We start from the raw sequence: 41,717 nt of genomic DNA, 5'->3' as shown, positions 1-41,717 counted from the left end.
CGGCGGGACAGGCCGAAGGCCCCTCCCGCCGCTCAGCCCCAAACGCCGGCTAAAAGCAATCCCGCGCGCGGCGGCGAAGCCGACGCCAAAAACACAGTTCGCGCTTCGCAGCTTCTCCCCGAACCCGCCCCCGGCTAACTCACCCACAACCAACCCGCTCACAACCGCCCCGCCCACAAAGCCAGCCAGCCAACCCGTCCACAAACCCGCCCCAACCACACCTCCGCACCCCAACGAGTGACCCCCATGTCTAATCCGTGTAAAGCCCTCCACCCACTCTCAGCAAAATCGTCATAACGTCGCTTCGTGCCCCGAATCCCGCTCCCCCGCACCCGCGGCTCCCGGCTCATCGCCGCGGCCGCCGTGGTGCTGGTCGCCGCCGCGGCAGTGACCGTCTGGGCAACCCGAGACCGCGGCCCCGCCCCGGTCCGGACCCAGGACGCCTTCCTCTCGATGCCCGCCGCCCCTGGTTCCGCCGATCAGGTCCGCATCGACACCACGACCTACTACCCCGAACACACGCCCGCCCCCGCCGTGCTGTTAGCGCACGGCTTCGGCGGCGACAAGTCCAGTGTGGACCCACAGGCCCGCGAACTGGCCCAGCGCGGCTTCGTAGTGCTCTCCTGGTCCGCACGCGGATTCGGCCACAGCACCGGCAAAATCGGCCTGAACGACCCCGACGGCGAAGTCGCCGACGCGCGCCGGCTGGTCGACCGACTGGCCGCGAGCCCGGAGGTAGCGACCGGAGCCGACGGCCAGCGCGAGATCGGGGTGACCGGAGCGTCCTACGGCGGTTCGCTGTCGCTCCTGCTCGCCGGGACCGATCACCGAGTGCGCGCGCTCGCGCCGGTGATCACCTACAACGACCTCGGCCAAGCTCTCGTGCCGAACGCCGCGGCAACGACCGCGCCGGAAGCGAAGACTCCGGCGGCCGGCGCGTTCTCCCCGGACGGCGTCTTCAAGAAGACCTGGGCGGGCATCTTCTTCTCCGCCGGTTCCGGCGCGGCAGCGGCAAGCACGCCGTCCGCCGAAGCTCCCGAAGCCGGCCAGAAGACCAACGACAACGGCAGCACAGCGGGCAACAGCGGCGGCACCGCTCCCCAAGCCGCCACGCCACCGGCTGGGGCACGGTCGGAGCGGCCATCGGCGGATCCGTGCGGACGGTTCACCGCGCCGGTGTGCAAGGCGTACACGGAACTAGCGACGACCGGCAAGGCCAGCCCGGAAACCGTCGCGCTGCTGCACCGCGTCTCCCCCTCGTCGGTCACCGGCAAGATCACCGCGCCGACGCTGCTCGTCCAGGGCGAGAGCGACACGCTGTTCGGGCTCGACCAATCCGACGCCACCGCGCGCCAAATCACCGCGGCGGGCGGATCGGTGCGCACGATCTGGTACACCGGCGGGCACGACGGCGGCATCCCGGGACCGCAGCTGCGCGCGAAGATCGGCGACTTCCTGTGGTCGTCGCTCACCGGCCAGGGCGACCCGGGCCACGGATTCAGCTACGACGTCCAAGGCACCTTGCGCGCCAACGGAACCCCGTCGGTGCGGACGGTCAACACCGCGGCGTACCCCGGGCTGAACGGCGACGGGACCGAGCGGAAGCAGATCGCGCTCAGCGGTCCGGCGCAGCCGATCGTCCGGCCCGCGGGCGCGAATCCGGCCGCGGTGAGCGGGATTCCGGGCCTCAACGGGCTCGCGTCCAGCACCTCACGGCTGGCTCCGATGTTCAGCAGCGACCCGCCGGGACAGGCCGCGCAGTTCGCCACCGCACCGTTCGACAGCCAGGTATTGCTGTCCGGTTCGAGCACCGTCCAGCTGCGAGTCGCGACCGATCCGGCGCATCCGCAGCCGGAGGCGGTGTTGTTCGCGAAGCTGTACGACGTCGGTCAGGACGGCACCCGCGTGCTGCCCGCGAACGCGGTCGCGCCGTTCCGGGTCACCGGCCTGCCCGCCGACGGCACGCCGGTCGACGTCACGGTGACGCTGCCGGGCGTCGTGCGGCCGATCGACTCCGGGCATTCGCTGCGGCTCGTCGTGGGCACGACCGATCAGGCGTACTCAGTGCCGACGCAGCCGGGGGTGTTCCGGGTCGGGCTCGCGTCTGGTGCGGCGCTTGCCGTCCCCGTGGTGCCGGGCGCTTCGGTCGGCGCTCCCCTGCCGGTCGGGCAGCTGATCGGCATCGGCGCGACGCTGCTGATCGCGATCGCGGTCGTCGTGGTGGCGGTGATCCGGCGGCGGCGAGCGCACGACGTCGACCCGGAGCTCGCGGACACCCCGCTGGTGATCAAGGGGCTGCGCAAGCAGTACGCGGGCGGGTTCACCGCGGTGCGGGACCTGTCGTTCCGCGTCGAACCGGGCCAGGTGCTCGGCCTGCTCGGCCCGAACGGCGCGGGCAAGACGACCACGCTGCGGATGCTGATGGGCCTGATCACGCCGACCGCGGGCGAGATCCGCGTGTTCGGCCACCGGATCGCGCCGGGCGCGCCGGTGCTGTCGCGGATCGGGTCGTTCGTCGAAGGATCCGGATTCCTGCCGCATCTGTCCGGCAAGGCGAACCTGGAGCTGTACTGGGCGGCGACCGGGCGGCCGGTCGAGAAGGCGCATTTCACCGAGGCGCTGGAGATCGCCGGGCTCGGCGACTCGGTGCACCGGCGGGTGAAGACCTACAGCCAGGGCATGCGGCAGCGGCTCGCGATCGCGCAGGCGATGCTCGGGCTGCCGGAGCTGATGGTGCTCGACGAACCGACCAACGGGCTCGACCCGCCGCAGATCCACCAGATGCGGGAGGTCCTGCAGCGCTACGCCGCCACCGGGCGCACCGTCGTCGTCTCGAGCCACCTGCTGGCCGAGGTCGAGCAGACGTGTTCGCACGTGGTGGTCATGCACCGCGGGAGGCTCGTGGCCTCGGGCGAGGTCGGCGAGCTGGCGGCCTCGAGCGGCGAGGCCACGTTCCGGGTCGACGACGCGGCGGCGGCCGCGGCGACGCTCAAGAGCGTCGGCGGGGTGTCGGACATCGAAACCGAGGGCGACCTGGTGCACGCGAATCTCGACGGGCTGCCGCGCGCCGACGCGGTCGCGGCGCTCGTGCGCGCCGGGGTCGCGGTGGAGCAGGCCGGGCCGCGCCGCCGGCTCGAAGACGCGTTCCTGCAGCTGGTGGGAGAGGATTCATGAGCGAGGACAACGGTTCCGGCGGGGTGCACACCGACCCGGCCGCGCTGCAGGAACTGAGCGACCTGGCCACCGCGGAGCCGGCCGAGGTCGGCCCGGACGGCGCGGTGGCGGGCTACCGCGCCGACCGGACGCTGCGGCTGGGCGTGGAGCTGAAGCGGCAGCTGCGCCGGCGGCGGACCCAGCTGGTGCTGGCGTTCGTCGCGGTGCTGCCGTTCATTCTCGTCGTGGCGTTCCAGATCGGGCAGTCCAGTCCCAACCGCCGCTCCGGCGGGTTCGTGGACCTCGCGACGGCGAGCGCACCGAACTTCGTGGTGCTCGCGTTCTTCGTGTCCGGCACGTTCCTGCTGCCGATGATCGTCGCGTTGTTCTTCGGCGACACGATCGCGAGCGAATCGTCGTGGTCGAGCCTGAAGTACCTGCTGGCGATCCCGGTGCCGCGGCACCGGCTGCTGCGGCAGAAGGCCGCGGTGTCCGGGCTGCTGTCGATCGCCGCGCTGGTGCTGCTGCCGGTGGTTTCGCTGCTGGTCGGCATCATCTGGTACGGCGCGGGCGACGCGATCAGCCCCACCGGCGACGCGGTCAGCTTCGGCGACAGCCTGCTGGCGCTGCTGATGTCCACTGTGTACATCGTGGTGCAGCTGGCCTGGGTCGCCGGGCTCGCGCTGCTGCTGAGCGTGTCGACGGAGGCGCCGCTGGGAGCGGTCGGCGGAACGGTGCTGGTGGCGATCCTGTCGCAGATCCTCGACCAGATCACCGCGCTGGAGGGCTTGCGGAACTATCTGCCGACGCACTATTCGTTCGCCTGGATCGACTTGATCTCCACGGACATCGACTGGACGAACCTGGCCAGCGGGGTGCTGTCGTCGGTCATCTACACGACGGTGTTCCTGCTGCTGGCGGGCCGCCGGTTCGCACGCAAGGACGTCACCAGCTGAGGCCGGATGTCCGGTACGGTTCGGCGCGTGACGATCCACCTGGAACTCGATGCCGGCGTCGCACTCGTGACCCTCGAACACGGGCGCGGCAACACCCTCGACACCGCCACCTGCAATGAGCTGGTGATCAGACTCGAAGAGGCCGACGCGGCCGGAGCCCGCGCGGTCGTGCTGACCGGCTCCGGCGACATGTTCTCCGCCGGAGTGGATCTCCTGGCCATCGACGAGGGCGGCGCGCGCTACGTCGGCGATTTCCTGCCCGCGTTGTCGGACGCGTTCCTGGCTGTCTTCGGCTTCCCGCGCCCGGTGGTAGCGGCGGTGAACGGCCACGCCATCGCGGGCGGCATGGTCCTCGCGGCGGCGTGCGACCACCGGATCGCCGCCGACGGCCCCGGCCGCATCGGCGTGACGGAGCTGCTCGTGGGCGTGCCGTTCCCGTTGTCGGCGCTGGAGATTCTGCGCTGCACCTACGGGACGAACCCGCTGCCGTCCCTGATCTACAGCGGCGCGACGGTCACCATGGCCGACGCAGTCCACCGCGGCCTGGTCGACGAGGTCGTGCCCGCCGAGGACGTGCTCACCAGGGCACGCGAACTGGCCGCCCGGCTCGGCGAACTGCCCACGGAGGCTTTCGCGCACACGAAGGCGCAGCTGCGGCAGCCGTACCACCAGCGGATCGCGGAGAACCGCGTGTCGGACGACGCGCAGGTGGAGCGGCTGTGGCGGTCCGAACCGGCGCTGGCGGCGGTGAAGGCTTACGTGGAGAAGGTGCTGAAGCGCTGACCTTTCGGTTGGCCCTTGCCCGGGAAATCGCGGGATCAGAGACTTTCTTGCCTCAGCTCTGCCCTCGCACCCATTGCTTCGGCCGCATGTTTCTGTGAAAGTCGAGGTGAGGGTCCGGGAACCGGGGGTGCCTCAGTTCGGAGCGCACCCCCGGGCCGGGGGTCCCGTTCGGCTGATCGCCGTCAGTTCTCTCCCAGTTTGACCAGTTCGAGGTCGGTTTGGGGAAACTCGTCGCCGATGCAGAGCAGCGGTTCTCCGGCGATCTTGGCGGTGGCATAGCTGTGGCAGTCGCCGAGATTCAGCTTCGCCGGATGACGGCCTTTCCCGAACTGGCTGAAGGCGTCAGTGGCGATCTCGCTGTGTTCCTCGGTGAAGGGGACCACCGCGATGCGGTTGTCCTGCATGAACCTGGCCAGGGCCAGCCTCCCCCGGGAACCCAGCCGCACCGTCAAGACGACGCCCACCTCCACCAAGGTCGGTGCGCCAATTCTCGGCGCGGCGGCCTCGGCGAGGCGTTCTTCGAGCCGATCGTGGCCCGGCTCGCGCAGGAGAATCGCCACGATCGCGGAACTGTCGAGGATCACACGCCCTCCGGCCCGAATCCGAGAATGTCTTCTTCCTCCTCCTTGGAGAGAGGCTTTCCCAGCTCCTCGGGCGGGATGAGCGGCCAGATCTCCTCTTCGAGCATCCGGCGCAACCGCTTCAGCCGCTGTTCAGCGTCCTCGTGCTTGCGCAGCTGGTCCCGGCGCAGCTGAAGAGACTCGCGGACCGCCCCGGTTTTAGTGGTGCCGGTCAGCTCGGCGACCTCGGCTGCCAAGCGCTCCGTTTCCGGATCCTTGATGTTCATCGCCATGGTGTAATGGTACCGGAGATGGTGTAACTACTTGATCCCGGCCGCGTCCATCCCTCGCAGTTCCTTCTTCAGGTCCGAGACCTCGTCGCGCAGGCGGGCGGCCAGTTCGAACTGCAGGTCGCGGGCGGCCTGCATCATCTGGTCGGTCATCTGCTGGATCAGGTCGGCCAGTTCGGCGCGCGGCATCGACGACACGTTCTTGTCGGTCAGCATGCCCGAGCTGCGGACGCGGTCGCCCTGTTCCGGCTTCTTGCCGCGCGAGGCGTTGCGGCCCGAGCCGCCGACCGCGACCGACTCGTCCGAGTCTTCCGCTTCGTTGTAGACGCGGTCGAGGATGTCGGCGATCTTCTTGCGCAGCGGCTGCGGGTCGAGGCCGCGCTCCTCGTTGTAGGCGACCTGCTTGGCGCGGCGGCGGTCGGTCTCCTCGATCGCGTACTGCATCGAATCGGTGATCTTGTCCGCATACATGTGGACCTCGCCGGACACGTTTCGCGCCGCGCGGCCGATGGTCTGGATCAGCGACGTACCGCTGCGCAGGAAGCCCTCCTTGTCCGCGTCGAGGATCGCGACCAGCGACACCTCGGGCAGGTCGAGGCCCTCGCGCAGCAGGTTGATGCCGACCAGGACGTCGTAGTCGCCCGCACGCAGCTGCCGCAGCAGCTCGACCCGGCGCAGCGTGTCGACCTCCGAGTGCAGGTACCGGACCCGGATGCCCAGCTCCAGCAGGTAGTCCGTGAGGTCCTCGGCCATCTTCTTGGTGAGCGTGGTGACCAGGACGCGCTCGTCCTTCTCCGCGCGCTCGCGGATCTCGTGCACCAGGTCGTCGATCTGCCCCTCGGTGGGCTTCACGACCACCTTCGGGTCGACCAGGCCGGTCGGCCGGATGACCTGCTCGACGAACTCGCCGCCGGTCTGGCCCATCTCGTACGGGCCCGGCGTCGCCGACAGATACACCGTCTGCCCGATCCGGTCGGAGAACTCCTCCCAGGTCAGCGGCCGGTTGTCGACCGCGCTCGGCAGCCGGAAGCCGTAGTCGACGAGGTTGCGCTTGCGGCTCATGTCGCCCTCGTACATGCCGCCGATCTGCGGCACCGTCTGGTGCGATTCGTCGATGACCAGCAGGAAGTCTTCCGGGAAGTAGTCGATGAGCGTGGCGGGCGCGGTGCCCGCGCCGCGGCCGTCGATGTGCCGCGAGTAGTTCTCGATGCCGGAGCAGAAGCCGACCTGGCGCATCATCTCGATGTCGTAGGCGGTGCGCATCCGCAGCCGCTGGGCCTCCAGCAGCTTGCCCTGCTTCTCCAGCTCGGCCAGCCGCTCCTCCAGCTCGGACTCGATGCCGCGGATCGCCTTTTCCATCCGCTCCGGCCCGGCGACGTAGTGCGTGGCCGGGAAGATCCGGACCTCCTCGACCTCGCGCACGATGTCGCCGGTGAGCGGGTGCAGGTAGTACAGCTTGTCGATCTCGTCGCCGAAGAACTCGACGCGGATCGCCAGCTCCTCGTACGCCGGGATGATCTCCACCGTGTCGCCGCGGACGCGGAAGGTGCCGCGCGCGAAGGCGATGTCATTGCGCGAGTACTGCACGTCGACCAGTGCGCGCAGCAGCACGTCTCGCTCCACCGTGCCGCCGACTTCGAGCTTCGTGGACCGGTCGAGGTACGACTGCGGCGTGCCGAGGCCGTAAATGCACGAGACGGACGCGACCACGATGACGTCTCGCCGCGAGAGCAGGTTCATCGTGGCGGAGTGGCGCAGCCGCTCGACGTCGTCGTTGATCGACGAGTCCTTCTCGATGTAGGTGTCCGTCTGCGCGATGTACGCCTCGGGCTGGTAGTAGTCGTAGTAGCTGACGAAGTATTCGACCGCGTTGTGCGGGAACAGCTCGCGCAGCTCGTTGGCCAGCTGCGCGGCCAGCGTCTTGTTCGGGGCCATCACCAAAGTGGGCCGCTGGACGCGCTCGATCAGCCACGCGGTGGTGGCCGATTTGCCGGTGCCGGTGGCGCCGAGCAGCACGACGTCTTTCTCGCCCGCGCGGATCCGGCGCTCGAGATCGTCGATGGCCGCCGGCTGGTCGCCGGCGGGCTGGTACTCGCTGACGACCTCGAACCGGCCGCCGGCACGAGGCACCTCGGAGACCGGGCGGAAGTCGGACTGGGCGAGGACGGGGTGTTCGGTTGCGAAAGCCACGGGAACCAGGGTAGGCCGGGGCACCGACAATTTCCGCGACGGCCGGTGTGAGCTGGGGATCTATCGCTCTTCCGGGACGCCTCGGGGCAGCTGTGAGGGGAACCCTGAGGGACTCTGAGTCCCTCAGGGTTCCCCTCACGGACTTCTGGCGGTGCGCGCGCCCAGGGCGGCCGGGCGGGCAGTCTCCGTCAGCAGCTGCAGCAGTCGCATCCGCCGCAGCAGTCGCAGTCGCACCCGTTGCAGCAGTCGCAGCCGCAGTCGCAGTCGGCGCCGTTCGGTTCGCCGCTCCAGGGGCCCGGGTACGGATCGCGGCAGCAGAACTGGCAGGAGCAGCACATGTACGTCGCGATCGCGCAGCCCGCGAAGAAGTTCCGGCGTTTCGGCGGCACCGCGAACTTCGGCACCCAGCAGCCGCCGCCCTTGCCGTCCAGGGAGTCCCCGCCCTCCGGCGGTTCGGGACCGTCCGGACCGCCGGGTCCACCGGGGCCGCTCGGTCCGCCTGGTCCACCTGGTCCGCCGGGCCCGCCTGGTCCGGGAGGGCCCGCAGAGCCGCCGGGGCCGGGCATCCCGGCAGGTCCGTAGCCGGGAACCGGCGCGCCGTAGCCCGGCGGCGGCCCGTATCCGGGCATCCCCGGCTGCTGCCCATATCCCGGCTGCCCGGGCCCAGGCGCACCGATCCCCGGCCCGTAAGGCGACTGCTGCGGCGTAGGCCCCGGCCCGATCCACCCGGGCGGCGGCTGCTGACCGTGCTGCCCAGGCCCGTGCCCCTGCAAGCGGTGATGCCCGAACGCCCGCCGCACCGCCTGCCTCAGCTCATGCACCAGCAACGCGTGCACCAGCGCCGAATCAGCGAACTCCGCCTCGCGCAGCGCCAGTTCGACCCCGAGCACCGCATCCGTGCACAACCGGTGCGCCTCGTCCAGCGCGGTTCCCGTGGCCAGCAACGGATTCCACGAACCGGACGCGGCGTCCGAAGCCAGGTCCTCGACCGCGTCGAGCAGGTGCGCCACCCGGCCGAACAACCGCCCGGCCTCGGCGAGCGGCGCGCGGTTGCCGGGGCGTCCGGCCAGCACCGCGGTCTGCGCGAACGCCGCGGACGACGCCAGCTCGGCCGGTTCGGTCGCCAGCAGCGGCGAGTCTCCGGCGTGAATGGCCCGCTCCAGCTCGCCCTGCCGACCGACCGCTTCGGTCAGCACCGCGGTGTCGAAACCGATGCCCGCGCCCGTCCGGCCGCCTTGCGCGGCCCAGCGTCGCGCCACGAGCCGGGCTGCCCCGGCGACCGGCCGCCGGGCGAAAGCGCCGTCCCGGTCGGCGACGTGGTCGTCGACCTTCGCCGAAGCCAGTACCAGCGAAACCGCCGCGGCGAGCCGGGCGCCGTCGCCGACCGCGACGGACGCCGGGCGCATCGACCGCAGCGGGCACGGGCCGGCGGCGCGGCGGGGTCCGCTCGGCGTCTGTGCCTCGACCAGCGCGGACACGATCAGCGCGTCGTAGTTCGTCACGACCCGGGCGAACTGGCCGTGCTGGTCGCGCAGGGCGAGGCAGAGGCCGCACAGGTGTGCCATCCAGTCCGCGTGCAGCCGCCCGGCCAGCCGGTGCCGGCAGGGTCTGATGATCCCGAACAAGTGCTTGTCCCCCCAGAAGAACCGAACGACCCGCGAACTTTAGCCCCTCGGCCAGGCCCCTAACCGGCTTTCCGGCGATTCTCGCGAAGGGCGCGGGCAAGGCAGGATGGGCGGATGACCGATCTGCACCCGCCGAAGGTCGAGACGTTCGACCCGGCCGCCCGCGTGAACATCGACAACAAGGGCATCCGCCGCGACGTGGAGGAGTTCCGCGAGGAGCCGTTCGGCCTGTACCTGGCGCGGCAGGCGCCGGGGCGGGCGCAGTTCCACTACCTCGAGTCCTGGCTGCTGCCGGAGCTCGGGCTGCGGATCACCGACTTCTGGTTCACCCCCGGCCACGAGCGCGACCAGGATTTCTACCTCGACGTGGTGCGCGTGCACCGCGACGGCCCGCGCTGGGTGGCCACCGACCTCTACCTCGACCTCGTGCTCAAGGACAAGATCTCGGTCCGGGTGATCGACACCGACGAGCTGCTCGCCGCCGTCGCCGGAAACCTGCTCTCGCAACAGGAAGGCGAGTACGCGCTCGAAGTCGCCTACGCCGCGCTCGAGGGCCTCGCCGCACACGGCTACGACCTCGCCGCCTGGCTGTCCACAAAGGACATGACACTCGGCTGGCGCAGGCATCCCTAACCGGGAACGGGGGAATTCCCCACCCCCGCCCGGCGGTCAGCCGGATTACCCGAAGCGGCTCCCCCGGCCACGATCAGCGGCATGGAACGAACCGCAAATCAGGTGACGCTCGACCTCGTGTGCTCGCTCTATCGCGAGCACACCGAAGCGTTGCGCGCCGCGAAGGACGCCCAGCGAGCGCACCGCCGCGCGCATCCGGCGATGAAGACCCAGCTGGACGACGTCGAAGCGGAGATCACCTACCTGCTCCTGCGCCACCTGCGCCCGGAGAAAGTCGTGGAGATCGGTTCGCTGCACGGCTGGTCCACGAGCTGGATCCTCCGCGCGCTCGCGGACAACGGCGCCGGCGGGCTGACCACGATCGACCTCATCGGCAACGCCACCAAGACCGTCCCGCACGCACTGGCCAAGGGCCGCTGGGAGTTCCGCCAGGGCGACGCGCGCACCCTCACCGCCGACTGGCTGTCCGATGTGGACTATCTCTTCATCGACGCCGACCACGGCGCGCGCTTCGCGAGGTGGTACCTCGCCGACGTCTTCCCGAAGATCGACGCCGCGGTGAGCGTGCACGACGTGTTCCACCGGCGCACCCCGCTGCCGTTCACCGAAGGCGCCGAAGTGGTGCGCTGGCTCGAAAAAACGCGGAATCCGTACTTCACCGCCGCACGCGCCCGGGCGAAACACGCGTACGCTCGGCTCAACGAGCTCAGGCGCGAACTCGGCGTCGACAGCGTCGTCCACACCGGCCGCGACAACCCGATGATCTACTTCCGCATCCACCGATCGGTGGATGCGCGGCTGACAGCCGGTGGACCGGAAGTCGCACCGTTCCGCTGATCCGATCGGCCGCTCCAGCCGGGATTCTCGAACACAGCAACCGCTGCGATTCGAGAGGGGACTCCCAGCCCATGCCGGTCATCGAGGTGCGAAACCTCCGCAAACGCTACCGCGAGAAAACGGCGGTGGAAGACGTTTCGTTCACCGTGGAGCGGGGCGAGATCTTCGGGATCCTCGGCCCCAACGGCGCGGGCAAGACGACCACGGTCGAATGTGTCGAGGGCCTGCGCTCCCCCGACGGCGGCACCGTTTCAGTGCTCGGGCTCGACCCGCGGCGCGACGTCCGCGAACTGCGCCAGCGCCTCGGCGTCCAGCTGCAGGAGAGCCGGCTGCCCGACCGGTTGCGCGTCGCCGAGGTGCTCGATCTGTTCGCCGCGATGTACCGCACCCCGGCCGATCCGGAGCGGCTGATGGACCTGCTCGGGCTCACCGAGCAGCGGAACACCTTCTACCGCAAGCTTTCCGGCGGACAGCAGCAGCGCGTGTCGATCGCGCTCGCGCTTGTCGGCAGTCCCGAGGTGGTGGTGCTCGACGAGCTGACGACCGGTCTCGACCCGCAGGCCCGCCGCGACACCTGGGACCTCGTCGAAGCGGTCCGCGCCGAGGGCGTGACGGTCGTGCTGGTCACGCACTTCATGGAGGAAGCGGAACGGCTGTGCGACCGGATCGCGGTCATCGACGCCGGGCGCGTCGTCGCGACCGACACCCCGGCCGGACTGGTCGGTCGCGTCGGCGGGGAGCAGCGCATCCGGTTCCGCCCCTCCGCGCCAGTCGATCCGCAGGAGCTGGCGGGGCTGCCGGACGTGCTGAAGGTCGAGCGGAACGGCCCGCATCTCGTGGTGACCGGCGGTGCCGGCGCATTGCAAGCGGTGACGTCGTTCCTCGCCCGCGCCGACGTGGTGGCGGGCGATCTGCGGGTGGAGCAGGCCAGCCTCGACGACGCCTTCGTCGCGCTGACCGGCCGGAAACTGGACTGAGGGGGCACCGGAAGTGTTGTCGAAACTGACCGTCGCCGAGGCGAAGATCTTCCTCCGCGACCCCGGTGCGCCCGCCGTGGTGCTCGGGATCCCGCTGGCGCTGCTGCTGGTGTTCGGGTTGATGCCGGGGTCGCGCGAACCCAGCGCCGAGCACGGCGGCCAGTCGGCGCTGGCCACGTTGATCGCGCCGATGGCGGTGGCGCTCCTGCTCGGGATCCTCGCGGTGTACATGCTGCCCGGCGCGATGGCCGCGCATCGGGAGAAGGGGGTGCTGAAGCGGCTGGCGGCGAGCCCGATGCCGCCGTCGCGGCTGCTGGCCGCGCAGCTGCTGGTGAATCTCGCCATCGCGGTCGTCGCGATCGTGCTCGTCGTGGGGGTGGGCACGATCGCGCTCGGCATGGCGCTGCCGAGGAACCCGGGCGGGTTCTTCGCGGTCGCGCTGCTGGGCGCGGTGTCGCTGTTCTCAGTCGGCACGCTGCTCGCCGCGTTCGTACCGAGCACCCGCGCGGCGAACGGGCTCGGCGCGGCCGTGTTCTTCCCGATGCTCGCGCTCGGCGGCGTCTGGGTGCCGAAGGAACAGCTGCCGCCGGTGCTGCAGCACATCGCCGACATCCTGCCGCTCGGCGCGACACTCGGCAGCCTGCGCGAGACCGCCGCCGGACACGCGCCGCAGTGGTTGCCTCTGGTGGCCCTCGCGGTGGTCGCCGTCGTGTGTTCGACGCTCGCCGCCCGATTCTTCCGCTGGGAGTGAGCGCGATGACTACGACACAGGAAGAAACCACGACAACCCGTTCGGTCGCGCCGTTCGCCCGGATGCCCGTGTTCGGCATCGCCGCGCTGATGGCGGTGCCGCTGGTGCTCACCGCGAACAACTACGGCTACTTCGGCGACGAGCTGTACTTCCTCGCCGCCGGAAGGCATCTGGCCTGGGGTTACGTGGATCAGCCGCCGCTGCTGCCGCTGCTCGCCCGGGCGATGGACACGATCGCGCCGGACTCGCTGTTCGTCCTGCGGCTCCCGGCGATGCTGGCGATGCTCGCCGGGGTCGTGTTCGCCGCGCTCATCGCCCGCGAACTCGGCGGCCGCACCCGCGCGCAGGTAATCACCGCAGCGACGTTCGCCGCCTGCACGAATTTCGTGGCCGGCGGCCATTACCTGGCGACCTCGACGCTGGATCCGTTCCTCTGGACCGTCCTGCTCTGGCTGGTCGTCCGCTGGATCCGCACCCGGCGCGACGGTCTGCTGCTGTGGGCCGGAGTCGTCACCGCGCTCGCGCTGTATGTGAAGTTCCTGATCGGCGGCTTCTGGATCGTCGCCGGGATCGCGCTGCTGATCTGCGGTCCGCGCGAACTGCTGCGCCGCCCGATGCTGTGGGCGGGCGCCGCGATCGCCGCACTGGCGCTGGTCCCGACGCTGGTCTGGCAGGCGCAGCACGGCTGGCCGCAGCTCAGCATGGGCGCGGCGATCTCGAACGAGGTCGGCGAATCCTGGGGCGGGCGGCTGTCCTGGCTCCCGCAGGTGCTGCTGCTCGCCGGTGTCCCGGTCGGAGCCGTGCTGCTGGGCTACGGCCTGTGGCGGCTGCTGCGTTCGCCTCAGCTGCGTTCGTACCGCTTCCTCGCCTGGACCACACTCGCGCTCGCGGTGGTGTTCATCGCGGTGAACGGCCGGTCGTACTACATCGCGGGCATGTTCGCGCCGTGCTGGGCGGCCGCCGCGGTGGAGCTGGAGAGCGGACAAGCATCGCGGTGGTGGCGCTGGATTCCGACCTGGCCGATCTACGTGCTGTCCGCGCTGCTGATGCTGCCTGCGGCGCTGCCGGTGTGGCCGCATTCGTGGGTCGAGAAGAACCCGTCTCTGCCGACGCCAGCCTTCTCGTTCGGCGAGGTCGGCTGGCCGGAAGCCGCGCAATCGGTCGCCCGCGCGTTCCATCGCGTGCCCGACCCGGCACACACCGCGATCGTCGGCGAGACGTACTGGACCGCGAGCGCGCTCGACCGCTACGGACCGGAGCTGGGCCTGCCCGAGCCGACCAGCCCGAACCGCGGGTACGCCACGCTGGCCGTGCCGCCCGATTCGGCACGCGACGTCCTGTTCGTCGGGGCCGATCCCCGGCCGCTGCTCGGGCGCTTCGCCCATCTCGAGCCGGTCGGAGCCGTGACGACCGGGGACGCGAAGCCGAGTGTGCTCGACGGCACTCCGATGTGGCTGGCCACCGCGAGGCTGCGGCCGTGGCCGGAAATCTGGCCCCAGCTGGCGAACACCGGCGCTTGACCGGCGCCACCCGCAGTACGGCGGCGTCAGGCCTCGCCCGTAGGGTGCGGGCGAGGCCAGCCCCCGATCCGCCGACAGGGAGCAGGATGGATGCCGTGACCACGGCCACCGCACCGAGCACGCCCGACCGCTCGCTCGCCGGGTTCGCCCGGCGGCCGGTCTTCCTGCTCGCCGCGGGGACCGCCGCCGTGCTCCTCGCCACCGCCGGCCGCTACGGCTACTTCGGCGACGAGCTGTACTTCCTCGCCGCGGGCAAACACCTCGCGTGGGGGTACGCGGACCAGCCGCCGGTGCTGCCGTTCCTCGCCTGGCTGGCGAACTCGATCGCGCCGGGCTCGCTCGTCGTGTTCCGGATCCCGGCGATACTGGCGACCGCCGCGGGCGTGGTGTTCACCGCGCTGATCGCCCGCGAAATGGGCGGCGAACGCAAGGCGCAGACGCGCGCCGCCGCGGCGTACGCGATCTGCGGGCAGTTCGTCGGCAGCGGCCACTACCTCGCGACGTCCACTGTGGACCCGCTGCTGTGGACGATCGTGCTGTGGCTGCTGGTGCGCTGGATCCGCACCCGCGACGACAATCTGCTGCTGTGGCTCGGCGTCGCGACGGCGGTCGGGCTGAACGTGAAGTTCCTGATCGGCGGATTCTGGGCGGTCACCGCGCTCACCGCGCTCATCTTCGGACCGCGAGACCTGTTGCGCCGTCCCAAACTATGGCTGGGCGCGGCGATCGCCGCGGTCGCGTGTGTACCGACCTTGCTCTGGCAGGCCTCGAACGGCTGGCCGCAGCTCGGCATGGGCGACGCGGTTTCGCGCGAAGTCGAGGAGGCGGGCGGCCGGGCGATGTTCGTGCCGACGCTGCTCGCCGGGGCTGGTTGGGTCATCGGCGCGCTCGGCGTGCTGTACGGGCTGACGGTGCTGGTCGGCAGCTCTCGGTTGCGCGCGTACCGATTCCTCGGCTGGACCGCGCTCGGCGTCTTCGCGCTCTTCCTCATCGGCAACGGCCGGTTCTATTACGCCGCAGGCACTTTCGGTCTGTTGTGGGCCGCCGCCGCGGTGCATCTGCAGGACCGCGGACGGCCCGCGTTGTGGTGGCGCTGGGTGCCGACGTGGCCGATGTTCGTCCTGTCCGCGCTGTACAGCCTCCCCTACGCGCTCCCGGTGTGGCCAGTGCAGTGGCTGGTCGAGCATCCGACCGCGCCGCGCCCCGCGTACGCGATGGAGGAGTACGGCTGGCCGGATCTGGCCGCGTCCGTCGCCACGCAGTACCGCGCGCTGCCGCCGGAGCAGCGGACCCGCACCGCGCTCGTCACCGGCGGGTACTGGCAGGCAGGCGCGCTCGGCCGGTACGGGCCTGATCAGGGCCTGCCCGTGGCGTACAGCGCCAGCCGCGGATTCTGGTACTTCGGGCGGCCGGGCGACAAGGCGGACACCGTGCTGTTCGTCGGCCGCGAACCGGCGAAGCTGGCGGCACACTTCCGGTCCGCGCGCATCGTCGGCGAGGTCGACAACCGGCTGGGCGTTCCTAACGCCAGCAGGCACATGCCGATCTGGCAGCTCGACGGCCGGATCGGCGGCTGGGCCGAGATCTGGCCGCAGCTCAAGGACCTCAAAGCGTGAGATTCGAGGACGTCCGAGACGTCAAACTCGACTGGCGGGGTTCGCTGATGCCGCCCGCCGAGTCTCCGGCGGGCGATCCGCCCGTGCGGTGGCATCGATGGTTCGCCCGGGTGGAGACGACGCTCGCGTGGATTCTCCTGGTCGTCCCGACGCTGTTGAGCGCGCTGACGAGCCAGACGAACGAACACCGGATCACCACCGTGTTCATCGCCGCCGGGGCCGCGGTGTGGCTAGCGCTCACCACCTTCGTTCTGAGCCCCGCGCTGCGCGAACACCCGGTCACCTCCGCCGCGGCGTTCGCCGGCGTCGTCACGTTCGGCTCGGTTCTCCAGTCGCGCGACGCCTATTTCATCATCTTCATGGTTTACGGGTTCTTCGCGGCGATGCGGATGAAGCCGATGCCGGTCGCGGTGCTCGGTGTCGGCATCACGTCGCTGCTGATCAACACCATGACGCTCGGCGGGCCGATCCACGCGCTGTCGGTGTCGCCGGGCATCTGGGGCACGGTGGTGGTCGTGCAGACCGCGGCGATCGGCGGCGGCGGCGCGCTTTTCGCCGCGGTGGGCAGGCAAAATCAAGAACGCAAGCGGATGCTCGATCAGCTGACGGCGGCCGAGGCGGAGAACCGCGGGCTGCAGCGGCAGTTGCTCACCCAGGCACGCGAGGCGGGCGTGCTCGACGAGCGGCAGCGGCTGAGCCAGGAAATCCATGACACGCTCGCGCAGGGCTTCACCGGGATCATCACCCAGCTCGAAGCCGCCGCGCAGGCCCGCGACGACGCGGCGGAATGGGAACGCCACCTCGCCGCCGCGACCCAGCTCGCGCGGGAAAACTTGACCGCGGCCCGGCGTTCGGTCGCCGCGCTGCACCCGGAACCGCTCGAAACCGCGACGCTGCCCGAAGCGCTCGCCGAGGTCGCGCGGCTGTGGAGCGAACGCACCGGCGTGCCCGCGGAGTTCTCGACCACCGGGACCGCCGTCCCGCTGCATCCGGAGCTGGAGGCGACCCTGTTGCGGGTCACCCAGGAAGCACTGTCCAATGTGGCCAGACACGCGCAGGCGGGCCGGGCTGGGATCACCCTGTCGTACATGGGCGACGAGGTGACGCTCGACGCGCGCGACGACGGCGTCGGCTTCGACCCGGCGCAGTCGAGCGCCCCGCCGTCGCGCGAAGGCGGACACGGCCTGCCCGGCATGCGGCGGCGCGCGGAACGCCTCGCCGGGACCTTGCACGTCGAGTCCGAACCGGGCGGCGGAACCGCGATCTCGGTGCGGCTGCCCGCCGTCCCGGCTGCGACACTGGACCCGACCGAGGGGGCCTCATGACCATCACCCTGCTCATCGCCGACGACCACCCGATCGTCCGGGACGGGCTGCGCGGCATCTTCACCGGCGAGCGCGGCTTCGAGGTACTGGGCGAGGCCGCGCACGGAGCCGAGGCGATCACGCTCGCCGAGGCGTTGAAGCCGGACGTCGTGCTGATGGACCTGCGGATGCCCGGCACCGACGGCGTCGCCGCGATCACCGAACTCGCCCGCCTCGGCAACCCGGCGCGCGTGCTCGTGCTGACCACGTACGACACGGATTCCGACGTGCTGCCCGCGATCGAGGCGGGTGCGACCGGCTACCTGCTCAAGGATTCGCCGCGCGAGGAACTGTTCCGCGCCGTTCGCGCCGCCGCCCGCGGCGAGGCGGTCCTCTCCCCCGCGGTCGCGAGCCGGATCATGGGCCAGATGCGCGCACCGGCCCAGGAACCGTTGTCGCAGCGCGAAATCGAGGTGCTGAACCTCGTCGCGCGCGGGTCGACGAACAAGGAAGCGGCGAAGAAGCTGTTCATCAGCGAGGCGACGGTGAAGACACATCTGCTGCACGCGTACGCGAAACTCGGCGTGAAGGACCGCGCGGCCGCGGTGGCGGTAGCTTTCGAGCGCGGCTTGCTCGGTTCTTAGCGCCCCTCCGCCAGCGCCCAAAGCCCCCGGCACGCGATGCCGATCGCGGCAACGGAGCCACACCTTCAGCTCCACAGCTCTCTGTCGCGCGACGCTACCCGGCCAGCCACTGCGGCCACGAACTCCTTCCCCGGCAACGGATCCAGCCTGCGTCCATCCCGAAGCCTAGGCGCGACCAGATCCGCCGCGGCCTCTCGCGCACCCATCACCACCTGATACGGCACCAACCGCCGGTCGCGGATACGAGAGCCCAGGCTCCCCCGGTCCGCCGGGATCACCTCGGCGCGCAGCCCGGCGTCCATCGCCTGCTCCGCCACCGCTTGGGCAGCCGGGAGTTCCGCGTCACCGACCGGCAGCACGGCCACCTGCACCGGAGCCAGCCACGGCGGGAAAGCGCCGCCATGCTCCTCAATCAGCTGTGCCAGCACGCGTTCCAGGCTGCCAAGCACCGCGCGGTGCACCAGGACCGGCCGGTGCGCGCGGCCGTCCGGGCCGACGTATTCGAGCCCGAACTGCTCCGGCTGATGGAGGTCGATCTGCACGGTGGACAGGGTCGACTCGCGGCCCGCACTGTCGGCGATCTGGACGTCGATCTTCGGACCGTAGAACGCGGCTTCGCCCGGACCGCTTTCGTATTCGACGCCGTCGAGCGCTTCGACGAGCACCTCCGCCGCGCGCTCCCATGCTTCGGCCGCACCGGCGTACTTGCCGCGGTTGTCCGGCAAGGAAAGCCGATAGCGAGCGGGTTTCAGGCCAAGATCGCGGTACACCCGGCGGATCAGCGCGAGCGCGCTCCGCACCTCCGCGCCGACCTGTTCCGGCAGGCAGAAAATGTGCGCGTCATTGAGCTGAATCGCCCGCACCCGGCTGAGCCCGCCGAGGACGCCGGACAGTTCGGCGCGGTACATCCCGCCGAGTTCGGCCAGGCGCACCGGCAGTTCGCGGTGGCTGTGGGCGCGGGAACGGTAGATCAGCGCGTGGTGCGGGCACAGGCTCGGCCGCAGCACCACCTGTTCGCCGCCGAGATCCATCGGCGGGAACATGTCGTCGCGATAGTGCGCCCAGTGGCCGGAAAGCTCGTACAGCTCGCGTTTCCCCAGCACCGGCGACGAGACGTGCTGGTAGCCGGCTCGGCGTTCGACCTCGCGGACGTACTCCTCCAGCACGTGCCGGACGGCGGCGCCGTCGGGGAGCAGGTACGGCAGCCCGGCCCCGATCAGCGGGTCGCTGCCGAACAGGCCGAGTTCCCGGCCGAGTTTGCGGTGGTCAGGCATGGCGGTCTCCTCACGGAAGGCGAGGCGAGCGCACAGCGAAGAGCCCGGGGCGCTCGCCCCGGGCTCGAATGGCAGTGTTCAGCGCGCCGGGACGGGATCCGGCGTCGTCGTGGACTGGGCGCGCTTCATGCCCGAACGGTAACCCCGCGCGAGGCGGGCCCGCACCTGGTTTTCCGGCTCAGGGCTTCCAGCCGCTCTGCGCGGCCCACTTCTCCGCGCGCACGAACGCCTCGTTGACCCAGCCCTGCTTCTCCTCCGCGTACTGCTCGACTGTGCCGTCCGCGGAATGCTTGCGCGCCAGCGCTTCCTTCACCTCGGTGTAGTTGTCGCGCTCGTCCGGATGCGCCCGGATCCAGTCGCGGAACAGCAGCGCGAGCCGCCACGCCGGGGTTTCGGTGGACCGGACGTGCAGGTTCACCGGCCGCTTCGGGTCGGCGCTCTGGTGGAACCGCTTGAGCCACTTCCCGTCGCCGCCCTGCGGATCGTCCCACCATTCGCCTTCGCGGCGGGGGAAACCGGCGTCGGCGAGAGCTTCGGCGAGCGCGTCCGCATCGTCCAAAGAGGACACTGTGAGCTGGAGGTCGAGGATGTCCTTGGCGGGCAGGCCCGGCACGGCGGTGGACCCGATGTGGTCCGCGCGCACCAGCCGCGAACCCGCGATCTGCCGCAGCCGCGCCAGCCGCCGCTCGGCCTGCAGCGGCCAGCTCGAGTCGTACGGCGAGATCACCGGCGAGGCCGGCGGACGCGGTTTGCGCAGCCGCAGGTTCGCCTCGAACGGCACCAGCCGGTCCGCCCACAGCGCGTCCACCTCGGCGAGCACGACGTCCTGCGTCCCGCCGTTGTCGAGCCAGACGTCCGCGACGGCGCGGCGCTGTTCCTCCGCCGCCTGCGCGCGGATCCGCGCCCGCGCGTCGGCCTCGGGCATGCCGCGCACCTCGACCAGCCGGCGCACCCGCACCTCCACCGGGGCATCGACGACCAGCACCAGGTGATACGCGGGCGCGAGGTCGTTCTCGACGAGCAGCGGGACGTCGTGCACGACCACCGCGTCGTCCGCGGCTGCGGCCATCAGCTCGCCGGTGCGCTGCCCGACCAGCGGATGCACGATCGCGTTGAGCCGCTTGCGGCTTTCGTCGTCCGCGAACGCGCGCGCGGCGAGCGCGGGCCGGTCGAGCGAGCCGTCCTCGGCAAGGATTTCCTCGCCGAAGGCCTCCGTCAGCGCGGCCAGCCCGGGAGTGCCGGGCTCGACGACCTCGCGCGCGATGCGGTCCGAATCGATGACGACCGCCCCGTGTTCGGCCAGCCGGTTCGCCACCGTCGACTTCCCCGCACCGATCCCGCCCGTCAGGCCCACTCGCAGCATGGCCACACCTTAACGAGAGCCGCCGTCACCCGCTCAGGCGACATCGGACCCCCTGCACGTGCAACCGCACAGGTACCCGCACACCCTCCGCGTAAACGCAAGCACATTTTCGGGCGTAGCCGAACTGATGTGGGTGACACGCCGCGCGCTTGCGCTGTTTTCGCGGGTCGAGTGCGTACCGTGCGCGGCGGAAGGGTCGCCCACACGGAGGAACAATGGCGGAGAAGCACGTCGGGAAGCACCGGCTCGGCACCCCGGGTCTGGTGCACTGCGTCTCCTATCGCCAGGTCTCGGACGCACTCGCGGAATACCGGCGCACGTGGTTCAGCGCGCTGCTCGTGCCCGCGAAGCACAGCCTGGCCGGCCTCCGCCGTCGCGCCCGCGAAGCCGCCCTCGAACGTGCCTGGGTGCCTTCGGTTTCGCTGGAACGCGCCTGACCGTCCCGCTTCGGCGAGCGCCGTGAGGGCCACCTTCACGGACTTGGATTCCCTGAAGGTTCCCCTCACGGACCGCCGGGATCAGATCGCGTGGGTTTCGATCGCGATCTCGTGGCTCAGCGTCCGGTGCACCGGGCATTTGTCCGCGATCTCCAGCAACCGCGCGCGCTGGACGTCGTCGAGGTCGCCTTCCAGCGAGATCTCCCGGGTGATCCGGCTGATCAGCCCGACCTCGGTCTCGCAGCGCTCGCAGTCGCGGGCGTGGATGCGGTCGTGCCGGAGCCGGACGGTGGTGCGGGTCAGCGGGATTCCCTTGCGGTCGGCGTACATCCGCAGCGTCATCGAGGTGCAGGTGCCGAGCGCGGACAGCAGCAGGTCGTACGGCGTGGGCCCGGCGTCCGCGCCGCCCACGCTCGCCGGTTCGTCGGCGAGGAATTCGTGGCCCGCGGTCGTGACGCGCTGCGTATAGCGGCCGCTCCCGGCATCGGTGACGACGACAGTGCCGGGTTCCGGCTGGGTCATGAGGGCGGATTCCTTCTGCTCGGCACTGCCCGCCCGGTGCGGGCGGTCGCTTGTGGACGGTCCGGGAACGACGTTCCCAAGAAGCCGTGAATATCGTATCTTCTGCTTGCGAGACGCGGACGCGCTTCCCGCGGAGCACGGGCAAAAGGGGGTGGGAGATGGCCACCCGGCATCTCTCGACACGACCGGCGGAGCAGCACAACCGCGGCCGGTTCCTCGACGCGGCGCTGACCGTCCTGACCGAGCGAGGCGTCGCCGGATTGACCGTGCGCGCGGTGGCGGAACAGGCCGGGGCGTCCACGATCACGGTGTACACGCGCTTCGGCGGCCGCACCGGCCTGCTGGACGCCTTGTACGAACGGGCTTTCGACCTGCTGGGCGAAGAACTGCGCGACGTTCCCCAGTCCGAGGGCGACGGGGTCGCCGATCTGATGGAGGTCGCGCTCGCCTACCGGCGCTTCGCACTGGAAAGCCCGGCTCGCTACGGCTTGATGTTCGAGCGTTCGGTGCACGACTACGACCCGGATCCGGCGTTGCGATCCGGGGTGCTGCGCACGAGTTTCGCCGAGTTCGTCGCGAAAATCGACCTGGTCTGCCCGCCGGGCGTCGTCGCGCAGGAATGCGGCTACCTGCTCTGGACGGCGATGCACGGGCTGGTGAGCGTCGAACTGACGATCCGCTCGCAAAGCCCGCTCGACGACTGGTTCCTCGACCCGGCCGAATCGGCGCAGGAGACGATGTACCGCCGCGGGGTGCGCGCGACGATCGACGGCCTGGGGCTGCACAGCTGACCCGCGAAAGCCTGGGGACAGCGCTCCGCATCGATCCGCAGTCCGGGGGAGATGGGGATTGCTGATCCGGCGGAGGCCGCACTCCCCCATGCCGGTTCGCGCTGGAAAGCCCGGCTCGCCGCGGCTTTGATGGTCGAAAACTGACCACGCCACCGGCGAAAGCCCGGAAAACAGTTCGGCCCCGGTCCGTGCGGACCGGGGCCGAAACTGTTCAGAGACTCAGCGAGTCAACGCTCACGCGCCGCCCGACAGCTTCTCGCGCAGAGCCGCGAGCTGCTCGTCGCTGGCGAGCGTGCCGCCGCTCTTCGCCTCGACCGGGGCGGACGAGGTGTAGCTCTGGTCGCCGCCCTCGATGCCGGTGGCAGCGTCGGCAGCGGCTTCGGCGTCGGCCTCGGCGGCCTTCTTGACCTGGGCCATGTGCGCCTCGTAGCGCGTGTGGGCCTCGGCGTACTGCCGCTCCCACTCCTCGCGCTGCTTGTCGAAGCCTTCCTGCCACTCCTGCGTGTCCGGGTCGAAGCCCTCGGGGTAGATGTAGTTCCCCTCGGTGTCGTACTCGGCGGCCATGCCGTACTGGGTGGGGTCGAACTCGGTCTCCGGCGTGACGCCCTCGTTCGCCTGCTTCAGCGACAGCGAGATGCGACGGCGCTCGAGGTCGATGTCGATGACCTTGACCATGACGTCGCCGTTGACCTGGACGACCTGCTCCGGGATCTCCACGTGGCGCTCGGCCAGCTCGGAGATGTGCACCAGGCCCTCGATGCCCTCCTCGACGCGGACGAACGCGCCGAACGGGACGAGCTTGGTGACCTTGCCCGGCACGATCTGGCCGATCGCGTGGGTGCGGGCGAACTGGCGCCACGGGTCTTCCTGGGTCGCCTTCAGCGACAGCGAGACGCGCTCGCGGTCCATGTCGACGTCCAGGACCTCGACCGTGACCTCCTGGCCGACCTCGACGACCTCGGACGGGTGGTCGATGTGCTTCCAGGACAGCTCGGAGACGTGCACCAGGCCGTCGACGCCGCCCAGGTCCACGAAGGCGCCGAAGTTGACGATGGAGGACACGACGCCCTTGCGGACCTGGCCCTTGGCGAGCGCGTTGAGGAACTCGCTGCGCACCTCGGACTGGGTCTGCTCGAGGTAGGCGCGACGGGACAGGACCACGTTGTTGCGGTTCTTGTCCAGCTCGATGATCTTCGCCTCGAGCTCGCGGCCGACGTACGGCTGCAGGTCGCGCACCCGGCGCATCTCGACCAGCGACGCCGGCAGGAAGCCGCGCAGGCCGATGTCCAGGATGAGGCCGCCCTTGACGACCTCGATGACGGTGCCCTTGACGGGCTCGTCCTTCTCTTTGAGCTCCTCGATCGTGCCCCAGGCGCGCTCGTACTGCGCGCGCTTCTTGGACAGGATCAGACGGCCTTCCTTGTCCTCCTTCTGGAGAACGAGGGCTTCGACCTCATCGCCGACGGCGACAACCTCGGCCGGGTCGACATCGTGCTTGATGGACAGCTCGCGCGAGGGGATGACGCCCTCGGTCTTGTACCCGATGTCGAGCAGGACCTCGTCGCGGTCGACCTTGACGATGGTGCCTTCGACGATGTCCCCATCGTTGAAGTACTTGATCGTCTTGTCGATAGCCGCGAGGAAGTCTTCCTCCGACCCGATGTCGTTGATGGCGACCTGCGGGGCCCCGGTCGGGGCGGTCGGGGCGGTGGCGGTGTCGGTGGTCATTAGGCGGGTTGCTCCGGTGGATGGGTGTCGTAGGTGGATGTGAAGTTGGCTACCGGCAGTGCACGCGGCGAGTCCCGCAGCCATGGCATGCGGCGACCCTGCTCAAACGTCCGGCGACCAAACGTTCCACCAGTGAACGACCGCGGCATGACCCGCTGACGATGCGCGGCCCCGGTGGGTAGTCACCCAGGCAGCGCGAACCCCACTGCGCTAACACGTATCGTACGCGGGCCCCCGCGAGGGACACAATCAGGGTCGCCCTGGGCTCCCGGTACCTTCTGTCCAACGTTTCCGCCGGTCCGGGCATTCCCCGCGCCCAGCCGGCGCCACCGGGAGAGGAGACCGGCATGCCCGAGCCCGCCGCGGCCACGGCGGCCCCGTCCGGCGACCGCCACGCGAGCGCTGAGGAACGGCTCGGCACCGTCGGCGTCGCCCACCGCGAAGTCGGCGGAAACGAGGCCGAAGCGGCGAATCTGGCCTGGTGGGACGCGGATGCCGACGACTACCAGGCTACCCACGGCGGATTCCTCGGCGACGCCGATTTCGTCTGGTGCCCGGAAGGCGTGCGCGAGGAGGACGCGCGGCTGCTCGGCGACGTGCGCGGACGGCGCGTGCTCGAGGTCGGCTGCGGACAGGCCGCGTGCTCGCGCTGGCTCGCCGCCGCCGGAGCCGAACCGGTCGCCACCGATCTGTCCGGCGGCATGCTCCGGCACGCTCGCGAGGGCAACGTCCGCACCGGCGCGACGGTCCCCCTCGTGCAGGCGAACGCCGAGCGGCTCCCGTTCGCCGACGCCAGCTTCGACATCGCGTGCTCCGCGTTCGGCGCGCTCCCCTTCGTGCCGTCGCTGGAGACGGTGTTCGGCGAGGTGCGCCGCGTGCTGCGTCCCGGGGCGCCGTGGGTGTTCTCGGTGACCCACCCGATGCGGTGGATCTTCCCGGACGACCCCGGGCCGCAGGGGCTCACCGCGACCCAGCCGTACTTCGACCGCACGCCGTACGTCGAGGTGGACGACGACGGCACGGCGACATACGTCGAATACCACCGCACGCTCGGCGACTACGTGCGCGCGCTCGCCGCCTCGGGGTTCGTGCTGGAAGACCTCGTCGAGCCGGAGTGGCCGGCCGGCCACACGCGCGCCTGGGGCCAGTGGAGCCCGCTGCGCGGCAGGCTGTTTCCCGGCACCGCGATCTTCCGCACGCGCCGCGACTGACCGGCTACGCTGCGCTGGTGAGCTCCGCAGGCCGATTCGCCGAACTCGACCCGCTCCTGCCGCCGCCCGTTCCGCTCGCGAGCGGCGACCGGCTGCGCGCGGTGACCGCGTCCGGCGCGCAGGTTTCCGCGATGCTCCAGCGCTACCGGCACGGTCCGGGCGACGCTCCCCTGCTGTGGTCGGCGGCCGAGGTGTGGCAGCTCTTCCCGGATCCGGAGACGGCGGGCTCCGAAGGATTCGACGCGCTGCTCGGCGCGCTGCGGTCCCAAGTGGACACTGAAGCGCCGGGAGCCGATTCGGCGTGCGTCGTCAACTGGCCGAGCCGCGACGCCGAAGCCATCCGGGCTTTTCTCGACCACGGGCTGGTTCCGTTGTCCGCGCTGGCCGTTCGCCCCGCCGTGGCGCCAGAGAACACCGAAACCGACGCGTCGATCCGCCTCGCCGGACCGGACGACTACCCGGCGGCGCTGGCGTTGTGCACCGCGACGTTCGACTACACCGGCCTTGTCGCGCACCGGAAACGCGAGCAGACCGCGGAGCTTCTCGGCCCGGCATTGCGCCGCGCGCTGGGCGAGAAAGCGACCTGGCTCGCCGAGGTCGACGGTCAAGTGGCGGCACTCGCGCAATGCGACTGGGTCGAATCCACGCCCGGGAGCGAGGCCGCCGAACTGCTGCCGTCCGGACGCTGGGGTTACGTGAACAACGTCGTCACCGCCCCGGCCAGCCGCGGCAGCGGGATCGGCCGCGCGCTGATGGCCCGCGCGCACCGCGAACTGCTGAACCAGGGCGCGACCGGCACCTACCTCTATTACAACCCGACCAATCCCCTGTCATCGGTGTTCTGGCACCGGCAGGGCTACCGGCCGCTGTGGACGTCCTGGGAAGCACACCCTGCGTGGGCCCTGCGCTGAGTCTTCCGCTCTTTGGTGTGACGTCCGGCGAGCCGTCTTGCCGACGCCGCCAGGTCAGGACTAACTTTTGAACTGACTAGTCAGTTCAAAATCCGTGGAGTGTGTCCTGTGCAGGTCCGTGCCGACCGGGTGTCCCTGAAGGGTCCCCACGGCCCCTTGTTGCCGCCTACCTCGCTCACCGTCGAGGAGGGCTGCCTCACCGTGGTGCACGGCGAGCCGGGCGTCGGCATCACCGCGCTCGCGCTGGCGCTGGCCGGGCGGCTGAAGCCGACCACCGGCACCGTCACCGCCGATCCCGAGGGCGACCTGCGGCGGCTCGTGGCCGTGGTGGACTCGCCGGGGGTCAGCGAGCCGGACGAGGCCCTGTCGCTGCGCGTCGTCACCGGCGAAGAGCTGGCGCTCGCGCACCGTCCTTCCGGCAAGGATGCCGTCGCGGCTTGGCTCTCGCAACACGACGCGGGGCCGTACGCCGACAGCCGGTTCGAGAGCCTCGAACCCGCGCTGCGCACCCGGCTGCTCACCGCGCTGGCGTCCGAACGCGACGGCGTGCGCGTGCTCATCCTCGACGCGCCCGACCGGCACACCAGCGACGTCGACTCCTGGACCGCCGTCGCGAAGGAGCACGCCGCCCGCGGGTTCGCGGTGGCCGTGCTGGCCGCGACGACGCCGGAATCGGCGCTCCCCTATCCGCCCGCCAAGGTCGGCGAGGCCGAGCAACCGGACCCGATCCGGCTGTACGCCCCGCCCGAGTCCGCTGAAGCGGAGGCCGAACAGACCAAGCAGCTCCCGGAGACCGCCGAACTGACCGCCGAAACCGAGAACTCCGAGGGAGACCGGGCATGACCACCCCCCACAAGCGGGCCGGCGGACTGAACGCGTTCCGGATCGCGCGCAACGAGCTGCGCAGGCTGTCCACCGGGACGCTGCCGAAGCTCGCCATGTTCGCGCTCGTCATGGTGCCGCTGCTGTACGCGTCGTTCTACCTCTACGCGAACTACGACCCGTACGGCCGCCTCGACAAGCTGCCCGCCGCCGTGTTCACCGAGGACGCGGGCGCGAAGGATTCCAACGGGGCCGAGCGCAACGTCGGCCGCGAGGTGACCGACGAACTGGTGAAGTCCGGCACCTTCCAGTGGCACCAAGTGTCCGAAAAGGACGCTCGGGACGGCGTGCGGGACGACAAGTACTCCTTCGCCATCGGGATCCCGCACGACTTCTCGAAGGCGCTGCTGTCGTCCGGCAATTTCGAGCCGCAGCAGGCGACCATCACGCTGACCACCAACGACGCCAACAACTATCTGTCCGGCACCATCGCGAAGCAGGTCGCCGACCAGGTCCGCAAGACGATCGCGGAGAAGGTGGGCAGCGAGGCCGCGGACAAGTTCCTCGTCGGTTTCTCCACCATCTACGGCAAGATCTCCGAGGCCACCGACGGTGCCAAGCAGCTCGCCGACGGCGCGGCGAAACTCCAGACCGGGCAACATCAACTGGCCGACGGGGCGAGCCAGCTCGCGACCGGGTCGAGCAGTCTCGCCACCGGATTGGGCACGCTCAAATCGAGCACCGCGTCGCTGCCGAGCCAGACCCAGAAGCTCGCTGACGGGGCGGGCCAGGTGGCCGACGGCAATCAGAAGGTGGCGAGCGCGGGCTCGCTGGCCGCGTCCGCTTCCTCCGACGTGATGGGCCGGATCGACAGCTATCGCACCCAGCTGGCCGCGAAGCTGCAGGAATCCGGGATGCCGGAGAACCTCAAGGACTCGATCCTGGCCGACTACGACAAGCTGCGCACGGACGCGAACCAGGCGAACGGGAAGATCCAGTCCGCCAACGGAGACCTGCAGAAACTCTCCAGCGGCGCCCGGCAGGTGTCCGACGGGGCGCACCAGCTCGCGTCGGCCTCGCCGCAGCTGGCCAACGGGATCGCGCAGGCGTCCGACGGCGCGAACCAGCTGCGCGACGGCTCGGCGAAGCTCAACGACGGCGAGAAGACCGCCGTCACCGGCACCGACCAGCTCGCCGACGGTTCGGTGAAGCTGCGCGACGGACTGGCCGCCGGGCTGTCGCAGATCCCGAACCCGGACGATCCGACCCGCACCGCCACCGCGAACACGATCGCCGACCCGGTCGCGGTCACGTCGAACGGCGTGGCGTCGGCGGGGACGTACGGCGCCGGACTCGCGCCGTTCTTCATCTCGCTGGCCACCTGGATCGGCGCGTTCGTGCTGTTCCTGCTGATCCGCCCGCTGTCGACGCGCGCGCTCACCGCCGGCGCGTCGCCGCTGCGGGTCGCGCTCGGCGGCTGGCTGTCCTCGGCCGTGCTGGGGCTGGGGCAGGTGATCGTGCTGTTCGCCGCGGTGACCTGGCTGGTCGGCATCCACGTGGCGCATCCGTTGGGCGCGATCGGGTTCGCGTGTCTGGTGTCGCTGGCCTTCACGTCGATCGTGCACGCGCTCAACGCGCTCTTCGGCGCCGTCGGCAAGTTCCTCGGGCTCGTGCTGCTGGTGCTGCAGCTGGTGAGCGCGGGCGGCACGTTCCCCTGGCAGACGATCCCGGACGCGCTGTATCCGCTGCACATAGTGCTGCCGATGGGCTATGCCATCGACGGGTTCCGGCACCTGCTCTACACCGGCGCGTCGATGCAGATCCTCGGTGACATCGGGGTGCTGCTCGCGTACCTCGTCGGCGGGATCCTGCTGTCCACTCTCGCGGCGCGCAAACACCGGGTGTGGTCGGTCTCGGCGCTCAAGCCCGAGCTGAGCCTGTGAGAGAGGCGACCAAGCGGAAGCTCTTCGAGGCCACGTTGCGGCTGTCGGCCAGTCGCGGACTTGTCGGGCTGACGGTGGACGACATCGCGGCTGAGGCCGGGGTCGCCAAGGGCACCGTTTATTACAACTTCGGGTCCAAGGACGGGCTGGTCGACGCGTTGCTGCGGTTCGGCGTCGACTTGCTCGCGGGGCGGCTGCGGGCCGCGGGGACGGATGACGATCCGTTGGCGGTGATCGAGGCCCAGGTGGATACGACGTTGGAGTTCATCGCGGAGTATCCGGGGTTTTCCCAGATCGTGGTCAGCGAGTTGTGGCATACGCCGGGGCGGTGGCACGACACGTTGGCGTTGCTGCGGGAAGAGTTGATCGCTGTCGTCAAGGCGCAGCTGGAGAGGCTGGGGGCGGCCGGGCGGTTGCCGGAGGGGTTGGACATCGCCACTGCCGCTGCCGGGGTTTTCGGGACGATGCTGGTGGTGGCGCTGGATTGGCAGGTGTTTCACCCTGGCCGGTCCCGGGCGGATGTGCTGGGGTCGGTGATGTTGCTGATCCGGGGGTTGAAGAGGTGACGTGGTGGGGCCCGGCTTCGGCGCCGGGCCCCTCAGGGGTTAGTGGCAGTTGGCGCAGCAGCCGCAGCCCTTGCCGGTGCAGGCGGAGCAGCATCCGTGCCGCAGGACGGTCTGGAACAGGCGTTTGATCATTGCTCGGTCCTTCCGGGTTGGTCGTTCCTGCGTGGGTCACGCTAAGTGGGGTTGTGGTTACGGGGGTACCGCTGACTGGGCAGGCGGGCGGGTGAATCTCTTCTGCGGGCGTGGGGGCGTCGGCTCGTCGCCTGGCGGCGACATTGCGCCCGGGAGTGCGTGGGGCACCCCGAAGCTTGATTGTGATGACGGTCTGAGGGTGTTTGTCAAGGCTGGAAAGATGCCTTGACAAACACCCTCAGACCGCATTTTGGCTTCGTATCGGGGTGCGGGGGTGGGCTGGGTGCCTCGATCGTTGGGTGCATCGGCTGCGGGTTTAGGGCGTGGTTACTGTCCGCAGGGGACGTTTAGCCAGTCTGCTCTGGGGATGCTCTTGCGGGTGTCGTCCAGTCTGGTCAGCAGGGTTTCCAGTTGTGTGGGGTCTGCGGTGTATTCCAGGATTGCTCGGTAGAAGGCGCCGGTCATGGTCTTCGGCATCAGGTCGGAGGCGTCGAAGCAGACGGGTTTTCCTGAGGTGATGGTGTCGGCGACCTTTCGTCTTACTGGGTCGCGGTAGACGTCCTTCGCTACTGCGGTTCCTGCGGAGAAAGCGGTCGCGTTGGGGTTGCCTGCCCAGATTTGCTGGGCTTCCGGCGAGACCAGGAAGTCCAGGAATTGGCGGGCTTGCGGGGTGTCGTTGAACATCGCGGCCAGGTCTGCCGAGACTTCCGACGCGCCGGAGCCGGGGAACGGGAAGAAGTCGTAGTCGGTTCCGGGTTGCGGGTGCGGGCCGGTTTCGTTGTGCAGGTGCATGGTTTGGTAGCTGCCCATCGCGAAGGAGCCTTGGTGTTCCATGCGGCAGCCGGGCGGGTCGGTGAAAAGCGGGCGGGCCGCGTCTCGGAAGTCGGTGAGCAGGGCGGCCGGGGCGCCGCCTTGGATGCCGCCGGGGTGGACGGTCAGGGTGCCCCAGTCTTGGAAGGCTTGGCGTACGGGGTTCGACGTCCACGCGAGGGTGCCTGCGGTCCATTGCCGATAGACCTCGGGGCCCGCGGAGTGCAGGAGGATGTCTTCGATCCAGTCGGTGCCTGGCCAGCCTGAGGTGGGAGGGGCGGCCAGGCCGAGGCACCACGGGGTGGTCTGGCCGGCGGCCAGGGCGACGAGTTGTTGCCAGGTGGCGGGTTTCGGGCCGGGGAGGCTTGCCGGGCGGTACCAGATCGCGCTTTTGAGGTCTGCTTTTACCGCTACTGAGTAGAGTTTTCCGGTGCCTAGGCGTTGCAGGTTGACCCACTGTCGGCCGTAGAAGGATTCGGCCTTCTGTTCGAGGAAATCCAAGGGTTTGATTTCCTGGCGGCGGGCGTAGTCGGCCAGCAGGCCGGGGCTGGACAGGACCGCGATGTCCGGGGCGGCGCCTTGCTGGACGTCGGCGGCCAGGACCTGCTCGACGGCACGGGTGCCTTGGTAGCGGACTTCGATGCCGGTCTTTTCCTCGAAGCGTTGCTTGACCTGGTTGAAGGCTGCTTCCTCGCCTTCGGTCCACACTCCGATCACCTGCAGAGTGTTGCTGCTCGCGGCGACCCCGCAAGCCGACGAAGCCGCCACCAGCGCGGTTGCGGCCAGCAGGACCAGTTTCTTCCACAGTGGACAGTTCATGCGCGGTACCGGTATTCGTCGATCCGCCGATACAGCCCGGCGACCACTAGGCCGCCCGCGAGGATCAGGGCGGCGGGGACCAGGATGGGCAGGCCGCCGGACTCGGTGGCCTCGGTTCCGGCGGACGTCACGGCTCGAGCGGCTGAGGTGATGGCGTTCTGGGCCGGGGCGGCGGTCGAGGTGGTTGGGAGCTGGCGGCGGAAATCGTCCACAGTGGACCCGCAGCCGGGCGGGCCGCAGCGTTGTTGCAAGAGGCTGGCCAGTCGGGCGTGGCCGCCGGCGTCGGCGGCTTCGATGCTTCTTTCCCGGACTGCGACGGCCTGGTCGACGCTGCCCCGGACCGTGTCGAGGCGTCCGGCCAGGGCGAAGGCGACGAGCAGGCCCGCCACGACGCCGAGTCCCAGCACGGTCGCGCCCAGCAGGGGCAGGTTCAGCCGGCGGCGGAAACGCTGGCGCAGGAAGACTTGGGTCGCGACCAGCAGAGTGAGCAGCACGATCGGCGGCAGCAGCCAGAGGACCAGCAGGCCCGCGCTCATTCTGGTGCCGGAGATTTGGCGGTCCAGGGCGGAGCGTTCGTCTTTTTGCAGTTTTCCCAAGAGTTCCAGAACGTTGTCGGGAGCGTGCAGCAGGCGTGAGGCGTACCAGAGGTCGGCCAGTCCGACCAGTTCCGCGCCTGGTTGCCGGAAGTGGGCGTCGGCTTGGCTCATCGCGCCGGAGTACGACGCGACCAAGCCTTCGACGGTTTGCAGGGTTCCGGCGCCGGGGTCGCCTGCCTGGTTGAACTCCGCGACCCGGGCGAGGCTCTGGCTCGCCGACGCCATCCGGTTTTCGTACTCCTGCCCCGGACCGGCGAGTTTCGCCTCGCCCGAAGCGAAACTGGCGATGGCCGCGGCGTCGGCGGATACGAGGGCGTCTCGGGCTGCCGCGACCTCGAGGATCGCTCGGCTGGTCGCGGACGAGATCTGGTCGGCGGTCCGGACTACGCCGCTCACCGCGAGGGAGGAGGTGACCAGCGCCAGCACGGTCCCGGCCAGCAGCACCGCCCGGATTCGTACCAGTGCCTGCCGCGTCCGGAGGGTCACGCGGCACCTCCGGCCAGCGTCTCCCCGCACTCCTCGCAGAATCGCGCGCCGGACGGGTTCGGGTTCTGGCAGTGGGGACAGATCGCGGGCTTGGTGTCCGGCGGCGGTGCGGGACGGGCGTCGCGGGGTTCGTCGCCGACGTTCGAGACGGTGGAGACAAGCAGGTTGAGCAGTTCGCTGCGGGTGACTTCGGGGCGAAGCTGTACGGTCTCGCCGGTCGTGTCGACCACCCTGGCGAGTCGGCGCAGTACTTCCTTGTTGTTGGTCCGCGTGGCGATTTCGACGGCTTGGCCCCATTCCCGCGCCGCTCGCGCGTGGTCGCCCGCGGCGTAGGCCTCGTCGGCGTTCACCAAGGCCTCGCTCAGCTCGGCGTGCATCGTGTAGCGCCGCACCTTCGGGTCGACCAGCGTCGGTGCGACCGGGTCGTGGGTCCAGTGCGCCAGCAGCGGGACTGCTGAATCCGCCGCGCCGTCGACCTCGACCCAGGCGAGCATCCGGTCGAAGCCGTACTCCGGTGTGTCCGCCGAGACTTCCACCGCGAGCTGGAATTCCCGGGTCTCGCCGGCGCTCCACGAACCGAGCGAGAGGACCGCTTTTCCGTCGCCGTCGGGAACGCAGCGCGAGGTCAGGTCGTATTCGCTCGGCCAGACCTGCTTCACGAAGCGCAGCGTGGTCTGTTCGGTGACGCCGATCCTCAGCCGCGCGGACGGGATGACTTTGGCGAGCGCCGCGGCCATCAGCGCGCGGAAGTCGTCGACCAGATCTTCGTCGCGCACCACCGAATCGACCGAGCCGCGCAGCACCCGGCCGATCTCGACGAGTTCGGCCCGTTGCCAGCCGTCGCCGATTCCCCTTGCGTCGCAGACGAACTGGCCTTCGCAGGCGTCGAGTTCGCGGCGCAGCGACTCCGCGGACTGGGACTGGTTGTTCCCGTCGGTCAGCAGGATCGCGTGCCGCACCGCGTCCGGAGCCGAAGCGAACAGCGTCCGCGCGCACTCCAGCCACGTGCCCATCGCCGTGCCGCCGACCGCGACGAATCGTTCCACCGCGGCGACCGCGGCCGCCCGGGTCTCGTCCGACGCGACCGCCAAGCCGGGTTGGAGCGGATACGCCAGGTCGGCGCGTTCGGTGCCGCGGACCACGGCGAAGCCGACGCCGTCCGGCAAGGCCCGGATCGCCGCGGCCGCCGCCCGGCGCGCGGCGGCGATCTTGGTCGGCGGGTAGCGCATCGACGTCGAGCAGTCGACCAGGAGCACTTCCGCGCCGGGAGGCCGAAACTCGGGCTGGCCGTCGTTGCGCGCGGAGACGGTGACCACGGCCTGCATCTCGGTGTCGCCTTCGCCGAGGTAGCGGTTCTGATGGACCTCGACGTCCCAACCCCTGCTCATCCCTCGCCCTTTCGCCGCTTACACCCAGGTCGTCGGCCTCGTCTCGTTCGCCCGGTCGACCAGTGCGTCGTGGTACTCCGCCGAACCGGCCCGGCGCGCGATCCGCCGGTACGACTGCTCCACCAGCAGACGCAGCCCGTGCTCGTCCAGGCGCTCGCCCAGGACCGGGCCGGGCGGCATGCCGCGCATCCCGGCGGAGAAGCACCGCAGCGCACTTTCGCGGACCTCGGCGGTGAGCCGGTCCGCGGTGTCGCGGTCCAGGTCCAGCGCGGACAGCCGGTCGATCGCCTCGGTCAGGTCCTCGATGCCCGGCAGCGCGTCCCCCACCGGCAGGATTCCCGCGCGCACGCGGATTCCGGCGATCCGGGCCGCCTCGTCGTGCCGCGAGTACTCCGGCACCTGGTCCAGCAGGTCCACCGCCGCCGTGCGCTCGTCCAGCTGCAGATGCCCGCGCGCCAGCCCGAAAACGGCGTTGACCTGCAGGTGGTCCCGCACCCACAGCGCGTCGTAGTAGCGCGCCGCCCGCTTCGGCCCGCCGCAGTGCTCCGCGCACAGACCGAGCGCGAGCTTCGGCGTCTCCTCGCCCGGGATGTCGCGGTGCACGCGTTCGAACCAGGTCTGCGCTTTCTCGACGGCACCGGCAGCGAGCGCGACCAGGCCGCGATGCCAGGCGATTCGCCAGTCGTGCTTGGCCCGGGCGCCGAGCAGTCTTTCGGCGGCGTCCACTCGCCGGCTGGCCTGCTCCGTGCCGGTTGAGTCCACTTCGGACAGTTCTAGCCAGGCCCGGCAGCGGCGCAGTTCCACCTCGACGGTCGAGTCCGCGCGTTCGAGTTTCTTCAGCAGCCGGGCAGGATCCGGCGCGCGGACTGTGCGCAGAAAGGTGACTGCCGGGTCGTGCGGATCCTCGTGCGGCACCGGCAACCCGAGCGCGATGTCGAACGGCTCGGGCAGCGCGCCGAGCGGGCTCGCGGTGCGCCGGGCGCGGCGCACCCACTCCCCGACCGGCCTCGGCTGGCCGAGCCCGGCGTCCAGGAGCACCGCTGCTTCGGTGAACAGCGTGGAGATCGACGGCCGCGATTGACGGTCGCGCAGCGAAAGGATCTCGTGCAGGACGCCGTCGAGCTGCACGAGCATTTCGCCGGTGGTGGCGAAGCGGTGCTCGTACGGCCCGGTCGCGCGGTCGAGGACCTGGGTGAAGGATTCGACGCCGAGCGCGATCCGTTTGTCGGCCGGATGCGGCCAGCCGTCGCTGCAGCGGAACAGGTCGCGCAGTGTCGCGCCGACGGTGTGGATGTCCGAGCGCACGGTGAGCCCGTGCTCGTCCAGTTCGGTCGCGCCGATCTGGAACCGCGGATTGCCGACGATCGGGCTGGTCTGGTCGCCGATCTTGCGGATCGCGCCGAAATCGATCAGCTTGACCCGTTTCTCGCCGTGGATCACGTTCTGCGGGCTCAGATCGCAGTACAGCAGCCCCTGTTCGTGCAGGTAGCCGAGCGCGGTGAGGATCTCCCGGCCGTAGGCCACGACGTGCTCGACGAGCAGCCTGCCCTCGGGTCCGTCGAGCATCGCGCGGCCGCGCCGCATCACCTCGGCGAGCGGGAGGCCGTCGACGAACTCCATGACGATGTAGCGCGCGTCCGGCCCGCCGTGCGGATCCGGATGCGTGGCGACGTCGTGGATCCGGACGATGTTCGGATGGTCGAGCGAGGTCAGCACCTGGCTCTCGGTCTCGGCGATCCGCACCGCGGCCTCGTCGCCGGTGTTGAGCAGGCCCTTCAGCGCGACGTACTGCTTCAGCCGCAGATCGGTGCCGAGGTAGACGTAGCCGAGCCCGCCGCGGGCGATGCAGCCGTGCACCTGATAGCGGCCGTCGACCACGTCGTCCGGAAACAGCTTGGGAGAAAACGAAAACGGTGTGCCGCACTGCGAGCAGAAGCCTTCGGTGCGCGCGGGACGGCCTGCGGTCGAGCGGCCGACCGGAGCGCCGCAGCCGCGTTTGCCGCAGTGCCGTTCGTTCTCGGCGACGTGCGGATCGGCGAGGACCCGCCCGGCGAGGTCCGGCAGGACGACCACGGGAAGCGGGATGTAGTCGTCACCGGTGCCGTGACCGGCGGTCTGCTGCTCCCGCGTGACGACGGTGTCGGCGATCCGGCTCGCCCCCGGAGCCGGGATGACGAGCGTCGCGTCGGCTTTCGGGGCCGGTTTCTTCGGCTCGGATCCCGGTGCCCAGCCGCACTTCGCGCAGAATCCGGCACGGCTGATCGTGCCGGAACAGTTCGGGCGCGCGCAGGCCGTCATCGACTCCCCTTGCGCACCGCGGCACCGAACTCCTCGACAGCCGCCGCGGCCGCCTCCGGATCGCACGCGCCCTCGTACAGCAACTGCCAAGCGTTGGCATACAAGGAATCCAGCAGCGGGTCCTCGACCCGGCCCGCGGCCCGGGCTCGTTCTCCGTAGCCGTCGAGGCGAAACCGCAACTCGGTGCGGCGCTCGTGCGCGGCGTCGAGCCGATCGCGGGCGGTTTTCGCCGAAGCCAGATCGGCGGCCACCACACTGGCGACTTTCTCGACGTATCGCTCCGCCCATGCGACATCCCCGAGATCCGCGGCTTCCTGCAACCGGCTCACCGCGCCACGGCGGCGACGCACCCGCGGCGGGGGAATGTCGTTCACCGCGAACCTCGGGGCCAGCTCGGCGATGTGCTCCTCGAGACCGGCGAGTTCGTCGATCTGCTTGTCCAGCGCGGAAATCCGGCGAGCCAGTCCGTCCGGCCGGGCCCCGTTCCGGCGCGACCGCAGCTCGGTCAACCCAGGCGAGGACTCCCGGCGGAACCCGAGCGCGAGCCGGATCCCGAGCCGTGCGGCGCGGTCCGCGAGCGGCGCGATCACCTCGCCGATCAGCTGTTCCGGCTCCGCCGCGTCGTCGATCGCGTTCACCACCACGGTGCGGCCGATGCCCGAATGCGTCGCGCCGTTGTCCAAAGTGAGGTCCAGCCGCTCCGCGAGCCGCTGCCGCACCTGCGCGGAGGTTTTGCCCGCCGCGTCGACCGCGAGATCGACACTTCCCGCCGGCGGCAGGGTTTCTTTGGCCAGGGTGTCGCGCAGTTCGTTCGCCGCAGCCGAACGCTCCCGGTCGGCAAGCACCACCGCAAGATCGAGCGCGGCGGCTTTCGCGGACCCGACCTCGCCGGTCACGACGATCCACACGCCGTGCCCCTCGCCGAACCAGCCCACGACTTCGCGCGCGAACTGCGGGTCGTAAGCGACCCGGTCGAGTTCGCGGCCGAAAGTCCGGTCGACGGCCGGACTCCCCTGCCCCCACCGGTCCGCGCCGAGATAGCCGAGAATGGTCTCGACCGGGATCATCCACGCGACCCGCTCGCCCTCGGCTTTGTACCGGGACACGACCATCCCGACCACGCGGCCGGTCTCCTCGTCGAGCACGGCGGTGCCGCTGAACCCGCCGGTGATCGGCTGGTCGTCGTTCTTGCGGGCGAGCTGCACCCATTCGCAGCCGGGCCCGCCTTCGCCGGCGAGCTCGCCGAACGTCCACAGCCCTTCGTCCGCGCCCGCCGGAAACCCGTAGGCGCGCACGGCTTGGCCATCTGACAACGGCATCCGGTACAACGGCGCGCCCGCCGCTCCCGGCACCCGCTCGGCCAACCGCAGCACCGCGATGTCGCCGCGCTCGTCCCGCCCCGGCGGCACCCACGCCCCCGGCACAACGCGGCCGGTGCCGACCGGAGTGCCGGGCAGCCCGACGAAATCGACCAGGACGTCCTCGCCCGGCCCGCCCGCCCGCTCGACGACGTGCGCGCAGGTGAGCACATGGTCCTCGTCGAGCATGGTGCCTGCCCCGCGGATCCCGCCGGTGCGGTCGCGCAGGCGAACCCGCCAGCGTCGACGCTCGGCCTGGTACCCCACGGGAGGACCCTACGCCGGGCGCGTCGCAGGCCGGGCGGCGTTCGCGGAAAGTGGCCCACGCTGGAGCAGCAAGCTCACCCGTTCAGCGGCGTCGCGGCACTTCTGGTGGGTGACACCGGTTTCGCGGGGTGGTTTGGTGTTGGCGGGCGGACAGAGGAAGGCCCGGCGGCGCGGGCGGGCGGGGCTGGCTCTCGGTTCTCGGTTCTCGGACCGGTTGCGGGCTGCCGGGTTCCCGCGCCGGGTGCGAAGCGGACCGGGCGGGCAAGCGGCGAGCTTGAGTCGGATTGCTGATTCGTGCTCGCTTAGCCGATTTGGCTGCCAATTTCGTTGCGCCGGACGCTTTTCGCCTTTGGGCGCGCCGGGGATTCGGGCATCAACCGCGCAGCAGATTCGCGTCCGTGTTCGGGACGCGCCACCGATTGCGTTGCCCGCACCGCAGATTCACGCTCGCCCGAACGGAGAGACCGCGCAGATTCCGTTGTCTGCTCCGCTGAACCGCAACGCCAGGACTGGATTCGGCAGCCCACCCTGCTGCCCAGTGTTCGCCCGAACGGGCGCAGCACCCACGCCACTACCTCGCAGGCCCGCAGACAGTCAGCCAAATTCCATCGCCGCGCCGCTGCCCCGTGCACGCCGCACCGACGCGGCGCGTCTCCAGCCGAGAGACCCGCTCCGACCTCGTGCCCGGGGCCGGTCGGCGGCCCCGGGCAGTGGTCCTCAAGCTCAGTGCGTCAGTGCGCGGCCTCGTTCCACGACCGCCCGTACCCGACCGAAACCTCCAGCGGCACAGCCAGTTCCGCGGCCGAGCCCATGCCCTCGCGGACCAGCTTTTCGACGTCCCCGCGCTCGCCGTCGGCGATTTCCAGGACCAGTTCGTCGTGGACCTGCAGCAGGACGCGGCTGCGCGAGCCCGCTTCGGCGAGGGCGCGGTGCACGTTCAGCATCGCCACCTTGATGATGTCCGCCGCGCTGCCCTGGATCGGGGCGTTCAGCGCCATCCGCTCGGCCATTTCGCGGCGCTGGCGGTTGTCGCTGTTCAGGTCCGGCAGGTAGCGGCGGCGGCCGAAGATCGTCTCGGTGTACCCGCGCTTCGCGGCCTCGCCGACGACCGACTGCAGGTAGTCGCGCACCCCGCCGAACCGCGAGAAGTACGCCTCCATCTGCTCTTTCGCGTCTTCTGTCGAGATCTTCAGCTGCTGCGACAGACCGTACGCCGACAAGCCGTACGCCAATCCGTACGACATCGCCTTGACGCGGTAGCGCTGTTCCGGCGTGATTTCCGCGGCGGGCACGGAAAACGCGCGCGACGCGACGAACGTGTGCAGGTCCTCGCCGCTGTTGAAGGCCTCGATCAGACCTTCGTCCTTCGACAAGTGCGCCATGATCCGCATTTCGATCTGGCTGTAGTCCGCGGTCATCAGCTCGACATAGCCGTCGCCGACCACGAACGCGTCGCGGATGCGCCTGCCTTCCTCGGTGCGCACCGGGATGTTCTGCAGGTTCGGCTCGACCGACGACAGCCGCCCGGTGGCCGCGATCGTCTGCTGCAGCGTGGTGTGGATGCGCCCGTCGTCGGCGACCGATTTGATCAGACCCTCGACCGTGGTGCGCAGCCGCGTCGCGTCGCGGTGTTCCAGCATGTGCTGCAGGAACGGGTGCTCGGTCTTCTCGAACAGCGACTGCAGCGCGTCCGCGTCGGTGGTGTAGCCGGTCTTGGTGCGCTTGGTCTTCGGCATGCCCAGCTCGTCGAACAGCACGACCTGCAGCTGCTTCGGCGAACCGAGGTTGATCTGCTTGCCGATCACCTCGTACGCGGAGTCCGCGGCCTGCGTGACCCGGCTGAGGTAGTGCGCCTCCAGCTCGGTGAGCTGGTCGACGTCGACCGCGATGCCCGCCGCCTCCAGTTCGGTGATCACTTCCAGCAGCGGCAGTTCCAGCTCGGCCAGCAGCTTCGCGCCGCCGAGCTCCTCCAGCTCGGTGGTGAGCGCGCCGGCCAGCTCGAAGATCGCGCGCGCTTTCACCAGTTCGGCGGAAATTTCCTTCTGCTCCAGCTCGTCCGCGCCGCCGTCGAGCAGCGACAGCTGACCGTCGCCGTCGCCCGCTTCCGAACGCAGCTCGCGGTGCAGGTAGCGCAGGGCCAGGTCGTCGAGCCCGAACGTGCGCTGCCCCGGCCGCGCTAGGTACGCGGCGAGCGCGGTGTCCATGGTGAGCCCGGCGAACGTCCAGCCGCGGGCACGCACCGCGTGCAGCGGCACCTTCAGGTCGTGGCCGATCTTGCGGATCTTCGGGTCCGCCAGCCACGCCGACAGCGCCCGGTCGTCCGCCTCGTCCATCGCCGTGACGTCGACGTACGCACCCTCGCCGTCGGCCGTCGCGAACGCGACCGCCTTGAGGTCGGAGCGGACCGACGCACCGGTGGTCCGGAACGACAGCGCCACCGGCTCGGCCGCACCGGCGTGCGCTTCGAGCCACGCGCCGAGCGTGCCCGGCGCGAGCGCGGAGCCAGACACCTCGAAGCCCTCGTCGGCCTCCGGTTCGGCGCTGCTCAGGGTCTCGAAAAGCCGGTCGCGCAGCACGCGGAACTCCAGCTCGTCGAACAGCCGGTGCACCGCCTCGCGGTCCCAGGAGCGCAGCTCCAGCTGATCCGGCACGGACTCCAGCGGCACGTCGCGGACCAGCTCGGTGAGCTGCCGGTTGAGCTGGACCGACGACAGGTGCTCGCGCAGCGCGTCCCCGACCTTGCCCTTGACCTCGTCCACCCGGTCGATCAGGTCGGCCAGCGAGCCGAACTGCCGGATCCACTTGGCCGCGGTCTTCTCCCCCACGCCGGGGATGCCGGGCAGGTTGTCCGACGGGTCGCCGCGCAGGGCCGCGAAGTCCGGGTACTGGGTCGGGGTGAGGCCGTATTTCTCCTCGACCGCGTCCGGCGTGAACCGCACGAGGTCGGAGACGCCCCGCTTCGGGTACAAAACGGTCACCCGATCGGTGACGAGCTGCAACGCGTCGCGGTCGCCGGTACAGATCAGGACGTCGTAGCCCTCGCCGGCCTGCGTGGTGAGCGTGGCGATGACGTCGTCGGCCTCGTAGTTCTCCTTCGTCAAGGAGGGGATGCCGAGCACGTCGAGCACCTCTTTGACCAGGTCGACCTGGCCGCGGAACTCGTCCGGCGTGGCGCTGCGGTTGGCCTTGTAGTCGGCGTACGTCTCCGACCGGAAGGTCTTGCGCGAGAGGTCGAAGGCCACCGCGAGATGCGTCGGCTTCTCGTCGCGCAGCAGGTTGATGAGCATCGAGGTGAAGCCGAAGACCGCGTTGGTGACCTGCCCGGTCTTCGTGCGGAAATTCTCCGCGGGCAGGGCGAAGAAGGCGCGATAGGCCATCGAATGGCCGTCGATCAGCAGCAGCCGGGGGCGGTCTTTCTCGGCGGCGGCGCCTGTGGCGTTGGCAACGGTTCGGTTCTCGGTCGGGCTCACGGGGGCGAGTCTAGGGTGAGGGTCTGACACTCTTGCGTGTCGCATAGGTTGAGGAGCAGAGAGTGACCGAGCAGACGGCGGAAATCACGCCGGGCCAGTTCGCGGGCATGGACCCCGCGGCAGCGGGCCAGCAGCTGAACGACAAGATCGGGCTGAAGCTCGTGGAGATGACGCCCGAGCGGGTCGTCGGCACGATCCCCGTCGAAGGCAACCTCCAGCCCTACGGCCTCCTGCACGGCGGCGCGAACGCCACCGTCGCGGAAGCCCTCGGCTCGGTGCTGGCCGCACTGAACGCAGGCCCCGAACGCGCCGCGATGGGCCTGGAACTGTCCTGCACCCACCACCGCGCAGTCCGCTCCGGCACCGTCACCGGCGTCGCAACCCCGCTGCACGTCGGACGGGGGACGATCACGTCGGAGATCGTGCTGACTGACGACGAAGGCCGCCGCACCTGCACTGCCCGCTTGACTTGCGTGGTCCGGGACCGCCCACCAGGCGCCTGATTCTTCGGTGAAACGCCGTGAGGGGAACCCTGACGAACTCTGATTCCCTCAGGGTTCCCCTCACGTCCCTAAACCGCAGCCAGTGCACCCGAGTCACCAGGCAGCCACACTCCCCCGCCCCCGATACGAAGCCAAAAACGCGGCGCGGGGGTGTTTGTCAAGGCATCTTTCCCGCCTTGACAA

General features: G+C 70.2%; 33 protein-coding genes. 19 read left to right on the top strand and 14 right to left on the bottom strand.

Annotated elements, in window-relative coordinates; genetic code table 11:
- The first annotated feature begins 306 nt into the window (after positions 1-306).
- From ACFXI3_RS37265 to ACFXI3_RS37255, 3 genes are read left to right on the top strand one after another with little or no spacing between them, the layout of a single operon-like run.
- A complete protein-coding gene (locus tag ACFXI3_RS37265) occupies positions 307-3,174 on the top strand; it encodes an alpha/beta fold hydrolase (protein WP_378406030.1) in 2,868 nt (955 codons plus the stop codon).
- On the top strand, positions 3,171-4,109 hold the full coding sequence (locus ACFXI3_RS37260) for an ABC transporter permease subunit (protein WP_344286474.1): 939 nt from the start codon (positions 3,171-3,173) through the stop codon (positions 4,107-4,109). The genes ACFXI3_RS37265 and ACFXI3_RS37260 overlap by 4 nt, the downstream gene beginning before the upstream one ends.
- Before the next feature lie 27 nt (positions 4,110-4,136).
- Positions 4,137-4,892, top strand: coding sequence for an enoyl-CoA hydratase/isomerase family protein (locus ACFXI3_RS37255; RefSeq protein ID WP_378406028.1), 756 nt, complete (start codon positions 4,137-4,139; stop codon positions 4,890-4,892).
- A 182-nt stretch (positions 4,893-5,074) separates the two neighbouring features.
- Here ACFXI3_RS37255 and ACFXI3_RS37250 read toward each other — a convergent pair whose 3' ends face one another.
- From ACFXI3_RS37250 to ACFXI3_RS37235, 4 genes are all read right to left on the bottom strand, one after another.
- On the bottom strand, positions 5,075-5,476 hold the full coding sequence (locus ACFXI3_RS37250) for a type II toxin-antitoxin system VapC family toxin (protein ID WP_378406026.1): 402 nt from the start codon (positions 5,474-5,476) through the stop codon (positions 5,075-5,077).
- Positions 5,473-5,745, bottom strand: coding sequence for a type II toxin-antitoxin system VapB family antitoxin (locus ACFXI3_RS37245; RefSeq protein ID WP_037818117.1), 273 nt, complete (start codon positions 5,743-5,745; stop codon positions 5,473-5,475). Before ACFXI3_RS37245 ends, ACFXI3_RS37250 begins: the two co-directional genes overlap by 4 nt.
- A gap of 27 nt (positions 5,746-5,772) precedes the next feature.
- Positions 5,773-7,932 (bottom strand): excinuclease ABC subunit UvrB, encoded by a 2,160-nt coding sequence (gene uvrB, locus ACFXI3_RS37240; protein WP_378406024.1) that lies wholly within the window; start codon positions 7,930-7,932, stop codon positions 5,773-5,775.
- A gap of 188 nt (positions 7,933-8,120) precedes the next feature.
- Positions 8,121-9,557: a DUF5685 family protein gene (locus ACFXI3_RS37235; RefSeq protein WP_378406022.1), complete on the bottom strand. Its 1,437-nt coding sequence runs from the start codon at positions 9,555-9,557 to the stop codon at positions 8,121-8,123.
- A gap of 114 nt (positions 9,558-9,671) precedes the next feature.
- On the opposite strand from ACFXI3_RS37235, the gene ACFXI3_RS37230 reads away from it, so the two are divergent.
- From ACFXI3_RS37230 to ACFXI3_RS37195, 8 genes are all read left to right on the top strand, one after another.
- Positions 9,672-10,190, top strand: coding sequence for a DUF402 domain-containing protein (locus ACFXI3_RS37230; protein ID WP_378406020.1), 519 nt, complete (start codon positions 9,672-9,674; stop codon positions 10,188-10,190).
- 81 nt (positions 10,191-10,271) lie between these two features.
- Complete coding sequence (locus ACFXI3_RS37225) at positions 10,272-11,027, top strand: class I SAM-dependent methyltransferase (RefSeq protein WP_378406018.1); 756 nt, start codon at positions 10,272-10,274, stop codon at positions 11,025-11,027.
- A 71-nt stretch (positions 11,028-11,098) separates the two neighbouring features.
- Positions 11,099-12,004 carry an ABC transporter ATP-binding protein gene (locus tag ACFXI3_RS37220; protein WP_378406016.1) on the top strand — a complete coding sequence of 302 codons (906 nt, stop codon included), beginning with the start codon at positions 11,099-11,101 and terminating at the stop codon, positions 12,002-12,004.
- A 13-nt stretch (positions 12,005-12,017) separates the two neighbouring features.
- The gene (locus tag ACFXI3_RS37215) at positions 12,018-12,755 is read left to right on the top strand and encodes an ABC transporter permease (RefSeq protein ID WP_378406015.1); all 738 of its coding nucleotides are present in this window, start codon (positions 12,018-12,020) and stop codon (positions 12,753-12,755) included.
- Between the two features lie 5 nt (positions 12,756-12,760).
- A complete protein-coding gene (locus ACFXI3_RS37210; RefSeq protein WP_378406013.1) occupies positions 12,761-14,275 on the top strand; it encodes a glycosyltransferase family 39 protein in 1,515 nt (504 codons plus the stop codon).
- A gap of 86 nt (positions 14,276-14,361) precedes the next feature.
- The gene (locus ACFXI3_RS37205) at positions 14,362-15,891 is read left to right on the top strand and encodes an ArnT family glycosyltransferase (protein WP_378406011.1); all 1,530 of its coding nucleotides are present in this window, start codon (positions 14,362-14,364) and stop codon (positions 15,889-15,891) included.
- Positions 15,888-17,216, top strand: coding sequence for a sensor histidine kinase (locus ACFXI3_RS37200; protein ID WP_378406009.1), 1,329 nt, complete (start codon positions 15,888-15,890; stop codon positions 17,214-17,216). The genes ACFXI3_RS37205 and ACFXI3_RS37200 overlap by 4 nt, the downstream gene beginning before the upstream one ends.
- The gene (locus ACFXI3_RS37195; RefSeq protein ID WP_378406007.1) at positions 17,213-17,839 is read left to right on the top strand and encodes a response regulator; all 627 of its coding nucleotides are present in this window, start codon (positions 17,213-17,215) and stop codon (positions 17,837-17,839) included. Before ACFXI3_RS37200 ends, ACFXI3_RS37195 begins: the two co-directional genes overlap by 4 nt.
- A gap of 65 nt (positions 17,840-17,904) precedes the next feature.
- Here the strand turns inward: ACFXI3_RS37195 and thrS are convergent, their stop codons facing one another.
- On the bottom strand, positions 17,905-19,149 hold the full coding sequence (gene thrS, locus ACFXI3_RS37190) for a threonine--tRNA ligase (RefSeq protein WP_378406037.1): 1,245 nt from the start codon (positions 19,147-19,149) through the stop codon (positions 17,905-17,907).
- A 142-nt stretch (positions 19,150-19,291) separates the two neighbouring features.
- Complete coding sequence (gene coaE, locus ACFXI3_RS37185; RefSeq protein ID WP_378406005.1) at positions 19,292-20,476, bottom strand: dephospho-CoA kinase; 1,185 nt, start codon at positions 20,474-20,476, stop codon at positions 19,292-19,294.
- Positions 20,477-20,691: 215 nt separating this feature from the next.
- On the opposite strand from coaE, the gene ACFXI3_RS37180 reads away from it, so the two are divergent.
- Complete coding sequence (locus tag ACFXI3_RS37180) at positions 20,692-20,913, top strand: hypothetical protein (RefSeq protein WP_037818102.1); 222 nt, start codon at positions 20,692-20,694, stop codon at positions 20,911-20,913.
- A gap of 81 nt (positions 20,914-20,994) precedes the next feature.
- On the opposite strand, the gene ACFXI3_RS37175 is transcribed toward ACFXI3_RS37180, so the two are convergent.
- Entirely contained in the window at positions 20,995-21,435 is a 441-nt protein-coding gene (locus tag ACFXI3_RS37175; RefSeq protein ID WP_378406003.1) for an OsmC family protein, read from the bottom strand.
- Between the two features lie 158 nt (positions 21,436-21,593).
- Between ACFXI3_RS37175 and ACFXI3_RS37170 the strand changes: the two genes are divergently transcribed.
- On the top strand, positions 21,594-22,226 hold the full coding sequence (locus tag ACFXI3_RS37170) for a TetR/AcrR family transcriptional regulator (protein WP_344286460.1): 633 nt from the start codon (positions 21,594-21,596) through the stop codon (positions 22,224-22,226).
- Between the two features lie 234 nt (positions 22,227-22,460).
- On the opposite strand, the gene rpsA is transcribed toward ACFXI3_RS37170, so the two are convergent.
- Positions 22,461-23,954 carry a 30S ribosomal protein S1 gene (gene rpsA / locus ACFXI3_RS37165; protein WP_344286459.1) on the bottom strand — a complete coding sequence of 498 codons (1,494 nt, stop codon included), beginning with the start codon at positions 23,952-23,954 and terminating at the stop codon, positions 22,461-22,463.
- A gap of 347 nt (positions 23,955-24,301) precedes the next feature.
- Between rpsA and ACFXI3_RS37160 the strand changes: the two genes are divergently transcribed.
- The 5 genes from ACFXI3_RS37160 (at position 24,302) to ACFXI3_RS37140 (ending at position 29,407) form a co-directional block, all read left to right on the top strand.
- Positions 24,302-25,165 carry a class I SAM-dependent methyltransferase gene (locus tag ACFXI3_RS37160; RefSeq protein WP_378406000.1) on the top strand — a complete coding sequence of 288 codons (864 nt, stop codon included), beginning with the start codon at positions 24,302-24,304 and terminating at the stop codon, positions 25,163-25,165.
- A 14-nt stretch (positions 25,166-25,179) separates the two neighbouring features.
- Positions 25,180-26,076: a GNAT family N-acetyltransferase gene (locus tag ACFXI3_RS37155; RefSeq protein ID WP_378406035.1), complete on the top strand. Its 897-nt coding sequence runs from the start codon at positions 25,180-25,182 to the stop codon at positions 26,074-26,076.
- A 108-nt stretch (positions 26,077-26,184) separates the two neighbouring features.
- On the top strand, positions 26,185-26,919 hold the full coding sequence (locus ACFXI3_RS37150; protein ID WP_378406033.1) for an ATP-binding cassette domain-containing protein: 735 nt from the start codon (positions 26,185-26,187) through the stop codon (positions 26,917-26,919).
- A gap of 26 nt (positions 26,920-26,945) precedes the next feature.
- Entirely contained in the window at positions 26,946-28,841 is a 1,896-nt protein-coding gene (locus tag ACFXI3_RS37145) for a YhgE/Pip domain-containing protein (protein ID WP_344286592.1), read from the top strand.
- On the top strand, positions 28,838-29,407 hold the full coding sequence (locus ACFXI3_RS37140) for a TetR/AcrR family transcriptional regulator (RefSeq protein WP_344286456.1): 570 nt from the start codon (positions 28,838-28,840) through the stop codon (positions 29,405-29,407). Before ACFXI3_RS37145 ends, ACFXI3_RS37140 begins: the two co-directional genes overlap by 4 nt.
- 459 nt (positions 29,408-29,866) lie before the next feature.
- Here ACFXI3_RS37140 and ACFXI3_RS37135 read toward each other — a convergent pair whose 3' ends face one another.
- The 6 genes from ACFXI3_RS37135 to polA all read right to left on the bottom strand — a co-directional run bounded on the left by ACFXI3_RS37135 (position 29,867) and on the right by polA (position 41,031).
- Entirely contained in the window at positions 29,867-31,168 is a 1,302-nt protein-coding gene (locus ACFXI3_RS37135) for an ABC transporter substrate-binding protein (protein ID WP_378405998.1), read from the bottom strand.
- Entirely contained in the window at positions 31,165-32,250 is a 1,086-nt protein-coding gene (locus tag ACFXI3_RS37130) for a hypothetical protein (protein WP_378405996.1), read from the bottom strand. Before ACFXI3_RS37130 ends, ACFXI3_RS37135 begins: the two co-directional genes overlap by 4 nt.
- Positions 32,247-33,638, bottom strand: a complete 1,392-nt coding sequence (locus tag ACFXI3_RS37125) for a VWA domain-containing protein (protein WP_378405994.1) — start codon at positions 33,636-33,638, stop codon at positions 32,247-32,249. The genes ACFXI3_RS37130 and ACFXI3_RS37125 overlap by 4 nt, the downstream gene beginning before the upstream one ends.
- Positions 33,639-33,656: 18 nt before the next feature.
- A complete protein-coding gene (locus ACFXI3_RS37120; protein ID WP_378405992.1) occupies positions 33,657-35,936 on the bottom strand; it encodes a tetratricopeptide repeat protein in 2,280 nt (759 codons plus the stop codon).
- Positions 35,933-37,561, bottom strand: a complete 1,629-nt coding sequence (locus ACFXI3_RS37115) for a serine protease (RefSeq protein ID WP_378405990.1) — start codon at positions 37,559-37,561, stop codon at positions 35,933-35,935. Before ACFXI3_RS37115 ends, ACFXI3_RS37120 begins: the two co-directional genes overlap by 4 nt.
- A gap of 731 nt (positions 37,562-38,292) precedes the next feature.
- Positions 38,293-41,031 (bottom strand): DNA polymerase I, encoded by a 2,739-nt coding sequence (gene polA, locus ACFXI3_RS37110; protein WP_378405988.1) that lies wholly within the window; start codon positions 41,029-41,031, stop codon positions 38,293-38,295.
- 107 nt (positions 41,032-41,138) lie between these two features.
- Here polA and ACFXI3_RS37105 point away from each other — a divergent pair, with 107 nt between their 5' ends.
- Positions 41,139-41,534 carry a PaaI family thioesterase gene (locus tag ACFXI3_RS37105; RefSeq protein WP_370940728.1) on the top strand — a complete coding sequence of 132 codons (396 nt, stop codon included), beginning with the start codon at positions 41,139-41,141 and terminating at the stop codon, positions 41,532-41,534.
- Positions 41,535-41,717 lie beyond the last annotated feature (183 nt).

Origin of the sequence: Amycolatopsis sp. NPDC059235, from assembly GCF_042754125.1 — a bacterium.
GTDB classification, from domain to species: domain Bacteria; phylum Actinomycetota; class Actinomycetes; order Mycobacteriales; family Pseudonocardiaceae; genus Amycolatopsis; species Amycolatopsis albidoflava.
The sequence above is the reverse complement of the archived record's forward strand: the minus strand, read 5'-3'. Positions and strand labels throughout refer to the sequence as shown.

What these genes read in the sequence shown, in the direction of transcription:
- ACFXI3_RS37260 (WP_344286474.1), top strand. Translation starts at nt 3,171, where the DNA reads ATGAGCGAGGACAACGGTTCCGGCGGGGTGCACACCGACCCGGCCGCG.
- ACFXI3_RS37245 (WP_037818117.1), bottom strand. Translation starts at nt 5,745, where the DNA reads ATGGCGATGAACATCAAGGATCCGGAAACGGAGCGCTTGGCAGCCGAG.
- ACFXI3_RS37230 (WP_378406020.1), top strand. Translation starts at nt 9,672, where the DNA reads ATGACCGATCTGCACCCGCCGAAGGTCGAGACGTTCGACCCGGCCGCC.
- ACFXI3_RS37225 (WP_378406018.1), top strand. Translation starts at nt 10,272, where the DNA reads ATGGAACGAACCGCAAATCAGGTGACGCTCGACCTCGTGTGCTCGCTC.
- ACFXI3_RS37220 (WP_378406016.1), top strand. Translation starts at nt 11,099, where the DNA reads ATGCCGGTCATCGAGGTGCGAAACCTCCGCAAACGCTACCGCGAGAAA.
- ACFXI3_RS37210 (WP_378406013.1), top strand. Translation starts at nt 12,761, where the DNA reads ATGACTACGACACAGGAAGAAACCACGACAACCCGTTCGGTCGCGCCG.
- ACFXI3_RS37205 (WP_378406011.1), top strand. Translation starts at nt 14,362, where the DNA reads ATGGATGCCGTGACCACGGCCACCGCACCGAGCACGCCCGACCGCTCG.
- ACFXI3_RS37195 (WP_378406007.1), top strand. Translation starts at nt 17,213, where the DNA reads ATGACCATCACCCTGCTCATCGCCGACGACCACCCGATCGTCCGGGAC.
- coaE (WP_378406005.1), bottom strand. Translation starts at nt 20,476, where the DNA reads ATGCTGCGAGTGGGCCTGACGGGCGGGATCGGTGCGGGGAAGTCGACG.
- ACFXI3_RS37180 (WP_037818102.1), top strand. Translation starts at nt 20,692, where the DNA reads ATGGCGGAGAAGCACGTCGGGAAGCACCGGCTCGGCACCCCGGGTCTG.
- ACFXI3_RS37175 (WP_378406003.1), bottom strand. Translation starts at nt 21,435, where the DNA reads ATGACCCAGCCGGAACCCGGCACTGTCGTCGTCACCGATGCCGGGAGC.
- ACFXI3_RS37170 (WP_344286460.1), top strand. Translation starts at nt 21,594, where the DNA reads ATGGCCACCCGGCATCTCTCGACACGACCGGCGGAGCAGCACAACCGC.
- rpsA (WP_344286459.1), bottom strand. Translation starts at nt 23,954, where the DNA reads ATGACCACCGACACCGCCACCGCCCCGACCGCCCCGACCGGGGCCCCG.
- ACFXI3_RS37160 (WP_378406000.1), top strand. Translation starts at nt 24,302, where the DNA reads ATGCCCGAGCCCGCCGCGGCCACGGCGGCCCCGTCCGGCGACCGCCAC.
- ACFXI3_RS37135 (WP_378405998.1), bottom strand. Translation starts at nt 31,168, where the DNA reads ATGAACTGTCCACTGTGGAAGAAACTGGTCCTGCTGGCCGCAACCGCG.
- ACFXI3_RS37125 (WP_378405994.1), bottom strand. Translation starts at nt 33,638, where the DNA reads ATGAGCAGGGGTTGGGACGTCGAGGTCCATCAGAACCGCTACCTCGGC.
- ACFXI3_RS37120 (WP_378405992.1), bottom strand. Translation starts at nt 35,936, where the DNA reads ATGACGGCCTGCGCGCGCCCGAACTGTTCCGGCACGATCAGCCGTGCC.
- ACFXI3_RS37105 (WP_370940728.1), top strand. Translation starts at nt 41,139, where the DNA reads ATGGACCCCGCGGCAGCGGGCCAGCAGCTGAACGACAAGATCGGGCTG.